Raw genomic sequence first — 55,296 nt, 5'->3', positions numbered from 1 at the left:
AGCGCGCCCTTCGAGCCGAAGTCCGTCATGCCGCCCGCCGCGATCCCCGCGCCCGCCGCCGCCAGCAGGGCGGCCACGACCGAGACGGGGGTGGGCAGGGGCAGGGCGCGGGCCAGGACGGCCACCGCGACCGCCGCCGCGCCGACCGAGACCGCGTGCGGGTCGGCGGCCAGGTAGCCCGTGGCCAGGACGGCGAGCGCCGCCGAGACGACCGTCGCCATCAGGCCGTACATCCGCTCGTCCGGCGAGGCGTGCGAGCGCAGCTGGAGGACCAGGGAGAGCAGGACCCACAGGGCGAGCGGGCCGAGGATGGCCGGCAGGGCGTGGTCACGGCCGGCCGCGAGGACCGCCACGTCCGACGTGAGCGCGCCCGCGAACGCCAGCGCGATGCCCTGACGGGCGGGCCACATGCCGTTCAGCCGGAACCAGCCCGCCGCCGTCACCGCCTGGAGCACCACGAGCGGTACGACGAGGGCGTACGAGGCGATCGGTGCCGCCGCGGCCAGCAGCAGGCCGAGTACGGCCGTGAGCAGCGCCGGCTGCATGCCGGGCTCGATGACCGGGGAACGGCCCTCCAGGCGGGCCCGCTGGGCGTCGGTGATGCGCGCGTTGCCGGCGAGGGTGGCGGGGCCGTAGGACGGTTCGTCCGCCGTGCCCACCGCACCGGCCTCCGGTTCGGCCGGCGGCTCGGGCGCCGGGGCCGGCGCCGGCCGCGCCGGTTCCGCGGGTGCCTGCGCGTACCCTCCGGTCCGCGGCGCGTGCGGCTCCGGATAGGCCCCCGCGTACGGCTCCCGGTACGGCTCCGCGTACTGCTGCGGCTCCTGGTACCGGGGCTGCTGGTACTGCGGCTGCGGCTCCGGCTGCGGGTACTGGGCCTGCTGGTACTGCGCGGGCGCCTGCTGCTGTTCCTGCCGGGGCAGGTACGCCGTCTCCGCCGCCTGCACCGGCGCGTGCGTCTGGGTCTCCCAGGTCTGGCCCTGCCACTGCTGGGTGAGTTCCGGGTCGTGGCCCGGTGCCTGCGCGTACTGCTGGTCGTGCGCCGGCCACTGCTGCTGGTAGGGGTCGTAGCCCTCGTAGGGGCCGCCCTGATACGGCTGGTCGGTCATCGCTCACCCTCCTGCGAACGGCGGGAGCACCTCGACCGTGCCGCCCTCGGCCAGCCGTACCGTCTCATGCGCGCGGGTCCCGACGGGGTCGCCGTCGACGAGGAAGGAGCATCGCTGCAGCACGCGTGTCAGTTCGCCGGGGTGCCGCGCACGGGCGGCGGCCAGCGCGTCGGCCAGCGTGTCCGCCTCGTACGGCTCCTCGGCGACCTGGGCCGCGGCCTTGGCGGCGGCCCAGTAGCGGACCGTGACCTGGGGCATCTGAATCCTCAATCGACGGCAGGGAACAAGAACAATCCAAGAGAAAGATAAGAACAGTGTGGGGCAGGCTAGCCCGCCGCCGACACCGACCAGTGCCCGATCCGGGCCATCAGGGCGTCGTCGGCCGCGTGCTCGGCGTGGCCCATGCCCGGCTCGATCCAGAGTTCGCCGTGGTCACCGGCCGCCTCGGCGAGCGTCCGGGGGTGGTCGAGGGGGAAGTAGCCGTCCCGGTCGCCGTGCACGATCAGCAGGGGGACCGGGGCGATCCTGGAGGCCGCCTGGACCGGGGAGAGCGGCACCGGGTCCCAGTCCCGGTGGTGGATGCGGGTGCGCAGGCCGTAGCGGCCGACCAGGCGGCCCTCGGGGCGGGTGACCAGCCAGTGCAGGCGGCGCATGGGGGCCGTGCCGCGGTAGTACCAGCGGGCGGGGGCGCTGACGGAGACGACGGCGTCCGTGCCGCCGTACAGCGCCGCGTGCCGCAGGACCACCGAGCCGCCCATGGAGAAGCCGACGGTCACCACGCGGGTGTGTCCCAGGCCGCGGGCCCACTCCACCGCGGCGGCGAGGTCCAGCACCTCCTTGTCACCGACGGTGGAACGGCCGCCCGAGCGTCCGTGGCCGCGGAAGGAGAAGGTGACGACCGCGCCGTAGCCGCGCAGGACCCCCGCGACGCGGCGCACGTGCGGGCGGTCCACGTCCCCGGTGAAGCCGTGCGCGATCACGAACACCAGGTCACGGGCGGACGGACGGGGGGTGTCGGCAAGGGTGCCGCGCACGGCGGCGCCGGGATCGTATACGGAATCGATCGGAATTCCGTCGGGGGTGCGCAGGAATGTCCGCACAGGGCCCCGTCTGCCCGTCTCGGAATGCGGACGAACGGTGGAACGGGCCACATCATCTGCCGGACGGTTGCTCATGTGGGCTATTCTGCTGGGCAGAGGACTCGGGCAGCGTAGCCCCCGGGTCCTTTTGTGCTTTCGGAAGCGTTGTATACGAAGCGGGGAACCCCAGGTGACCGCCGGTGTACGGGGCCTTCGGGATCGCAGAGCAGTGCCCGTCCGCACAGTCCTCGCAGGGACCGAGGAGGAACCAGACGTATGAGTTCTCTGCTGCTCCTGACCAACGCCCTCCAGCCGTCGACGGAGGTGCTGCCCGCGCTCGGCCTGCTGCTGCACAACGTGCGGGTCGCCCCCGCCGAGGGCCCCGCCCTCGTCGACACCCCGGGTGCCGACGTCATCCTGATCGACGGCCGCCGCGACCTGCCCCAGGTGCGCAGCCTGTGCCAGCTGCTGCGGTCCACCGGCCCCGGCTGTCCGCTGCTCCTCGTCGTCACCGAGGGCGGCCTCGCCGCCGTCACCGCCGACTGGGGCATCGACGACGTCCTGCTGGACACCGCCGGCCCGGCCGAGGTCGAGGCACGGCTGCGGCTCGCCATGGGACGCCAGCAGATCGTCAACGACGACTCGCCGATGGAGATCCGCAACGGCGACCTCTCCGTGGACGAGGCCACCTACTCGGCCAAGCTCAAGGGACGGGTCCTGGACCTGACCTTCAAGGAGTTCGAGCTGCTCAAATACCTCGCCCAGCACCCGGGCCGCGTCTTCACCCGCGCCCAACTGCTGCAGGAGGTGTGGGGGTACGACTACTTCGGCGGCACCCGGACGGTGGACGTGCACGTACGGCGGCTGCGCGCCAAGCTCGGCCCCGAGCACGAGTCGCTGATCGGGACCGTCCGGAACGTCGGTTACCGATTCGTCACCCCCGAGAAGCCCGACCGCTCCGCCGACAAGAGCGACCGCTCCGCCGACCGGTCCGCCCGCCCCGCCGAGGGCGCCGGGGCCAAGACCGGCCGGGCAAAGCCGGAGGATGCGGACGCGGCCGCCGTGCTGGACGGCATCGAGGTCCACGCCGAGGCGTAGCCGGGACGCGGTGGGTGCGCGCACGGCGCCCGGGCGGCCCGGTCCTCCCGGGGGATCGCCGTCCGGCCGCCATGTGATACGCCCTGCCCAGAGCCGGTCAATCCGCGTAGACTCCGCGCGTGGCCAAGGTGACTCGGGATGACGTGGCACGGCTGGCGGGAACCTCCACCGCCGTCGTCAGTTATGTCATCAACAACGGACCCCGGCCGGTCGCCCCGGCCACGCGCGAGCGTGTCCTCGCCGCGATCAAGGAGCTGGGGTACCGGCCCGACCGGGTCGCCCAGGCCATGGCCTCCCGGCGGACCGACCTGATAGGCCTCATCATCCCCGACGCCCGCCAGCCGTTCTTCGGCGAGATGGCGCACGCGGTCGAACAGGCCGCCTCCGAGCGCGGGAAGATGGTCCTGGTCGGCAACACCGACTACATCGGCGAGCGCGAGGTCCACTATCTGCGCGCCTTCCTCGGCATGCGCGTCTCGGGCCTGATCCTCGTCTCCCACGCCCTGAACGACCTGGCCGCCGCCGAGATCGACGCCTGGGACGCCCGCGTGGTGCTGCTGCACGAGCGCCCGGAGGCCATCGACGACGTCGCCGTGGTGACGGACGACCTCGGTGGCGCCCAGCTGGCCGTGCGCCACCTGCTGGAACACGGGTACGAGTACGTCGCCTGCATGGGCGGTACGGCGCAGACGCCGGCCGTCGGCGACCCGGTCTCCGACCACGTCGAGGGCTGGAAGCGGGCCATGGCGGAGGCGGGCCTCGGCATCGAGGGCCGGCTGTTCGAGGCGCCGTACAACCGTTACGACGCCTACCGCGTGGCCCTGGACGTGCTGTCCGGGCCGGACCGGCCGCCGGCGGTCTTCTGCTCCACCGACGACCAGGCCATCGGTCTGCTGCGGGCCGCGCGCGAGCTGCGCATCGACGTGCCCGGGGAGCTGGCGGTGGCCGGCTTCGACGACATCAAGGAGGCCGCGCTCGCCGACCCGCCGCTGACCACGGTCGCCTCGGACCGCTCGGCGATGGCCCGGGCGGCGGTCGACCTGGTGCTGGACGACGGGCTGCGGGTGGCCGGGTCCCGGCGGGAGCGGCTGAAGACGTTCCCGTCGCGGCTGGTGGTGCGCACGAGCTGCGGCTGCGTGTAGCTCCGCCGGGCCGGCCGGCCGCACCCTTCCTCGCGCCCCCGCGGGGCGCTCTCGTGCGCGTCTTTATATGGGGCAAACGAGGTTCTGCCGGGCTTCTCAGGGCACACTCAGGAAGCTCTCATGGTCACGGGGGAGTCTTTTCCCATGACCGAGAGCCAGGGCACGTACGAGCAGCCGCACCACTCCTACTCCGCCCCCGTGAACCCCGAGTGGCCGCCCCCGCCGCCGTACGCGCCGGCGGCCACGGCTCCCGGGCCGAAGAAGAAGCGGCCCCGGGGCCCGGTGGCCCTGCTCGCGGCGGTCGCGATCGTCGCGGCGGCGGTCGGCGGCGGCACGGCGTACGCCTTCCAGGAGCTGGCCGGCAAGGACACGGTCGCCACCGCGGGCGGCAGCACCACCGTGGTGCCGTCGAGCAAGAGGGGTGACGTCGCCACGATCGCCGCCGCGGTCACCCCGAGCGTGGTCGAGGTCAACGCGACGCTGGCGGGCGGCTCCTCCACCGGCTCCGGCGTGATCATCACGTCGGGCGGCGAGGTCGTCACCAACAACCACGTCGTCTCCGGCGCCACCTCGATCAAGGTGCGCACCAGCGACGGCAGGAGCTACACCGCCGAGGTGGTCGGCACGGACAGCTCCAAGGACCTCGCGCTGATCAGGCTCCACGGCGCCTCCGGGCTGAAGCCGGCCGCGCTCGGCGACTCCCATGGCGTCCAGGTCGGCGACACGGTCGTCGCGATCGGCTCCCCCGAGGGCCTGACCGGCACGGTCACCAGCGGCATCGTCTCCGCCCTGGACCGGGACGTCACCGTCTCCACCGACGAGAACCAGGGCCAGGGCCAGGACGGCGGCGACGGGCAGTGGCCGTTCCAGTTCGGCGGCCGTGAGTTCAACGGCGACACCGGCTCGTCCACCACCACCTACAAGGCCATCCAGACCGACGCGTCCCTGAACCCCGGCAATTCCGGCGGCGCCCTGATAGACGCGAGCGGGCACGTCATCGGCATCAACTCCGCGATGTACTCCTCCGGCTCGCAGGCCTCCTCGTCCTCGGACGCGGGCAGCATCGGCCTCGGCTTCGCCATCCCCGTCGACACCGTCAAGTCCGACCTGGCCAAGCTGCGGGCGGGCTCCGGCAGTTAGCAACACACCAGTGCAAGGAGCAGGTCATGATCGAGAACGTTTCCCCCCGGTTCAGCGAGCGCGGCCCGGCCGGTCTCACCCTGGCCCTGTCCATCGCCTCCGAATCGCAGGTGCCCGTTCCGGCGCCCCGCGCCCCCAAGCAGCCGACCGTCACGCCGGTCCCCCAGCTGATGGGCCTGCGCACCTCCGCCGCCCGGCCGCACCGCCGCAAGGTCCCGCTGCACCGGCTGACCACGGTGGCCGCCTGACCACGACGGCCGCCCGCCCCCGTGGCCGCGCGGGAACCGGTGGCCGTCCGGCCGCCCCGTGTGTCCCCGGCGCCCCGACATGGCACGCTGAGAGGCACCCGTCCCCCGCACCCCGAGGAAGCGAGCGATGAGCCCCGCCGAAGGCGACCGTGACCCCCAGCGCATCCTGATCGTCGACGACGAGCCGGCCGTACGCGAGGCGCTCCAGCGCAGCCTCGCCTTCGAGGGGTACGACACCGAGGTCGCCGTCGACGGCGCGGACGCCCTGGACAAGGCCACGGCCTACCGGCCCGACCTGGTCGTGCTGGACATCCAGATGCCCCGCATGGACGGCCTGACGGCGGCCCGCCGCATCCGGGGTGCGGGCGACACCACCCCGATCCTCATGCTCACCGCCCGCGACACGGTCGGCGACCGGGTCACCGGACTGGACGCGGGCGCGGACGACTACCTGGTCAAGCCGTTCGAGCTGGACGAGCTCTTCGCCCGCATCCGCGCCCTGCTGCGCCGCAGCTCGTACGCGGCGGCGGTGTCCGCAGAGGCCCAGGAGGACGAGGCGCTGACCTTCGGCGACCTGCGCATGGACCTCGCGACCCGGGAGGTCACGCGCGGCGGGCGGCCGGTCGAACTGACCCGCACGGAGTTCACCCTGCTGGAGATGTTCATGGCCCACCCGCGCCAGGTCCTCACCCGCGAGCAGATCCTCAAGGCCGTCTGGGGCTTCGACTTCGAACCCTCCTCCAACTCCCTCGACGTCTACGTCATGTACCTGCGCCGCAAGACCGAGGCGGGCGGCGAGCCGCGCCTGGTGCACACCGTGCGCGGGGTGGGCTACGTCCTGAGGCAGGGCGGCGCCGAGTGAAGCGGCTGGCGCGCCGGTACCGGGCGCTGCCGCTGCGGGCCCGGCTGGCGATGCTGGTCGCGGCGGCGGTGGCGTTCGCGGTGGCGGCGGTCTCGGTGACGTGCTGGTTCATCGTGGAGCGCAAGCTCTACGACCAGCTCGACCAGGACCTGCAGAAGTCCCTGCGGAACACCACGCAGACGGACCAGCTGGAGTTCACCCTCAACCACTGCACGGACACACCGCAGCCGGGCACCTTCCTCCTGCGGGACCGGTACTCCCAGGTGGTCACGGAGGACGGCAAGGTCTGCCTCTTCGGCGGCGCCTCGGGCAAGATCAGGGTCACCCAGGCGGACAGGACGGAGATCAAGGACCTCGCGCCCGACATCCTGTACTTCCGCAACGGCAGCGACGACGAGGGCAACGAGCTGCGGATCCTCACCAAGCCCGTCGGCTCCACCGCGACCATCAGCGGCGGGCGCGGACCCAACGTGGGTGTGCTCATCGCGCTACCGCTGAAGACCACGCAGAAGACCCTCAACGACCTCGCCCTGATCCTGCTCCTGGTGTCCGCCGTCGGCGTCGTCGGCGCCGGGGCGGCGGGCCTCGCGGTCGCCCGGGCCGGGCTGCGCCCCGTCGACAAGCTCACCGAGGCCGTGGAGCACGTCGCCCGGACCGAGGACCTGACCATCCGCATCCCCGTGGAGGACCTCAGCGAGGACGAGGTGGCCCGGCTGTCCCGGTCGTTCAACTCGATGACCGCCTCGCTGGCCAGCTCCCACGACCTCCAGCAGCAGCTGATCGCGGACGCCGGCCACGAACTGCGGACCCCCCTGACGTCGCTGCGGACGAACATCGAACTCCTCACCCGCAGCGAGGAGACGGGCCGCCCGCTCCCGCCGGAGGACCGCAAGGCGCTGCTCGCCTCGGTGAAGGCGCAGATGACCGAACTGGCCGCGCTGATCGGGGACCTCCAGGAGCTGTCCCGCTCGGAGGGGCAGCGCGGCGAGCGGGTCCAGGTGGTCGCGTTGCAGGACGTCGTCGAGTCGGCCCTGCGCCGGGCGCGGCTGCGCGGCCCCGAGCTGTCGATCGGCGCGGACCTCCAGCCGTGGTTCGTCCGCGCGGAGCCGTCCGCGCTGGAGCGGGCGGTCGTCAACATCCTGGACAACGCGGTGAAGTTCAGTCCCGAGGGCGGCACCGTCGAGGTGCGCCTGGAGGGGGGTGTGCTGACCGTCCGCGACCACGGTCCCGGCATCGCCGAGGACGAGCTGCCGCACGTCTTCGACCGCTTCTGGCGCTCCCCCAGCGCCCGCGCCCTGCCCGGCTCCGGCCTCGGGCTGTCCATCGTCGCCCGTACGGTGAAGCAGGCGGGCGGCGAGGTCACGCTGGCCCGCGCGGAGGGCGGCGGCACGGTGGCGACGGTCCGGCTGCCGGGGGCGCCCACGCCGCCGCCGGAGATGCCCGAGAAGCGGGAGGCGGCCGGCACCCCGGAGCCGCCGGCCGGCTGATCCGGAAGCCGGGCTCCGGCACGGCCCGGCCCTGCTCGGTCCCTGCTCAGTCCGGCTTGGGCATGGCCCGCAGGCGCTGGATCTGGGCGTGGCTGAGGTCGTGCACCCGGCGCATGTGCCGGGTGATCGCCCTCAGCTCGTCATCGCTGTGGTCGTCCAGGAGGGCCTGCCAGGCCTGGCCGAGGTCGTCCCAGAGCGCGGTGACGCGGGCGATCCGCTCGGGGACCGGGGTGACCAGCACCCGGCGGCGGTCCTGCCGGTCGGGGGTGCGGGTGACGTAACCGCCGCGCTCCAGCCGGTCCACGAGACGGGTGGCCGAGCCGGTGGTGAGCCCGGTGCGGTCGGCGAGCCGGCGGACGGTGAGCGGCTCCGGTTCGGCGGTCAGCAGGCTCAGGGCCTGGACGTCGGTCGGGTGCATCCCCAGGTGGTCGGCGACGGCCTGGTTGAACAGCACGTACGCGGCCAGATGGCGCCGTGACTCCATGGCCAGCTCCTCGTGGAGCGTTGCGCGGTCGGGGTCTGGCACGGCGGGCTCCTTCCCTGGTTGCTCACGAAAAACCACTGCACACCGCTGCTCCAAAAAACACTGCGCGGCGCAGCGAATCCTGGATAGTCTGCTGCGCGGCGCAGCAGATGCGTCACACAGCAATGCTATCCGTCAGGGGGACACCCATGCTCACCATCGCCGTCACCGGCGCCACCGGCGCCCAGGGCGGGGCCACCGCCCGCGCCCTGCTGGCCGCCGGCCACCGCGTCCGCGCTCTCACCCGCCGGCCCGCCTCACCCGCCGCCGACGCCCTGCGCGCCCTGGGCGCGGAGGTCCGGCACGCCGACTTCGACGACCGCGCCTCCCTCGACGCCGCGCTGGCCGGCGCGGACGCCCTCTTCGCGGTCACCACCCCGTTCGGCCCGGGCACCGGCACCGGCACCGGCACCGACACGGAGATCCGGCAGGGCACGGCCCTCGTGGACGCCGCCGCCGGGGCCCGCCTCGGCCACGTCGTCCTCACCTCCGCCGCCCACGCCGACCGGGGCACCGGCATCCCGCACTACGAGAGCAAGCGGGTGGTCGAACAGCACCTGCGCGCCTCAGGGCTGCCCTGGACGGTGATCGCACCGGTCGCGTTCATGGACAACTTCGCGACCGGCTGGAGCCTCGACGGGCTGCGCGCCGGCGTCTTCGCCTGGCCCATGCCGGCCGACCGGCCCCTCACCCTCATCCCGGCCGCCGACATCGGCGCGTTCGCCGCGCTGGTCCTCGGCCGCCGGGACGACTTCGCGGGCCGGCGCATCGACATCGCCTCCGACGAGTGCACCCCGGCGCAGATCGCGGCCGCCCTCACCGCCGCCCTCGGCCGCCCGGTCACCCACCAGGAGGTCCCCCTCGCCCAAGTCCGCACCCACTCCGCCGACCTCGCGGCGATGTTCGCCTACTTCGCCGGCACCGGCCTCGACGTCGACGTCCCCGCCCTGCGCCGCGCCCACCCCGGGACCGGCTGGCAGACCTTCGCGGACTGGGCGGGCGGACAGGACTGGCCCGCCCTGCTGAACACCACGCCCCGCACCGGAGGGACCCCCGCGTGAAACCCATCGGCTACTGGCTCAACCGCACCGACAAGGCCCTCACCCGCGCGATGAACGACGTGCTGTCGGAGTTCGGCCTCACCCGCCTCGACTGGCAGGTCCTCAACGTCATCCGTGACACGGCACCCGGGGCGACGGACTCCGGCGTCCTGTCGGCACTCGCCGCCAACGCCGACGTCCCCGCGCTGAAGGCCTCCGTCGACGCCGTGCTCACCGGCGGCTGGGCGACCCGCACGGCCCCGCACCGGCTGACGCTCACCCCGGACGGCCACCGCAGGACGGCCGCCGTCACCGACAGGGTGCGGGCGTTCCGCGACCTGTCCATGACCGGCATCACGCTCGACGAGTACCGCACCGCGGTCCACGTCCTGGAGCGCATGACGCACAACGCCGAGGGGCGGCAACCTTCCCGCGTTCCGTGACGACTGCCCAGCGGTCCCTCACCCGCAGGAAAGGCAGCTCCGCATGAGTCAGCACCCCAGCACGCCCAGGCCCCGCCACCGCAGAAGCCACAAGCCCCTCGCGTTCGGACTGCCGCTCGCGCTCGCCGCCGGCGGTGCCCTCGGCTACGGCCTCCTCGCCCCCGGCGCCCAGCCGCGGGCCTCCGCCGCCACCACCGCCACGGGCGCCGCCCGGGACCCCGGGAGCCACCACGGCCACACCCCCGACAAGGCGGCCGACGTGCCGTCGGTGGTCAAGGCCGAGGCCGGGCCGCGCACTTCGCCGGGCACGACGACGGCCGCCACGAAGGCCGCCGTCACCACCCTCACCGTCGCCAAGGACGGCTCCGGGCAGTACACGACCGTGCAGGCCGCGGTGAACGCCGTCCCCGCGAACAACCCCTCCCGGGTCGTCATCGCCGTCAAGCCGGGCACCTATCGGGAGACCGTCAAGGTCCCCTCCACCAAGCCGCACGTCACGATCCAGGGCACGGGCGGCAGCCGCAAGGACACCGTCATCGTCTACGACAACGCCTCAGGAACGCCCAAGCCGGGCGGCGGCACGTACGGCACCGGCGGCAGTGCCACCGTCGCCGTGGAGGCCGACGACTTCCAGGCCCGCAACCTCAGCATCTCCAACGACTTCGACGAGGGCGCCCACCAGGACATCGCCCAGCAGGCCGTCGCCCTGCGCACGGCCGCCGACAAGGTCCTCCTGGACGGGGTCGTCGTCAGCGGCGATCAGGACACGCTGCTCCTCGACACCGCCGCCAAGGACAGGCTCGGCCGGGTCTACATGACCGGCTCCTACGTCACCGGCAACGTCGACTTCGTCTTCGGACGGGCCACCGCCGTCATCGACAGGTCGGTCATCACCCTGAAGAAGCGCTGGGACGGCAGCTCCGCCGGCTATGTCACGGCCCCCAGCACCGCGGCCGGCCGCAAGGGCATCCTGATCGCCAACTCGGCCGTGACCGGCAGCGTCTCCGACCACAGTTTCCACCTCGGCCGGCCCTGGCACGCGGGCGGCGACGCCACCCTCGACCCGCAGACCACCGTCCGCAACACGTCGCTGAGCGCCGCGATCAAGACCGCCCCCTGGACCGACATGAGCGGCTTCTCCTGGAAGGACGACCGCTTCGCCGAGTACCGGAACACCGGCGCGGGCTCGGGCCCGGCGAGCGGCGACCGTCCCCAGCTGACCGACACCCAGGCCGCGAACCAGGAGGTCGCGGACTGGCTGGGGGACTGGACGCCTGCCGCCTCCTGACCCGGGCCGGTTCCGTAGGGTGTCCGCCATGCAGGAAGACTCCCCCCTGATACAGAGCCTGCGTACGGCGGTTGCGGCCGCGCCCGCCGACGTACCGCTCCGACTGCACCTGGCCGAGCTGCTGCTGAACGCCGGTCAGAGCGAGGCGGCGGTCGCCGAGGCGGCCGTCGCCCTGCAGCACGCGCCCGGTGACGCGCAGGCGCGGCAGCTCATGGCACGGGCGATGGGTACGCCCCCGCAGGCACCGGTGCAGGAGACACCGCGGGCACCGGCTGCCGGTGACCGTGCCCGGTTCGACTGGCGGGCCGCCGAGCAGCAGGTCGGGGACGTCGTACCGCCCCGGTTCGTCACGCCCCAGGCACCGCAGCGGGCCGACGGGAAGGACGGTCCCGGGGACGCCGGCGCCTGGGACGTGGAGAGGCCCGGCGGGGTGCGGCTCGCCGACGTCGGCGGGATGCAGGAGGTCAAGGACCGCCTGGAGGCCGCCTTCCTCGCGCCCCTGCGCAACCCCGAGCTGCGCAGGCTGTACGGCAAGAGCCTGCGCGGCGGACTGCTGCTGTACGGCCCGCCGGGCTGCGGGAAGACGTTCATCGCGCGGGCCGTCGCCGGGGAACTCGGCGCCTCCTTCCTGTCGGTGTCCGTCAACGACGTGCTCGACATGTGGACCGGCAACTCCGAGCGCAACATGCACGAGGTCTTCCAGACCGCCCGCCGGCAGGCACCCTGCGTGCTCTTCCTGGACGAGCTGGACGCGCTCGGCGGCAAGCGCGGCCGCAGCGCGCACAGCGGGATGCGCACCACCGTCAACCAGCTGCTGACCGAGCTGGACGGCATCGACTCCGCCGCCAACGAGGGCGTCTTCGTGCTGGCCGCGACCAATGTGCCCTGGGACGTGGACACCGCCCTGCGCCGGCCCGGCCGGCTGGACCGCACCCTGCTCGTGCTGCCCCCGGACGCTCCGGCCCGCGAGGCGATCCTCCGCTACCACCTGCGCGAACGGCCCATCGAGAACATCGACCTGGGCAAGCTCGCCAAGGTCACCGAGGGGCTGTCCGGGGCCGACCTGGCACACATCTGCGAGGCCGCCGCCGAACGCGCCCTGCTCGACTCGGCCCGCACCGGCACGGTCCGGCTGATCGGCATGAAGGACCTGCTGGCCGCGGCCGGCGAGGTCGCCCCCTCCACCGAACCCTGGTTCGCCTCCGCCCGCAACGTGGCCATGTTCGCCAACGAGGGCGGGACGTACGACGATCTGATCACCTATCTGAAGAAGCGGCGGAGGCTGTGAGCACCGGACTGCACCCGGCCCTGGAGCGGGCGGACGCGCTCTTCGAACTGGGCCGTCACGACGAGGAGAAGGCGCTGCTCGGACAGCGGCTGGCCGAGGACCCGGAGGACGTCGGCGCCTGGGTCCGCCTCGCCCGCTGCCACCGGGCCGTGAAGGGCGAGGAGGCCCGGGCGCTGGAGGCCGCCGAGCGGGCGCTGGCACTCGCCCCCCACCACGTGCCCGCGCTCGTCCAGCGCGCCCACGCCCTGCGGGTCTGCGGCCGCATCGCGGACACCGAGGACGTGCTCCGCGAGGTCATCCGCCTGGACCCCGCCTACTGGGTCGGTTACGCACAGCTCGCCCAGTGGCTGCCCGCCATCCGCGCCCTCCGTCACGGACAGGCGAACGGCGGCGGGGTCACCCGGCAGGCCATGGACGTCTTCTGCCGGGAGGCGGACGAACTGGCCCGCGAGGCCGTCCGGCTGGCGCCCGGGGAGGTCTTCCCGTACGAGGTGCGCCGGTCGATCGCCCACCTGTCGGGCGACCGGGCCCTCGCCGACGAGATGGACCGGCTCATCCTCCGGCTCGACCCGAACCACCCCGGGGCCCTGGCCCGGCGGACCGAACAGGCCGCCGCCGCCCCGGGCGTCAAGGCCGCCGAGGCCGCCACGCTCTACGCCGACGCCCTCGCCGTCACCCCCGACTCCGCCCCCCTGCGGGAGGGGCTGGACGACGCCTCGTACCGGCTGCTGCGCGGGGTGCGCTGGCTCGCCCTGCTGTGCGTGGCGCTGGCCGGGGTGATGCTCGACCTGTTCGCCACCGACGGCGACCCCCGGCGCGCGCTGCCCGTCCCCGTCGGCCAACGGCTGTGGGCGCTCGTGCCGTTCGCCGCCCTGTGGGGGGTGGGTGCCCTGCTGCGCTACCGCCGGCTGCGCAAGGGCGTCCGCTACAACCTCCTTTCCCTGGTCCGGCGCCGCCGCTGGCCCCGGATCGTGCTCGGCCAGGCCGCCTGGGCCATGCTCTGCGCCCTGCTGCTGACCCAGGTGCCGTGGAGCGAGCGGACCGTGCCGCAGCTCCTCTTCTGGGCGGGGCTGGCCCCGACGGCGGCGACGATCTGGTTCGACCGAAGGAAGAACACCTGATCGAATGACCCGACGAGGTATCGCCCACTGCCCGCGGCTCCGGCTCGCACCGGCAGGGTGCGGTCGGTCGTCACCACCATGGGTCCGCGATGCTGCCGTCGGGCTCAAGTCCGTACTGGAGCATCCGTCGGTGGCGCGGGTCGTCGGGTCGGTTCAGCATCCGGAGCGCTACGGAATCACCCGCGGCGACCGCCCGGAACACAAGACGGTCGACCTCGGCATGCTCACCCGCGTCGTCCAGGAGCCTGGCGAGGCGGGCGGCGGCATCGGTGTGACCGGCTTCCATCAGCTGTTCGAACAGCGTGCGAAGGCGGTCCGTCCGCCCGGTGTCGCGGTACGTCAGGTCCAGATCGTTCAGGAGCAGACTGCCGCCCGTCTCGGCGATGTCACGCAACGCGTACTGCTCGGCTCCGTCCCAGTCCTCGGCGTCCAGGCACAGACTGCCCAGGTTGTACAACCCCGCGGGGTCCCCGGCGTCGACCGAGGCACGGAAGAGTCGTTCGGCGCCGGTGCGGTCCCCTGCTTCGAGGAGCCGGACAGCTCTGATCCACAGGGCGGCGGCGCTGTCTCCCTCTCGCTCGTCGATGATGCGAAAGAGGCGCTCGGCCTCCGGCGGGTTCTTCTTCTCCAGTGACAGGGCCAGTTCCCCCAGCGACAACGATGTGCTGAGGTCGATCACCTCGTCGTACAGACGGTCGGCTCGGGCCTCGTCTCCGGCCGACCGCCAAGCGTCGACCAGGCTGAGCAGCGCGCTGTCGTCACCCCTGCGGGCCGCTTCCCGCGCGTATGGTTCGGCGCCTTCCCGGTCTCCTGCGCGCAGGCGCAGGCTCGCTGCGTAGAACCACAGCCATTGGTGGTCACCGCCCAGAGCGATCAAGGCGCGGCACAACTCCTCCGCTCCCTCATAGTCTCCTGCATTGGCGAGGGGATCAGCCAGGGACACCACGAGGAGGTCAGCTTCGGAGGGATTCGCGGCGGTCGCCGCGATCCGTGCCGCGGTCTGGCAGAGACGCAACGCCGCGGAACTGTCCCCGGCCTTCCTGCGCACATGGGCCAGCGCCAGGTGACCGTGGAACTCCCCGCAATCGGCCGCCGTCCGGAAGAAGCGTGCGGCGCCCTCGGAGTCGCCGGCCTGCTCGTGCAGTTCACCGAGTCGAAGCCAGCCGCGCGGCCGTCCTGCTTCCGCGGCGGCACGGTAGAGCCCCGCCGACTGGCGCAGCAGGAGCCTGGCCTTGCCGGAACCGGCGAGTGCGAGGAGATCGGACGGGTCGGTCACGGCGCGTTCAGCGGCGGCCCAGAAGCCGGCCGGCGGCACGTCGTGGCGGAAGGTGTCCCGGCCGTACTGCTCCAGATAGTCGGCGAGCCGGTAGACCGGAGCCGACGGCGTCGCCTCACCGGGGCGGGGTCGATGAGGCGTGAGGGGACCGGGGACTCCCTTGCACTCCTTTCCGGCATACCGGAGGGCTTCCTCGAACCACTTCTCTCCCAGTAACTGCCACTGCTGATCGGTGAGATAGCCGGGAGCGGCAGCGCGCAGGAACGCGTCGCCGATGAGCAGGCCATGCCCGAGGCGCCGTGCGTCGATGGCCGCGCGGATCACCGCCTTGGCCCCTGTCGGTGCGGTCTCGAAACGCCGTACGAGTTCCTGGGCGCCGGCCAGGAACTGGGGGATCTGTCGTCCTCCGCACTCCATGGCGAGGGTCAGGCGCCGGTCCTGTTGGGCGAGCCGGGCGAGTTCCGCCATGTCGTCGTCGTCGAACGTCCCGGGCACCTCTCGGCAGCGGCCGTCCAGCAGCCTGCGCGCCTGCGCGTGGGGATCGGGCCCGTTGCGCTCCGGCCGTACCGTCAGGGTGGCGTGGTTCTCGCGCCACAGGCTCCCGAGGACAAGGACGGGCCCGACTGCCTGGTCAGCCAGTAGGCCGAGCAGCGCACGGGCGGTCTCCTCTCCGCGAGGGCCGTCCAGATAGCGCTGGGACTCGTTCATCCACAGCACGGTGCGTGGCCCGATCTCGCCCCGGTTGTACGCCGTGAGGAATCCCTCCGAGTCGTAGGGCTGCCACAGGCGCCACTCGGCGAACTGGTTGAGCAGCAACAGAGCGTGCAGGGCCCGGGTCTTGCCCGTCGATGAGTCTCCGATCAGCACCGCCATCCGGCTTGAGGTCTGCGCCTCGCGAGCGACGCCCGCAAGCCAGACGTCATGCCCACGGTGGATGTATGGGGTGAGCCTGCTCAGAGTCGGCGGACCCGGGTCGATGCTGCGGTGGACCTCCAGGTGCTCCAGCGCGTAGGCGTCGTCCAGTTCCGCGATGGGCAGGCCGAGCGGTGCGGGTGCTTCGGCAGTCGGGTTTCTGGAGCTCGGGGCTTCGGCAGCAGTGTGCAGACCCAGCAAGTGGTCCTTCTTGTCCTGGAGCTTGAGGGCCTTGATCAGCCTTGTGACCGTCCTTCGGGATGGGGACTTGTCTACCTTCGAGCTGAGGGCTTGGTTAACTGTTGTTCGCTTGAGTCCGGCAAAGTCCCCGAGCGCCGCCTGCGTCCAACCGGTCCGGTCGAGCGCGTCCCTCAACTCCCTGCGCAGTTCCTCAAGGGCATCGGCAGGGCTCAGGGCCGCTCCCTCTCGAGTCATCTCACCCCCCTGTGCCTGGCCTGTGTTCACCAGAGTTTGTTTCTGTTCACGCGAACCACAGTGGACAGCGGTTCCGAGAGATTCGGCACGACGACATCACCTGCTGTTTCCAAGGAGCTCGTTACGTGTCCGACCACACTGCTGTGATCCTGCTCGGCTTTACCCTGTCCGTCTTCGCCGCCGTCCTCGTCGCAGCCGGCGCCGGCTACCTCGCACGCCGCGAACGGTGCTCCTACCCGGCCGCCGCCACCCGCGCGGCAGCCGCGTTCGCCGCCGCCCTCACACTGATCGCCGCGGTGACCGCCACGCTCGTAGCCCTGAGCGGGTGAAGAAATTCAGTGCCCTGCCTCGTCCTTGACCTGCGTCACGAACGCCGACCAGGAAGCGGCGGAGAAGACCAGCGGACGCGCCGTCGGGGCTTTGCTGTCCCGGACGGGGACGACACCGGGGTAACCGTCGGCGACCTCGACGCAGTTGTTGGCTCCCCCGTCGCTGTAGCTCGACTTGCGCCAGGCGGCGGTGCTGAGGTCGGGGGTGTGGTTCATGATCTGTGCTCCTCCAGTGCGTCCCGGACGAACGCGAGCGAGTCCGACGGGGACAACGCCATGTCCCGGAGCCGATCGTAGGACAGTCGGTGCCGCAGGAGGCCGTCCGGTTCCTCGGTCAACTCGCCCCGGGTGTCGCCTTCCACGTAGGCGACACCGCTCGCGTCCTTCTGCCACAGCAGCGTCAGTGACGCGTGCATATGGTGGTGGACCCCGGCGGCGAAGGGCAGCACCTGAAGCGTCGCATTCGGCAGCATCGCGACGGCCTCGATGCGGAGCAGCTGCTCCTCCCAGGTCTGCCGAACGGCTGCGGGGCGGCGGAACGCGTACTCGTCCATGATGATGCGCACGCTGGGCTCGGGCTTCTGCCGCAGCAGGTACTGCCGCCCGATGCGGGCCGCCACCTGCTCCTCTACCCAGTCGTCACCCTCCAGCGTTGTCTGGGGCCCAGACAACACCTCCCGGGCGAAGTCCTCGGTCTGCAGGAGCCCCGGCACACCCGGCGTGAACATCCACAAGATCCGAGCCGTCGCCTCCAGCTTCATGAACTCCTTGTACCGGTTCCGGAACGCGTCCAGCCGAGCCGCCTTCCAGTGGCTTAACAGCAGGTCACCGGTGCCGTAATACGCGTCCAGGTCCTCCATGACCGTCGCCTTGGACAGCCGTTCCCCGGACTCCAACCGGCTCAGATAGCTCTTGTCGTACCCCGTCTCGTCGGCCAACTGACCCAGCGACTTGCCCGCCTTCTCACGCAGCACCCTCAGCGTCTGGCCCATCATGACCCGCCCGGAAACCGGCTCCGCGTCAACGTTCTCGCCCACGTCACCCCTCCCCGTTGCCTGGCGCCCCGGGCAACACCGAACCTCTTCCACGGCGTACGCCGAAGCTGTGACGATCGAGACACGAACGGTAATCACCGCTCGTCAAGCCCCCTGCCCCCACGGAGTGCCGACGTGCGCGCATGTATCCCCGGACTCATCGAATCGCTGCTGCTCCTGCTCATCCGGGCCCTGCCCCCCGCCCGTGGCCGCCGCCGCGCGAGTCCGCCCCGACTGCCGGACACCGGGCCGCCGTTGCCCCTGTACCGCCGCCGCCCGCACCACGGCCTCGAAGCACACCTCTTCCTTTACGACACCCCTCTCGTGCGCCCGTACCTCCACGAGGTGGCGGTGTCCGTGTGAGTGACGGACTCCGGCTCCTGCCCTGGACCACTCCAGAAGGCGAACCGTGCTACCTCAGCACCGACAACGACCACAGTCGCCTCTCCCTCCTCGCCGACGACGTCGAGGCCGCCCAGCTAGTCTCGGCCGAGCGGGTTCTGGCCGGCGCGAAGGCCGTAGTCGGAGACACCGACGCGGGCGAACAGGCCGTGCGCTTCGCGCTCACCAGGGCGCTGGAGTCCCTGCGGGAGGTGCTCCGCATCGCGATCAGCAGAGGCTCGCGGATCCCCCGCACGAGCGCTGAGTGACGCGTCCGCCCGCGCCTGTGTCCCGCCACCCTCTACGGTGGATCCCAGGTACCCCAGCCACCCCAGCCGGAGAAGAGAGCCCGATCATGGCCCACGAGGTGGATCCGAACGCGTGCGAGAGAACTCCGGAGGCGATCCGTGCGGCTCTGCAGCGGCGCCCCGACTGGTTGCAGGCGTTCGAGCAGGATTGGCTGAGCGCAGCCGCGGACTTCGATCATTCTGAGCTGGACGGCGTAATCGACAAGTGGCTGCCCTTCGCCTGCGCCTGTGCGACACCGGGCTACCTCGATGAGGTGGAACAGACCGTCAAGCGCATGACGGAGGGCGACACGGAGGGCATGGTCTTCCACGACACGGACGGCGACGTCTACGACGCCGACAACCACCCCATCGACGCTAGCAGGTGTAGGTGAGCTCGTACTCGATCAGGTACGTGGACCGAGCGGCTCAGCGCAAAGCCGCGCTGGCGGGTCCGCAACGCACGTCGCTTGAGACGCTCGAGAAGCGGCTCAGCCTCAATCCGTTCGGCCCTCCCGCGATCAGCAATCGTGACAACAGCTGGTCAGCGCCGTTCACAGGTGGCTTCATCACGTACGTGGTCTCGAACCGGCATGTCGTGATCAATGTCATCGACCTGGTGGCGCTCTGACCCTCTTCTCGGCACGCCGAAGGGAAAGGCCCCTGCGGATGGTCCCAGGGGCCTTTCGGGGCGGTTCAGGGTCCTACTGAACGACGGTGACCCGGTCGGCCTTCGGCGGGGCGATCGGGTTCGCCGCCGACGAGTGCGCCGTCAGGTACTTCTCCAGCGCGCTCAGGTCGTCCGAGCCGACCAGGTCGTTCGTGCCCTGCCCCAGCGTCGGGAAGCCGTCGCCGCCGCCCGCGAGGAAGCTGTTGGTGGCGACGCGGTAGGTGGCCGCGGGGTCGATCGGGGCGCCGTTCAGGCGGATCGATCCGGTGACCACGCGGTCGGCGCCGGACTTGGTGAGGTCCAGGGTGTAGGTGAGGCCGGCGGACGGCTGGAGGATCTTCGGCGCCGCCGCGTTGACGCCGCTGACCTGCTCCTTCAGCACCTGGACCAGCTGGGCGCCGGTGAAGTCCTGGAGGTTCACGGTGTTGGAGAACGGCTGCACGGTGAAGCCCTCGGCGTAGGTGACCACACCGTCGCCCTCGGCGCCCTTGGCCGCGTAGGTCAGGCCGGCCCGGACGCCGCCCGGGTTCATCAGGGCCAGGCTGGTCCTCGGGTCCAGCTCACGGCCGTGGGCGAGCTGCGCGTCGGCGATCAGGTCGCCCATCGGGGACTCGGTGCCGGTGTTGTTGACGTCGGCGGAGATCCAGCCGATGGGGCGGTTGCCGATGGGGGCGGCCAGGGCGTTCCAGCGGGAGATCAGGTCGGTCATGTCCGCCGCCCTGGGGACGTCCCGGGTGACCACGTGGTTCGCGGACCGCACCGCCGTCCGCGCGATGTCGCCGGTGCGGCGGTCGTAGGTCAGCGTGGTGTCGGTGTAGAGGCGGCCGAAGGAGGACGCCGACGTCACCATGCGGGGGCGGCCGGACGGGTCCGGGACCGTGCAGACGTACGCCTGGTGGGTGTGGCCGGTGACCAGGGCGTCCACCGCCGGGGTGACGTTCTTGGCGATGTCCACGATCGGGCCGGAGATGCCGCTGCCCGGGCCCGGGGAGTCGCAGTCGTAGTTGTAGGAGCCGGAGGCGGGGTAGCCGCCCTCGTGGATCAGCGCCACGATCGACTGCACGCCCTGGCGCTGGAGGACCTTGGCGTACTTGTTGATGGTCTCGGCCTCGTCCTTGAAGGTCAGGCCCTTGACGCCGTCGGCGGAGACGATGCCCGGGGTGCCCTCCAGGGTGACCCCGATGAAGCCGATCCTGACGTCCTTCTTCTTCCAGACCCAGTACGGCTTCAGGATCGGCTTGCCGGTCTTCTCGTCCTGGACGTTCGCGGCCAGGTACGGGAAGTCGGCGCCCTGGAACTCCTGGTCGCCGTAGCAGCCGTCCGTGGGGTGGCAGCCGCCGTTCTGCAGGCGGGCCAGTTCCCGGGCGCCCTCGTCGAACTCGTGGTTGCCGACGGAGGTGACGTCCAGGTCCAGCTTGTTCAGCGCCTCGACGGTGGGCTCGTCGTGGAACAGGCCCGACAGCAGCGGGGAGGCGCCGACGAGGTCGCCGCCGGCCGCGGTGACCGAGTACGGGTGACCCTCGCGGGCCTGGCGGAGGTGGGTCGCGAGGTACTCGACACCGCCCGCGTCGACCGTCTTCGTCGTGCCGTCCGGCTGGAGTTCGCTGACCCGGCCGGAGGAGCCGGACGGGGGCTCCAGGTTGCCGTGCAGGTCGTTGAAGGACAGCAGCTGGACGTCCTGGTAGCGGCCCGGCCGGTGGTGGCTCTCGTGCGCGTCCGCCGGAAGGGCGGCGGCCAGCGCCGCCGCCGTGGCGAGGGTCGCTGCGCTGGCGAGAAGGGCGTACGTACGGCGTCCGGTGCGCCGGGGCGCGGCTGGCATGGGACCCCCCTGTGGGTCGGCTGTGGTGGCTCGGCGCAGCCTAGGGTCAACGCGCGTAGCGCGACAGGGGGTTCGGGGTTACATCCTGGTTTCCCTTTGCGGATCCTTTTGCGGCCGGTGTGCCGGGACTTCGCCCCGGTGGCCCCGTACTCTCGTACGCATGAGCAGCGACGACACCGTACGGGGCTTTCCCGCCCGCTCCATCGAGACCTTCTCCGCGCTCACCCCGGACCGGGCCGAGGCCGTGCTGCGCCTGCTCGGCGAGGCCGCCCGGGTCGACGGACAGCAGCCGGTGTCCGAGCAGGGCAGGCTGCAGCTGCGCGGGGGCAGCCGTGAGGGCGTCTCGCACCTGCTGCTGTCCGTCGACGGCGAACTCGTCGGCTACGCCCAGCTGGAGGACACCGACCCGGTGGAGGCGCCGGCGGCCGAGCTGGTCGTGCACCCCGCGCACCGCGGTCACGGGCACGGGCGGGCGCTCGGCGCGGCCCTGCTCGCCGCCTCCGGCAAGCGGCTGCGGGTGTGGGCGCACGGCGGCCACCCCGCCGCCCGGCATCTGGCCCAGGTGCTCGGTCTGACCCTGTTCCGCGAACTGCGCCAGATGCGACGGTCGTTGACCGATCTGGAGCTGCCCGATCCGGTGCTGCCGGAGGGCGTGACCGTGCGCGCCTTCATGCCCGGCAAGGACGACGCGGCCTGGCTCGCGGTGAACGCCGCCGCCTTCGCCCACCACCCCGAGCAGGGCTCGCTGACCCAGCGCGACCTGGACGACCGCAAGGCCGAGCCCTGGTTCGACCCGGCCGGGTTCTTCCTCGCCGAGCGGCGCGGGGAGCTGGTCGGCTTCCACTGGACCAAGGTGCACGCCGAGGAGGGGCTCGGCGAGGTGTACGTCCTGGGGGTGCGGCCCGGCGAACAGGGCGGCGGCCTCGGCAAGGCCCTCACCACGATCGGGCTGCGCCACCTGGCCGCCCAGCAGCTGCCGACCGCGATGCTCTACGTCGACGCCGACAACAAGGCGGCGGTGTCGGTGTACGAGCGGCTGGGGTTCGCGGTGCACGAGACGGACCTGATGTACCGCGCCGAGACCTGACATCTCCCCCGGCACAGGGGTGCGAGGGGCGGTCGCCTTGACGACCGCCCCTCTCTTGCACCACCCTTTCACTACTCAATTAGTGAAAGGGTGGTGTACCGGATGGTCGAGTACCGCATCGACCGGCACAACGGCGTGGCCACCTATGTGCAGATCGTCCAGCAGACGAAACACGCCCTCCGCATGGGCCTGCTGAAGCCGGGCGACCGGCTGCCCACCGCACGCGAGGTCGTGGAGGCCACCGCCATCAACCCCAACACCGTCCTGAAGGCGTACCGCGAACTGGAGCGCGAGGGGCTGGTGGAGGCGCGGCGCGGACTCGGCACCTTCGTCCGGCGGTCCCTGGGCACCGCCCCCGCCGACTCCCCGCTGCGCACGGAGCTGGACCAGTGGGCGGACCGCGCCCGCGCCGCCGGGCTGGAGCGGGACGACGTCGCCGCACTCTTCACTGCCGTACTCGACACGCACTTCCAGGGAGACTCGACATGAGCAGCGACACGGCGTTGAGGGCCGAGGCTCTGGGGAAACGGTTCGGCCTCCGTGCGCGCTGGGCCCTGCGGGACTGCTCGTTCCGGCTGCCCGCCGGGCGCGTGTGCGCGGTCGTCGGCCCCAACGGCGCCGGCAAGTCCACCCTGCTCGCCCTGGCCGCCGGGCTCACCGCGCCCACCGAGGGCAGCGTGAGCGTCCTCGGCACCACGCCGGCCGCCGCCCGCCCCCGGGTCGGCTACGTCGCCCAGGACAAGCCGCTGTACCCGCAGCTCACCGTCGCCGAGACCCTGCGCATGGGCGCCGACCTCAACCCCGGGCACTGGGACGCGGCCGGCGCCGAGCGGGTCGTCGGGGACGGCGGCCTGGACCCCAGGGCCCGGGTCCGTGCCCTCTCCGGCGGCCAGCGCAGCCGCGTCGCGCTCGCCCTCGCCCTCGGCAAGCGGCCCGAACTGCTGCTGCTGGACGAGCCGATGGCCGACCTCGACCCGCTGGCCCGGCACGAGCTGATGGGCACGCTGATGGCGCAGGCCGCCCAGTACGGCACCACCATCGTGATGTCCTCCCACGTCGTCGCCGAGCTGGAGGACTCCTGCGACCACCTGCTGCTGGTCGGCGACGGCCGGATCCGGCTGGCCGGTGAGATCGACGACCTGCTCGCCGCCCACCTGCGGGTGTCCGGCGCCGCGGAGTCCGCCGGCCTCGGCGGGCACACCGTGGTCGAGTCCCGGGTCACCGGCCGCCAGGTGAACGCGCTGATCCGCCCGGTTGGACCGCTCCCCGGCGACTGGCACACCGCCGCGCCCTCCCTGGAGGAACTCGTCCTCGCCCATCTGCGCAACCCCGGGGCGCCCTCCCTGACCCCGGCCGAGACCGAGGAGCACGCCGCGTGACCGCCACTCCGAGCGCCCCGGCCCGGGTGACCACCGCCCCCCGCCAGATCCGCTGGCTGCTGCGCCTGCACCGCCCCGCGCTGTACGCCTGGGCCGTCCTCGTCGTCGGCCTGGCCGCCACGCTGCTGTGGCTGTGGGGCCCGCTCACCGACGCCGCGGCCACCGGCTGGCACCAGTACCACACCCGCTGCTGGCGCCTCACCCCGTGCCGGTACGACCAGGACGCGATCCTGCGATACAAGGACCTCCACCAGTACACGACCTTCGCCGTCCTGGCGGTCCCGTTCCTGGCCGCCGCCTGGGCCGGCGCCGCCCTGACCGGCCGCGAGCTGGAGACCGGCACGGCACGGCTGTCCTGGACGCAGACGGTGTCGCCGGTGCGCTGGCTGGCCACGCGGCTCACCGTGCCCGCCCTCCTCGTCACCGCCGGCACCGGTCTGCTCGCGCTGCTGTACCACGTGGTCTGGTCGGCGGGGTACCACCGGATCGACTCCGTCAAGCCCTGGGACGACGTACCCACCTTCTACTCGGGCGGCCCGATCGTCGCCGGGCTCGCGCTGGCCGGCCTCGTCCTCGGCGCCCTCATCGGTCTGCTGCTGGGCCGCTCGCTGCTCGCGCTGTGCGCCTCCGCGCTCGCCGTCGCCGCGCTGTGGATCGCCGTCCACCTGACCCTGCCGCACCTGTGGCCGGTCGCCACCAGCGTCAGCGGACGCCGGGCGTTCCCGTCGTACTCGGGCATCAAGGTCGAGGAGGGCTTCGTCACCTCGTCCGGTGCCCACCGGCCCGCCTCCACCTGCACCGTCGACCTCAGCACCGGCTGCCGGGCCCTGAACGACCGGCGCGGCGCGGCCGGCTTCTACACCGACTACCACCCCTACTCCCACTACTGGCCGCTGCAGCTCGTCACGACCGGCGCCCTGCTCGCCCTGGCCGCCCTGCTCGCCGGGCTCGCCCTCTTGGTGGTACGGCGCATGACCACCGTCACCCGGGCCGGCGGGACGGCCGCCCCCGGCGCGGGAGCCGCCGCGGGAGCCGCCGCGGGAGGCGCCGTATGACCGCGCTCGGCCCCACCCACCGCACCGCACTCGCCCCCACCCACCGCACCGCATTCGCCCCCACCCACCGCACCCTGCTGCGACTGCACCGGCCGGCCCTGCTCGTCTGGACCGCGTTCGTCCTGCTCACCGCCGGCGAACTGCTCTGGGTCCACTACGCGGCCGCCCCCCGCGACCGGGCCTGCGCGCTCCCCGGCCACTGGTGCACCTACACCGCCTTCACCGACACGAACAACGTCATGAACCTCCTCGGCGAGGCCCTCTCCTACGCCCCCTGCGCGGTGGCCGCCTGGGCCGGGGCCGCGCTGGTCGGCCGCGAGCTGGAATCCGGCACCGCGCACCTGGCCTGGACCCAGGCCGTCACCCCGGTGCGCTGGCTGACCGCCAAACTGACCGCGGCCGCCTGGCCCCTGCTGGGCGGGGCCGCGCTGCTCGCCCTGGTCTACGGCCGGGTGTGGTCCGCGGACCAGGACGTGCTGGTCACCGACTGGACGTGGGACCGCGTCTTCGTGCCGCGCGGCCCGCTGCTGCCGGCCCTGGTGCTGTGCGCGCTGGCCCTCGGCGCCCTCGCCGGCCTGGTCCTGCGCCGCACCCTCCCGGCGCTCGCCGCCGCCGGCGCCGCCACGCTCGTCCTGCGGCTGTACCTGCGCGAGCTGTGGCGTCCGCCGCGCGGCCCGCTGACCGGGTTCTGGCCCGCGCACCTGGCCGCCACCGGCGTGGTCCTCGCCGTCGCCGCGGCCGCCGGTGCCGCCGCGTACGCCGTGCTGCGCCGCCGGACCGCCTGACGGTCCGGATCCACGCCGGTCCGGTACGTCCCTCCACGGCGGGAGGGACGTACCGGACCGGTGTTTTCGCATCCGGGAACCCTTCGGGCCGCCCCGCGCTATCCCGGACGTCATGTCGCCGTAACCATTGATTCAGCAAGGCTTGCGACGCTCGGCCAATGAAGCCCGCCGTGCCAGAGCCTTCGCCGCCCCCCGAGGGGCCCGTGGGGAACGGGGCCGTGACGCTCCCGCCCGCACGTTCCGACGCGCCCGTGTCGCCCGTGGCGCGGAAGAATGGGTTCATGAGTCAGCGAGACACCCAGGCAGAGGTACAGCACCCCCAGCCCTCCGTGGGCTCCATCGCCGCGCACCGCCAGCACGCCGTGGCCGCCGTGGTCTCCGACCTGGAACCCGATCTCGACGCGGGTCTCGACGCGTACGAGGAGGCCCAGGCCGACGGCACGCCGCTGCCCCAGGGCCGCTTCCTCGACCGGGAGCGCAGCTGGCTGGCCTTCAACGAGCGGGTCCTCGAGCTGGCCGAGGACCCCGGCACGCCCCTGCTGGAACGCGCGAACTTCCTCGCCATCTTCGCGAGCAACCTGGACGAGTTCTTCATGGTCCGGGTCGCCGGTCTGAAGCGCCGTATCGCCACCGGAGTGGCGACGAGGTCCGCCTCCGGCCTCCAGCCGCGCGAGGTGCTGGAGATGATCTGGGCCCGCTCCCGCGAGCTGATGGCCCGGCACGCCGCCTGCTACCACGAGGACGTCGCGCCCGCGCTCGCCGACGAGGGCATCCACCTGGTCCGCTGGTCGGAGCTGACCGACAAGGAACAGGCCCGCCTCTTCACGCTCTTCCGGCACCAGATCTTCCCGGTCCTCACACCGCTGGCCGTCGACCCCGCGCACCCCTTCCCGTATATCTCCGGGCTCTCCCTGAACCTGGCCGTGGTCGTGCGCAACCCGGTCAGCGGGCACAAGCACTTCGCGCGCGTGAAGGTGCCGCCGCTGCTGTCCCGCTTCCTGGAGGCCTCCCCGGGCCGCTACGTCCCCATCGAGGACGTCATCGCCGCCCCCAACCACCTGGAAGAGCTGTTCCCGGGCATGGAGATCCTGGAGCACCACGCCTTCCGGATCACCCGCAACGAGGACCTGGAGGTGGAGGAGGACGACGCCGAGAACCTCCTCCAGGCCCTGGAGAAGGAACTCATGCGGCGCCGCTTCGGCCCGCCGGTGCGCCTGGAGGTCGAGGAGTCCATCGACCGCGAGGTGCTGGACCTGCTGGTCCGCGAGCTGAAGATCTCCGAGGCCGAGGTCTACCCGCTGCCCGGTCCCCTGGACCTCACCGGCCTCTTCCGCATCCACAGCCTCGACCGGCCGGAGCTGAAGTACCCGAAGTTCGTCGCCGGCACCCACCGCGACCTCGCCGAGGTCGAGTCGGCGTCCCCGCCCGACATCTTCGCGGCCCTGCGCGCCCGGGACGTGCTCCTGCACCACCCGTACGACTCCTTCTCCACCTCGGTCCAGGCCTTCCTGGAGCAGGCGGCGGCCGACCCCGACGTCCTCGCGATCAAACAGACCCTGTACCGCACCTCCGGCGACTCCCCCATAGTCGACGCGCTCATCGACGCCGCCGAATCCGGCAAGCAGGTCCTCGTCCTGGTCGAGATCAAGGCCCGCTTCGACGAGCACGCCAACATCAAGTGGGCGCGCAAGCTGGAGGAGGCGGGCTGTCATGTGGTGTACGGCCTGGTCGGCCTGAAGACGCACTGCAAGCTGTCCCTGGTGGTCCGCCAGGAGGGCGAGACCCTGCGCCGCTACAGCCACGTCGGCACCGGCAACTACCACCCGAAGACGGCCCGCCTTTACGAGGACCTCGGCCTGCTGACGGCCGACCCGCAGGTCGGCGCGGACCTCTCGGACCTCTTCAACCGGCTCTCCGGCTACTCCCGCCGGGAGACCTACCGCCGTCTGCTGGTGGCCCCCAAGTCCCTGCGGGACGGCCTGGTCGCGCGGATCGACAAGGAGGTCCAGCACCACCGTGCGGGCCGTCCGGCCTTCGTCCGCATCAAGGTCAACTCGATGGTGGACGAGGCGGTCATCGACGCCCTCTACCGGGCCTCCCAGGCGGGCGTGCCGGTCGACATCTGGGTGCGGGGCATCTGCGCCGTCCGCCCGGGCGTCACGGGCCTGTCGGAGAACATACGGGTCCGCTCGGTCCTCGGCCGCTTCCTCGAACACAGCCGGGTCTTCGCCTTCGGCAACGGCGGCGAACCGGAGGTGTGGATCGGCAGCGCCGACATGATGCACCGCAACCTCGACCGCCGGATAGAGGCCCTGGTCCGGGTCGTCGACCCCGGCCACCGCGCGGCCCTCAACCGGCTGCTCGACACCGGCATGTCCGACACCACCGCCTCCTGGCACCTCGGCCCGGACGGCGAGTGGACGCGGCGGGCGACCGACGCGGACGGCCAACCCCTGCGCAACGTCCAGGAGATGCTCATAGACGCCCGGAGGCGCCGGCGTGGCACAGCAACACCTTGACCCGACGGATTCCACGGCCGGGGTGGCGACGGGTGACGCCCTCGCGGGCTACCTGCGCGCCCAGGCCACGGAGTTCCTCCGCGCGCTGCGGGCGCACCGGGAGACGGGCGGCGGTACGGCGAACGGCGCCGAGGAGTCCGTCGACGCGGCCCGCCTCCTGCGCCGCTCGGCCCGCCGCATCAGCGGCAGCCTGCACACCTTCCGCTCCCTCCTCGACCCCGACTGGTCGGAGGAGATGCGCCCGGAACTGGCCTGGCTCTCCGGCACGCTGGCCCTGGAGCACGCGTACGAGGCCCGGCTGGAACGGCTGTTGCTGGCGCTGCACCGGTTGTCGGGGGCGGCGGTCCTGCCCGCGCAGGCGGTGGACGTCGCCGTGGCCGCGGGCAGTCGTGCCGCCGGGGCGGCGCCCGCCCCGGTGAGGGCGGCACCGGGCGGCCCCGGCGGTCCGGCCGGCGCGACGGCGGCTGCGGAGCGCGGCAACCTGACCGTCGGCGCGGCGAAGGCCGGCGCCCTGCTGGAGCGCCAGCTCACCCTCGCCCGGACCAGGGCCCACTCCACCGCGCTCCAGGCCCTCGGCTCCTCCCGCTTCCACGCCGTGGCGGACAAGGTCGCCTTACTGGCCAGCGAGGTCCCCCTCACCGCCACCGCCGCCACCACCGGCCTGCGCCCCCTGGCCGCCGCGGCGGAGGAACGCCTCACGGACGCCGTCGCCGCGCTCCCCCTGATCACCGCCGGCCACCCGTACAACGCCGAGGCCCTGGTCCACGGCCTGTCCCCGGACCCCGCCCCGCACCCCCAGGACGGCCCCTGGCACCAGGTCCGCCTGCTGCTGCGCCTGCACCGGTACGCCCGCGAGGTGCTGCACGGCGGCAACGCCCCGGTGGACGTACGGCTGCTGGCGGCGGGCCAGGCCCTGAACCGGCACCGCGACGCCTCCGAGGCGGCCGCGGCGGCGGCACAGGCGGCCCGCACCCCGCGGATCACCCCGGCGACGGCCTACGCCCTCGGCGTGCTCCACGCCGACCAGCGGCACGAGGTCGAGGCGGCCCGGTTCGCCTTCCAGCAGGCCTGGCAGAGACGGACCGTCAACGCGCCCTGAACCCACGAGACGAGGAGGCGGGGTGGACGACACCCTGGTCCAAGCGGCCGGCTGCGTGCTGTGGCGCCGCTCGCCGGTCTCCGGCGGCCTGGAGATCTGCCTGGTCCACCGGCCGAAGTACGACGACTGGTCCCACCCCAAGGGCAAGCTCGAACGGGGTGAGGACCCGCTCGCCGGTGCCCTGCGCGAGGTCGCGGAGGAGACCGGGTACACGGCCGAGCCCGGCGGCGAGCTGCCGGCCGTGCACTACTCGACGGGCGGCCGCCCGAAGCGGGTGCGGTACTGGGCGGCCCAGGCGGTTTCCGGCCACTTCACGCCGAACTCCGAGGTGGACCGCGTCGTGTGGCTCTCCCCGGCCGCGGCCCGGTCCCGGCTCACCCAGCCCCGCGACGGCGACCTGGTGGACGCGCTCCTGCGGGCCCTGGAGCACCGGTAGCCGCCCGCCGGGGCACGAGCCCCGGTGGCCGCCCGCCGGGGGCACGGCACGGCTACCGGCCCTCCCCGTGCCCCTCGGCGTCCGCGCGGGCCTGGCTGCGGGCGCGCCGGGCGGGGCCGCGCCAGCCGCACGTGCAGCGGGCCACGCAGAAGCGCCCCTGCTCGGTCGTCGTCGTCAGGTGCTCCTGCCCGGACCGGACACGCTCCGGCCCGTCCTCCGGTACCGCGGTGACTGCCACGCCGACAACGTTACCCAGCCACGGTCGGGGGTCCGGGCCGGGTCCCCGGCGCACCGGCGGCGCGTGACGGCGCCCCCTACCCGTCGTTAACCGGACACGGGGCCCGTGACGGACACACCGGCTGGGGGTAGGCAGGCGATGGATCGGCGGCAGCACAGGCGCGCGGGCAGGACGGTCGCCGCGGTGGGCATCCTCATCGGCCTCGGGACCGGGGCCACGGGCTGCGCGGGCAGCGGTGCCGCCGCCGAGGACGTCAAGGGCGCGGGCGACCCCGTCACCGCCCTGCACCGGGCCGCCGACGCGCTGCGCGACGCCGGCACCTCGAAGGCCGGCACCTCGATGGAGATGGCCACCGGCGGCACCCGGGTCACCATCCGCGGCCGGGGGGTCTACGACTACCGGCGCCGCCTCGGCCGGCTCACCGTGATGCTCCCGGAGGACCCCACGGGCACCTCCGCACACCGGCCGATCACCGAGCTCCTCGCCCCGGGCGCCCTCTACATGAAGAACCGGGGCGCGGGCGTCCCCGCCGACAAGTGGGTGCGGGTGGAGACCTCGACGCTGTCCGACGGCAACCTGGTCACCGGCGGCGCGACCGACCCGTACACGGCGGCGGAGGTGCTGCGCGGCACGCGGGAGGCGGTCTTCGTCGGCCGGACCGTGCTCGCCGGCACGCCCGTACGGCACTACCGCGGCACCGCCGACCTGAGCCGCGCGGCCCGCTTCGCCTCCCCGGGCGACAGGGCCGCCCTGGCCGCCGCGGCGAAGGGCTTCGCCACGGCCTCGGTGCCGTTCGACGCCTACCTGGACGACCAGGGCCGCCTCCGCAAGCTGCGGCAGCGGTTCAGCTTCGTCAACGGCCGCCAGAAGGCCACCGTCGCCGTCGCCTCGACCCTGCTGCTGTACGAGTTCGGCATCCCCGTCGACGTACCGCTGCCGGCCCCGGCGGACATCTACGCGGGCCGCATCGCCGAATACGGCGACGGCGGTGACGCAGACGACGGGGACGACGGGGGCGACGGGGGCGACGGGGCCTGAAACCGGCCAGTCACTAGTCCGGGACGCCACCTCGTAAGTAGCCCGTCCGTGCCATGCGCGGTGTGTACAGCCCTGCCTACCCTAGGGAGCGGTGACGGCAGGGAAGAGGTGAGGCGGGTGGCTCCGGTCGGCGGCACGGCGGTACAGGACCACGTGGCCCTCGCCGAGATCGAGCTGTGCGGAGAGCTGATCATCGCGGCCTCGGCGGCCGAGGACCGGCTCAGCCTGGAGAGCATCGACGAGGTGCTGCGCGTGGCGGAAGAGCGGAACAAGGCCTGACGCCGGCCGGGCGGCTCAGCTGCGCAGCAGCCGTCCGATCGCCTTCGTGGCCTCCTCCACCTTCGCGTCGATCTCGTCGCCGCCCTTGACGGCCGCGTCCGCGACGCAGTGCCGCAGGTGCTCCTCCAGCAGCTGCAGCGCGAAGGACTGCAGGGCCTTGGTCGAGGCCGAGACCTGGGTGAGTATGTCGATGCAGTACGTGTCCTCGTCCACCATCCGCTGCAGGCCGCGGATCTGCCCCTCGATCCGGCGCAGCCGCTTGAGGTGCTCGTCCTTCTGCTTGTGGTAGCCGTGCGTGGCGCCGGCCTCGGTCGTCGTCGTCATCGCGGGCCTCCGTGTCGGGACGGGCTGTGGACACCGGGGGCCCTGAGGACACCCCGCCGGACATATACCCCTACTGGGTATATGGTAACGAACTTTCCGGGGTAGGGGGCCCTTCGTCCGCCCCCGTGCCGACCACTGTGCCCGATGGGCGACACTGGGATGCGGCCCGATAGCCGTGGCCGGATGATGCGCCTAGCATCAGCCTGACCGAAACCGAAGCACCCCGAGGACCCCACGTGCGCTTTCGTCTGACCCCCAGGGAGACGAGCTTCTACGACATGTTCGCCGCGTCCGCGGACAACATCGTCACCGGCTCCAAGCTCCTGATGGAACTGCTCGGGGCGGACTCCTCCGCCCGGGCCGAGATCGCAGAGCGTATGCGGGCCGCGGAACACGCAGGTGACGACGCCACGCACGCGATCTTCCACCAGCTGAACTCCTCGTTCATCACGCCGTTCGACCGCGAGGACATCTACGCCCTCGCCGGTTCCCTGGACGACATCATGGACTTCATGGAGGAGGCCGTCGACCTCGTCGTCCTCTACAACGTCGAGGAACTGCCGAAGGGCGTCGAGCAGCAGATCGAGGTCCTGGCCCGCGCGGCCGAGCTGACGGCGGAGGCCATGCCGAACCTCCGCACCATGGACAACCTCACCGAGTACTGGATCGAGGTGAACCGTCTGGAGAACCAGGCGGACCAGATCCACCGCAAGCTGCTCGCGCACCTCTTCAACGGCAAGTACGACGCCATCGAGGTGCTGAAGCTCAAGCAGATCGTGGACGTCCTGGAAGAGGCGGCGGACGCTTTCGAGCACGTGGCGAACACGGTGGAGACCATCGCCGTCAAGGAGTCCTGAGGCGTCGATGGACACCTTCGCCCTGGTCGCGACCGTCGCGGTCGCGCTCTTCTTCACGTACACGAACGGCTTCCACGACTCGGCGAACGCGATCGCGACGTCGGTGTCGACACGGGCACTGACCCCGCGGGCGGCGCTCGCCATGGCCGCGGTGATGAACCTGGCCGGTGCCTTCCTGGGCTCCGGCGTCGCCAAGACGGTCAGCGAGGGTCTGATCGAGACCCCGTCCGGCTCGACCGGCATGGGCATCCTCTTCGCCGCCCTGGTCGGCGCGATCGTCTGGAACCTGGTCACCTGGTACTTCGGCCTGCCGTCCTCCTCCTCGCACGCCCTGTTCGGCGGCATGGTGGGGGCGGCGCTGGCGGGCGGTACGACCGTGATCTGGCACGGGGTCGTCAACAAGGTCGTCATCCCGATGTTCCTGTCGCCGGTCGTCGGCCTGATCGCCGGCTACCTGGTCATGACCGCGATCCTGTGGCTCTTCCGCCGCTCCAACCCGCACAAGGCCAAGCGCGGCTTCCGCATCGCCCAGACCGTCTCGGCGGCCGGCATGGCCCTGGGCCACGGTCTCCAGGACGCCCAGAAGACCATGGGTGTCGTGGTGATGGCACTGGTGATCTCCGGCCACCAGACGTACGGCGACCCGATCCCGGTCTGGGTGAAGATCGTCTGCGCCGTGATGCTGTCCCTCGGCACCTACGCGGGCGGCTGGCGCATCATGCGCACGCTCGGCCGCAAGATCATCGAGCTGGACCCGCCGCAGGGCTTCGCCGCGGAGACCACGGGTGCGTCGATCATGTTCACCACGGCCTTCCTCTTCAAGGCCCCCATCTCCACCACCCACGTCATCACCTCCGCGATCATGGGCGTCGGCGCCACCAAGCGCGTCAACGCGGTCCGCTGGGGCGTGGCCAAGAACATCGTCCTGGGCTGGTTCATCACGATGCCGGCAGCGGCCCTGGTGGCGGCCCTGTCCTTCGGCCTGGTCAAACTGGTGGCCCTCTGACCCCCACCCCCACCCCGCCCCCGACCCCGCCGAGTCCCACGACCGGCGGGGTCCGCCTTTTCCCCCGACCCCGCCGAGTCCCACGCCCGGCGGGGTCCGCCTTTTCCCCCGACCGCGCCGAGTCCCACGACCGGCAGCCTCCACCTTTCCCCCCGACCCCGCCGAGTCCCACGACCGGCGGGGTCCACCTTCCCCCCGACCCCGCCGAGTCCCACAACCGGCGGGCTCCACCTTCCCCCCGACCCCGTCTGCACGGCCCTCCAGCAACCCGGACCGCCCCTTAGCTCCCCCACCACAAGCCGGACAGCCGACCGAGCCGCGCCCCCGCCCCCGCACCGCGACCCCTGAGCCGACGGAACCGCGCCCCCACCCCCCACCACAAACCCTGAGCCGACCAAGCCGCGCTCCCACCCCCCACCCCGGGCCCTCCAACCGGCCGAGCCACCTCGCCCAGCGCCCCACCCCCACCACAAGCCAAGCCGGACCGAGCCGCGGCCCCGCCCCCGCACGCACCACAAACCCTCAGCCGACCGAGCCGCGCCCCCACCCCCACACCGCGAGCCCCCCACCCAACCGAGCCGCCTCCCCCCAGCACCCCACCCCCACTACAAACCAGGCCGGCCCAAGCCGCGACCCCACCCCCACACCGCGACCCCTGAGCCGACGGAACCGCGCCCCCGCCCCCCACCACAAGCCGGGCCGGACCGAGCCGCGACCCCGCCCCCGCACGCATCACAAACCCTGAGCCGACCGAGCCGCGCTCCGACCCCCCACCGCAGGCGCTCCAACCGGCCGAGCCACCTCGCCCAGCGCCCCACCCCCACCACAAGCCAGGCCGGACCGAGCCGCGACCCCGCCCCCGCACGCACCACAACCCTCAGCCGACCGAGCCGCGCTCCCACCCCCACACCGCGAGCCCCCAACCGGCAGATCCACACCCCACCCCCTACGCCCACCCTCCAGCCGACCGAGTCGGGTGGGCGGGTGGGCAAAAAGAACGGGGCGAGGGGCGAAGCCCCGAAGACCCCCGGCGCCGAAGCCGAACGCAGTGGCAACGCAGTGGGCCCGCCCCCGGAAGCCAGGGGCGGGCCCATCGCGTCCTCACGGTGGCACCGCCATGCAGCACCGCGAGGGGTCTGTGCCGTCCGGCCTAGCCGAAGCGCCCGGAGATGTAGTCCTCCGTGGCCTGGACGGACGGGTTGGAGAAGATCCGCTCGGTGTCGTCGATCTCGATCAGCCGGCCGGGCTGCCCGACCGCCGCGAGGTTGAAGAACGCCGTACGGTCCGAGACACGCGCCGCCTGCTGCATGTTGTGCGTCACGATGACGATCGTGAACCGCTCCTTCAGCTCACCGATCAGGTCCTCGATCGCGAGCGTGGAGATCGGGTCCAGGGCGGAGCACGGCTCGTCCATGAGCAGGACCTTCGGCTCGACCGCTATCGCCCGCGCGATGCACAGCCGCTGCTGCTGGCCGCCGGAGAGGCCGGAGCCCGGCTTGTTCAGCCGGTCCTTGACCTCGTTCCAGAGGTTCGCGCCCTTCAGCGACTTCTCGACGATGTCGTTCAGTTCCGACTTCCTGTAGCTGCCGTTCAGGCGCAGGCCCGCCGCCACGTTCTCGAAGATCGACATCGTGGGGAACGGGTTCGGACGCTGGAAGACCATGCCCACCTCACGGCGGACCGAGACCGGGTCGACCCCGGTGCCGTACAGGTCCTCGTCGTCCAGCATCACCTTGCCCTCGACGCGGCCACCGGGCGTGACCTCGTGCATCCGGTTCAGCGTGCGCAGGAACGTCGACTTGCCGCAGCCGGACGGCCCGATGAACGCCGTCACCGAGCGCGGCTCGACGGTCATCGAGATGTCCTCGATCGCCTTGTGGGAGCCGTAGTAGGCGGTGAGTCCGCTTACGTCGATTCGCTTGGCCATGTCGTCTACTTCACTTCCAGAAAGTTCAAGCTCGGTCGCTGTGTGGCCCCGCCCGGCGGAGCCGTGGGTAGTCGCCTCAGCGACCGGTCTTGGGGGCCTTCCAGCGGGCGATCCCGCGGGCCACCAGGTTGAGGATCATCACGAAGGCGATCAGCGTGAGGGACGCCGCCCACGCGCGGTCGTACGCCGCACCGGAGCCCGCGCTGTTGGCGAACTGCTGGTAGATGTACAGCGGCAGCGACGCCTGCGCGCCCTCGAAGGGGTTGTTGTTGATGAACGGGTTGCCGAACACCAGCAGCAGCACCGGCGCGGTCTCGCCCGCGATACGGGCGACGGCGAGCATGATGCCGGTGGTGATGCCGCCGATGGAGGTCGGCAGGACCACCTTCAGGATGGTGCGCCACTTCGGCACGCCGAGCGCCAGCGACGCCTCGCGCAGCTCGTTCGGGACGAGCTTGAGCATCTCCTCGGTGGACCGGACGACGACCGGCATCATCAGGATGGCCAGGGCGAGCGAACCGGCGAAGCCGAAGGGCTGCATCTCGAAGATGAGCATCAGCGACAGGATGAACAGGCCGGCGACGATCGACGGGATGCCCGTCATGACGTCGACGAAGAACGTCACCGCCTTGGCGAGCCGGCCGCGGCCGTACTCGACCAGGTAGATCGCGGTGAGCACACCGATCGGGGCGCCGATGAGGGTGGCGAGGCCGACCTGCTCGAGGCTGCCGATGATGGCGTGGTAGATGCCGCCGCCGGGCTCGGTGTCGGCGACGACGCCCATCGAGTGGGTCAGGAAGTAGACGTCGAGGACCTTCACGCCGCGCGCGACGGTCACCCAGATCAGGGAGACCAGCGGGATCACGGCGAGCAGGAAGGCGACCCAGACGAGGCTGGTGGCGACGCGGTCCCTGGCCTGGCGGCGGCCCTCGACGCGGGCGGCGACGCCGTAGGTGCCGAGGACGAACAGGACGGCGGCGATCAGGGCCCACTGGATGCTGCTGCCCAGGCCGGCGGCCGCGCTGATGCCGATGCCCAGGGCGAGGGAGCCCGCGGCGATCGCCCACGGTGTCCACGTGGGCAGGCTGGCGGCCCGCAGCGTGCTGGGGCGCTTGTCGGTGACGACGGCGTTGCTCATGCGTTGGCCCCCGAGTACTCCGCGCGACGGGCGATGATCAGCCGGGCCGCGCCGTTGACCAGCAGGGTGATGACGAACAGGACCAGGCCGGAGGCGATGAGCGCGTCCCGGCCGAACTCGTTCGCCTCGCTGAACTTGCTGGCGATGTTCTGGGCGAAGGTGCCGCCGCCCGGGTTGAGCAGGCTGGCCTGGATGTCGAAGGACGGGGAGAGGACCGTGGCGACGGCCATCGTCTCGCCGAGCGCGCGGCCGAGGCCGAGCATGGACGCGGAGATGACGCCGGAGCGGCCGAAGGGCAGCACGGACATGCGGACGACCTCCCAGCGCGTGGCGCCGAGGGCCAGGGCCGCCTCCTCGTGCATCCGCGGCACCTGGCGGAAGACCTCGCGGCTCACGTTGGTGATGATCGGCAGGATCATGATCGCGAGCAGGATGCCCACGGTGAGCATCGAGCGGGGCGCGCCCTCGTCCCAGGAGAGGACGCCGGTCCAGCCGAAGAAGTCGTCGAGCCAGCCGAACAGGCCGTTCATGTGCGGCACGAGGACGAGCGCGCCCCACAGGCCGTAGACGATGGACGGTACGGCGGCGAGCAGGTCGATCACGTAGGCGACCGGGCCGGACATGCGGCGCGGCGCGTAGTGCGTGATGAACAGCGCGATGGCGACCGCGATCGGGACCGCGACGGCCATGGCGATGACCGAGGACACGATCGTGCCGAAGACCAGGACCGCGATGCCGAACTTCGGTTCGAGGACGTTGGTGTTCCACTCGAAGGTGGTCAGGAAGTTCGCGTGGTCCTTGCCGATCGCGAGGGCGGCACGGTAGGTGAGGAAGACCGCGATCGCGGCCATGATCGCCAGCAGCAGGATGCCGGAGCCACGGGACAGCCCCAGGAAGATGCGGTCGCCGGGGCGGGTGGCGCCACGGGCCGCGCGCTTCTGCTCGGCGGCCTGGGAGGGGGTGGCGGAGGGAGGTACGTCGGTTGTCGTCGATATGTCCATCGGGTTCTCCGGTCTGCAAAGCCGTGCCCCCGGTCGGGGATCCGGCTCATGGCGGCGGTGCACCGGACGGTGCGGCCCGGCCCTGTCGGGTACCGGACCGCACTCTCGGATCAGGTCAGCTCAGGCCCTCGACGGTGGTGCGGACCTTGGCGATGATCTCGGCGGGGACCGGCGCGTAGCCGATGCCCGGGAGGATCTTCTGGCCGTCCTCGCCGGCGATGTAGCGCAGGAAGGCCTTGGTGGCGGGCAGGGTGTCGGACTTGTTGCCCTTGTCGCAGACGATCTCGTAGGTGACCAGGGTGATCGGGTAGGCGCCCTCGGCCTTGGTCTTGTAGTCCAGCTGGAGGGACAGGTCCTTGCCGGTGCCGACGACCTTCGCGGCGGCGATGTCGGCGGTGGCGCTCTCGGAGCTGGGCGCGACCGGCTTGCTGGCACCGGTGTCGATGGAGACGGCCTTGATGCCGTCCTTGACGTAGGACAGCTCGAAGTAGCCGATGGCGCCGGAGGTCTGCTTGACCTGCTGGGCCACACCCGCGGACTGCGGGGCGGACTGGCCGCCCTTGGCCTGCCAGGCCTTGCCGCCGGAGTACTTCCAGTTGTCCGGGGTGGTGGCGATCAGGTACTTGGTGAAGTTGTCCGTGGTGCCGGACTCGTCCGAGCGGTGGAACGCCTGGATCTTCAGGTCGGGCAGCTTGGCGCCCTTGTTCAGCGCGGCGATCGCCGGGTCGTTCCACTTCGTGATCTTGCTGTCGAAGATCTTGGCGAGCGTCGGGGCGTCCAGGACCAGGTTGTCCACACCCGGGACGTTGTAGCCGACGGCGATCGGGCCGCCGACCATCGGCAGGTCGATGCCCTGGCCGCCCTTGCAGACGCTCTTGGAGGCGGTGACCTCTTCGGGCTTCAGCGCGGAGTCGGAACCGGCGAAGGCGACCTGGCCCTGCGTGAACGCGGTGACACCGGCGCCCGAGCCGCCGCCCTTGTAGTTGATCTGCACGCCGCAGGCCTGGGAGAACGCCTTGACCCAGGCGTCGATCGCGTTCTTCTGCGCGGAGGAGCCGTCTGCGAGCAGCTGTCCCTTGGCGTCGTCGCACTTGATCGAGCCGGCGTTGGCGGACGTCGACGGGTTGCCCGAGTCCTTGCCGCCGTTGTCGTCGGAGCCGCACGCCGTCAGGGCCAGGGCACCGGATACGGCGACAGCACCGAGGGAGAGGGCGCGCAGCCGGTTCTTGCGCTGAAGCTTCACTTTCGGAGGTTCCTTCCAGGAGCCGCCGCTGTCGGCGGCGCGCGAGGTCATAGAGGTCCGTGTGCGCCGTTCCTGGCCGCACTCGGCACCCGGTACGGCCGAAATTAGGCAGAACAGGTGAAGCCGCCGATGGCCGGAAGTGAACGGGGAGTGAACCCCTGCCGTCAGTGCGGTGAGGTCACGGAATGCTTACGGGGAGAGCACATGGAGGTTCCGACGACCGGCATCGCCCTGGCCTGTCCCCGATGTTCTTCACCCGTCCGGGGGAACCCTGTGCCCCGGCACGTCGTCTCGTTCCAGGAGAGCCGAGGAAAGGCGACGGACATGGAACGGCGTACGTTCATCTCGGGTGGCGCGGCCGCCCTGGCGACGACCGCACTGACCGCGTGTGGTGCGGGCGGAGGCACGTCCGCCCACGCGTCGGCGCACAGCGGCACGCCGGCGCGCTCCTCCTCGCTCACGGCCCTGAGGACCACCAGCGCGAGCGCCGCCGCGAACTGGGCGGCCCTGGCCCGGGACCTGGACGGCACCCTGGTGCGGCCCGGTGACGCCTCCTGGAAGACCGCCCACCAGCTGTACAACACCCGCTTCGACGGTCTGAAACCGGCCGCGGTGGCCTACGCGGCGCACGCCGACGACATCCGTACGACGCTGGCGTACGCCCAGGCGCACCGGATCAAGGTCTCCATACGCAACGGCGGCCACTCGTACGCCGGCTACTCCTCCGGCGACAACCGGCTGATCCTCGACGTGTCGAAGCTGAACCGGGTCCGGGCGAGCGGCGGCCAGGCCGTCGTGGGCGCCGGCGCGAAGCTGATCGACGTCTACCGCGCGCTCGCCGCGAAGGGCGTGACCATCCCCGCCGGCTCCTGCCCCACCGTCGGCGTCTCCGGTCTGGTGCTCGGCGGCGGCCACGGCGTCGCCTCCCGCGCCTACGGCCTCACCTGCGACAGCCTCACCCAGGCCATCCTGATCACCGCGGACGGCACCCAGGTCACCGCCGACGCCACCCACCACTCCGACCTCTTCTGGGCGCTGCGCGGCGCCGGCAACGGGAACTTCGGCGTCGTCACCGAGCTGCACTTCACGACCCACGCGGCACCGCAGGCCATCACCGCATACCTGACCTGGCCGTGGTCGAAGGCCGCCAAGGTGCTGAAGGCCTGGCAGGAGTGGGGCCCGAGCCAGCCCGACGAGATCTGGTCGTCCCTGCACCTGGCCTGCTCCCCGGGCCGCACCCCGACCATCTCCGTGGCCTGCTTCTCCCTCGGCACCTACGGCGAGCTGCAGAACGCCGTGGACCGCCTGGCCCACCTCGCCGGCGCGAACGCCGCTTCCGTCACCCTGCGCCGCCGGGGCTACGAGGAGGCGATGGAGATCTACGCCGGCTGCTCCTCCTTCTCCACCGACGCCCAGTGCCACCTGCCCGGCTCCACCCCGGGCCGCTCCCCGCAGGGCAAGCTCGGCCGGGAGACGTACGCGGCCCGCTCCGACTTCTTCGACCGCTCGCTGTCGGCGGCCGGCATCCAGACCGTGCTGAAGCAGATCGCCTCGGTGCGGGGCGGCGGGGGCAGCATCGCGTTCACCGCGCTCGGCGGCGCCGTCAACCGGGTCTCCCCGACCGCGACAGCCTTCGTCCACCGCCGCTCACGGATGCTGGCCCAGTACATAGCCTCCTGGGGCGCGGGGTCCTCCGGCTCCACGGCCCAGTCCTGGCTGACCTCGGCCCACACCGCGATGAAGCCGTACGCCTCCGGCGCCGCCTACCAGAACTACACCGACCCGACCCTGAAGGACTGGAAGAAGGCCTACTACGGGGACGCGGCGGCCCGGCTCGCGAAGGTGAAGAAGAGCTACGACCCCCAGCGCTTCTTCTCGTACGCCCAGGGCCTGTAGCGGACGCCCCGCAAACGGCCGAGGCCCTGACCGGACCTCACTCCCGACCCGGGCCTCCCCGGCGGCCAGGCCTGCAACGGGCCGGATCCCACGGAGGGGCCGAACCCCCGGAGCGGACCAGGCCTCCCGGCGGACCAGGCCCCACGGACGGGCCGCCCCCCGGGGCGGACCGGGCCTCGTCGGCGCGCCGAATCTCATGCACGAGCCGGGTTCCTGGAACACACCGGCCGCCCGAAGCACCGGCCTCGTCGCCGACCCGGTCTGCAACGGGCCGGACCCACGGGCCGGCGGCCCGTCTGGAGCGGACCAGGCCTCCCCGGCGGCCCGGGCCTCATACCCGGCCACCCCGGGACGCACCGGGCCACCCCGAAGCACCGGGCCTCCCCGCCGAACCAGACCTGCAACCGACCGCACCCACGGACCGGCCGAACCCCCGGGACGCACCGGGCCACCCCGAAGCACCGGGCCACCCCGCCGAACCAGACCTGCAACCGACCGCACCCCACGGACGGGCCCCCGGAGCGGACCAGACCTCCCCGGCGGACCAGGTCCCACGGACGGGCCGACCCCCGGGGCGGACCGGGCCTCGTCGGCGCACCGAATCTCACGGACGAGCCGGGCCCCTGGAACACACCGGCCCACACCGGCCACCCCGAAACACCAGGCCTCCCCGCCGAACCAGACCTGCAACCGACCGCACCCCACGGACGCCCCCCCGGAGCCGACCAGGCCTCCCGGCGGGCCGGACCCGGCGTGGGCGGCCTCAGCAGTGGCAGATCACCCCGACCACGACGGCCTCCGGATCGAGGTGTTCCAGATAGTCGTCGGCCCACTCCCAGTAGCCCTCGTCGGCGCCGTCCCGCCACCGCCCCTCCAGCGTGAGCAGGGCGTACGAGGGGACGGCGGTGCGCAGTGCGCGCTCGCGGGCCGCGGTGTGCTCCCCGGCGAAGTAGGCGACGGGGTCGGTGGTCAGGAAGCCCCTGCCGAAGTGCGGATCGCCGGCGAGCGCCCGCTGCACCACCTCCTGCACCAGCGGCTGGAGCAGGTGCTCCTCCTTCGCCCGGTCCAGCGGACACCCCTCCGGGTCGGCCTCGTGCCGGGCGACGAACGCGGCGAGCGGACGGGCCGGCGGGTGCGCCGCGACGAGCTCGTCCCAGGCGGCGCCCAGCGCGTCGTACGCCTGGACCGCCTGCCGCCGCATGGCCTCGAAGTCGAGCAGCCCGCGGGGGCCGCCGAAGCACTCCAGCGGGCCGAGCGACTCCTCGGGCCGGTAGTGGGGGACGTTGGCGGGCGTGAGGAGCCGGGGGTCGCCGTCGTGGGCGGGCCGGACGAGGAAGGGACTGTCGAACGGCACGTGGACGGCCCACCCGTCCCACTCGCCGACCGGGTTCCAGTCGTCCGTGCCGTTCATGTCGTACGGCGCCATGGCCACGGCCGTCGCGTCCGGCACCCGCTCGGGCGGGGTGGGCGGCAGGCACACCGTGGCGTAGAACTTGGTCATGCGCGGGAGCGTACGGCTCCGCCGCCGCACGGCGCCCCCGGGTTTCGCCCGCGGCTAGGCCGCCAGGTCCCGCTCCTCGGTCTCCACCGGCTTCCGGGCGCCGGGCAGCAGGGTGTTGTCGCCGCCGTTCCCCGCCGCCGGGCGGCGCCGCACGAGCCGGCCCAGCCGCGGCGAGCGCTCCACGGCCCGGACCAGCGGGGTGAGCAGGGCCGTGGCCGGCGGGCACAGCAGCAGGACGACCGCGGTGCCGAGCGCGAAGCCGCCGACGACGTCCGTCGGGTAGTGCACGCCCATGTAGACCCGGCAGAAGCCCTCCAGCAGGGCCAGGCCGATGCCGGCGAGGCCGAAGCGGCGGTTGGCGACGAAGAGCCCCACGCCGAGCGCCATCGTGATCGTCGCGTGGTCGCTGACGAAGGAGAAGTCGCTCTTGCCGGAGACCAGGACGTCCAGACCCTGGTGGTCCACGAACGGGCGGGGGCGCTCCACGAAACCCCGTATCGGGACGTTCACGAGGACGGCGAGGCCGGCCGCGAGCGGCGCCCACACCAGCGCGGCCATCGAGGACGGCGCGTCCTCCCCGCCCCGGCGCCGCACGGACCACCAGCACCACAGGACGAGCAGCACCATGGCGAGCAGCAGGCCGTACTCGCCGACGAACTCCATGACCCGGTCGAACCAGTGCGGTGCGTCCTTGGCCAGGCCGTTGATGTCGTAGAGCAGGTCGACGTCGGGGTTCGATCCGGAATCGGCGAGTACAGCCATGGTGCTGCGGCCCCTTCGTCGTCTACCGGACGCACCTCGTGTGCGCCGCTCCTGCCCCCGTGTTGCGTAGATCCGCTTCCGCTGTACTGCCGTCCTGCCCGCACTGACGTCCGCTCGGCTACGTCAACAGGAACGCACGGCCCCCGTCTATACGTTCCACTCTCCACGGAATGATCACGCAGACGTTATCGAAGAGAGACTCATCGCCGCAGCTCAGGGGGTGGGTTCACGCTCGGTTCACACCGCCGTGGGGAGCGCTTTTGCGCCATCTTCGGTGACCCGGGTCGCGCCGAAGTAGTCGGGGGTGTCGATCGGGTCGAACCGGATCACGGCACCCGTGCGCGGGGCGTCGATCATGTAGCCGCCGCCCACGTAGATGCCCACGTGCCGGATGGCCCGCGAGTCGGTGAGGTCGTCGGAGAAGAACACCAGGTCGCCCGGGAGCAGCTGGTCCCGCGAGGGGTGCGGCCCGGCGTTGTACTGGTCGTTGGCCACCCGCGGCAGGGTGATCCCGACCTTCTCGTACGCGGCCTTGGTCAGGCCCGAGCAGTCGAACCGCCCGCCCTGCTCGGCGGTGCCGTCGCCGCCCCACAGATAGGGCGTGCCGAGCCGGCTCTGCGCGAAGGCGATGGCACCAGCGGCCTGCCGGGTGGGGTCGATCCGGGTGACCGGCGCGGCGAAGCTCTTCTCCAGGCTGCGGATCCGCTTGACGTAGTTCTGCGTCTCGCTGATGCCCGGCACCCCGCCCGCCCGGATGACCCGGTAGGCGCCCGCGTTGTAGGCGGCGAGCATGTTGTCGGACACGTTGCCCGGAACGTCCTTGACGTACTTGGCGAGTTCGCAGTCGTAGGAGGCCGCCGACGGGATCGCGTCGTCCGGGTCCCAGATGTCCCGCTTGCCGTCACCGTCGCCGTCGATCCCGTGCGTCGCCCACGTGCTCGGGATGAACTGCGCGATGCCGCGCGCGTCGGCCGGGCTGACGACGGTCGGGTTCCACCCGCTCTCCTGGTACAGCTGGGCGGCGAGCAGCGCGGGGCTGAGCGCCGGGCACAGGTTCCCCCACTTCTGCACCAGCGACTTGTAGGCGGCCGGCACGGCCCCCTTCGCCAGCCCCCGGCTCCCGGCGGTCACCCCGCCCAGCAGGTTCCCCGCCACGAGATACACGCCGACGACGAGCAGCATGACGAACCCCATGCCGAGCGCGACGGCCGCCCCACCGATCACCCATACCTTCCGCACGGTTCAACTTTCCCCCATGCGGGCGCCTTTCAAGGCTCTTTGCGCGCGAAGTGGCGGCATTTCACAGCCGCGGCCGCCCGGGTGACGCGCCCTCAGCGGCCGGCGGTCGTCGCGTCCCGGTACAGTTCCGCCGCCTCGTCCCCCAGGACCACGCTGTAGGAGGTGTCGGCCGTGGTGCCGCCCTGGTCGTGGCCGCCCAGGACGCCGACGACCTGGCCGTCGCCGTTGACCCAGGGGCTGCCGCTGGTGCCGCCGGTGAACTCCGGACAGTCGATGCGCTGTTGGGTGCGGCTGTGCGGGGTCGGCCTGTTGGTGCAGGTGATGGGGGTCTCGCGGGAGTCGGGGTAGCCGGTGACGGTGACCGCGGTGGCACCGGTGGCCGTCCCGGTCGCGAACCGCCCGGCCCCGACCACGTCCTCCAGCCGCCTGCCGCCCGGCTCGGCGACGGCGGCGAAGGCGACATCGCTGTCCTCGTCCTGCCCCTCGGCCCACCCCTCCGGCAGGAAGCGCCTCGTCACCTTCCACACCCCGTAGGGCGCCCGCCCGTCCCGGTAGCCCGGCACGAACACCAGCCCGTCGTCGTCGGCACCGGCCACGCAGTGCGCCGCGGTGACGATCAGGTCGCCGCGCGGGCTGTGCACCACCGAGGCCGTGCAGAAGTGCCTTCCGGCCGGCCGGTCCACCCGGTCCGCGCCGAACAGCGCGCCCACCCGCGCGCTCTGCCGGGTCGCGGCGGCGTCCGCGGTGACCCCGAGGGGCCCCCGCCCGTCGTCGGCGGCGGCCACGGAGGCCGAGGTCAGCGTGAGCATCACCACGGTGCCGAGCAGCGCGGGCCGCGAGGTGAGCGAGAGGCGTGAGGTGCGCTTCATCACGGGTCACTCTTTCCCGCGAAGGTGAGAAACCTGCTGCGACTTCCCTGAGATTTTCCTGTGAACCGGCCGAAGAGCCAGGTCCGGTCAGAACGTCGTCGTCATCCCGCCGTCGACCGCGATCGTCTGCCCGGTGATGAAGGACGCCGCGTCGCTCGCCAGGAAGACGACGATGCCGGCGATCTCCTCGGGCCGTCCCCAGCGGCCCAGCGCCGTACGGGTGCGCAGCCAGCGCGTCCACTCCGGGTCGGCGGCGAGTTCCGCGTCGGCCTCGGCCGCGAAGGTGCCCGGCACGACCGAGTTCACGGTCGTACCGCTCGGCCCCAGGTCCGCCGCCAGCGCCCGGGTCAGCCCGTCGAGGCCCGCCTTGGCGGTGGCGTAGCCGACGTTCCCGGTACGGCCGAGGCGGCCGACCACCGAGGAGACGTTGATGATCCGGCCCGCCACCGCGCGCTCGGCCAGCCCCCGCGCCACCAGCTGGCTCAGGGTGTACGCCGAGGTCAGATGGGTGTCGAGCAGCGCCGTCAGCTCGTGCGGCGCCGGCTCGGCGAGGCTCAGCCGGTCGCGGTGGCCGACGTTGTTGACGAGGATGTCGACGCCGTCCAGCGCCGTCAGCGCCTGCTCGGCCGCGTCCCGGTCGGTGACGTCGAAGGCGGCCGCGGTGACCTCGTACCCGCCCTCGTCCCGCAACCGGGCCGCCGTCCCGGCCAGCGCGCCCGGGTCACGGCCGTTCAGTACGACGCGGGCCCCGGCCGCGGCCAGCCCGCGCGCCATCTCCAGCCCGAGCCCGCGCACCGAGCCGGTCACCAGGGCGGTACGGCCGGTCAGCCGGAACGGCGCGGGCACGAAACCGGTCATCCCCCGCCTCTCCGTGGTGGGCCGCCCGGATCACGCCCCTGCCGTCACCGTACCGTCGCCTTCAGCGGCCACTCCACGCCCGTCAGCTCCTCGGACAGCGTCCACAGCCGCCGCGCCGCCGCCGGATCGCTCGCCGCCGCGCTGCGGCCGACCAGGGTGGGGGCGCCCCGCATCTCGGCGGGTCCGTCGGGGCCGACGTAGGCCGCGCCGGGCAGGTCCTGGGTGGCCGCGTAGAGGGTGGGCAGGGCGCCTGCCGTGTCGTCCTGGGCGAGGAACCTGTTGCCGATCCGCATGGCCGTCCGTACGACCGGGTTCGCGCTGTGGCTCTGGAGGTTGGTGGCCGCCCATCCGGGATGGGCCGCGAGGGCCCGCACGGCGGAGCCGGCCTCGGTCAGCCTCCGCTGGAGTTCCAGCGTGAACAGGAGGTTGGCCAGCTTGGACTGGGCGTAGGCGCGGGTGGGGTGGTAGTTCCCGCGCAGGTTGACGTCCTCGAAGTGGATCACCTTGCCGCCCCAGCGGTGCGCGCCGGACGCCACCGTCACCACCCGGTCGGTCACCTGGGGCAGCAGCAGGTTGGTCAGCGCGAAGTGCCCCAGGTGGTTGGTGCCGAACTGCATCTCGAAGCCCTGCCTGGTGCGCTGCTCCGGCAGCATCATCACGCCCGCGTTGTTGACCAGCAGGTCCAGCGGGCGGTCCCAGCCTGCGGCGAACTCCCGCACCGAGTCGAGGTCGGCCAGGTCCAGCCGGCGCACCTCGGTGCTGCCGCTCACCCGCGCCGCGGCGGCGCCGCCCCGGGCGAGGTCCCGTACCGCGAACACCACGTGGGCCCCGGCTCCGGCCAGCGCCCGGGCCGCGGCGAAGCCGATGCCGCTGTTGGCGCCGGTGACCACGGCCGTACGGCCGGTCAGGTCGGGAAGGTGGGTCGCGTTCCACTTGCCGCGCTTGCCGCGCGTCACGGTCGTATCAGCCATGCCCCCAAAGTAGGCAGCGACAACAATGCTGTCAATGACAACAAAGATGACAACGTCAACATCGCGATACGATGATGCGCATGCCCCCGTCGCCCGCCAGCCGCCCCTACCACCACGGAGACCTGCGCGCCGCCCTGCTCAGGAGCGCCGAGCGCACCCTGCGGGAGAAGGGGGTCGGCGCGCTCTCGCTGCGCGAACTGGCCCGGGACACCGGAGTCAGCCACGCGGCCCCGGGCCGGCACTTCAAGGACAAGCAGGCCCTGCTCGACGCCCTCGCGCTGGACGGGTACGAACGCCTCAACCAGGCCCTCGCCACCGCCGACGCGCCCCCGGACCGCCCCCTGGAACAGCGGATGACGGCCCTCGCCCGCGCCTACCTGGGCTTCGCCGTCGAGAACCCCGCACTCCTGGAACTGATGTTCGCGCGCAAGCACGAGCCCGACCGGACCGCCCAGCTCGCGGCGGCCGTCGACCGCTCCCTCGGCTCCTTCACCCGGCTGGTCGCGGACGCCCAGGACCGGGGCGAGATCGTCCGCGGCGACCCCGAGCGCATCACCCTGGTCGCCGCCGCGACCCTGCACGGCCTGGCCGCCCTCATCGCCGGCTGCGCACTGGACGCACAGGAGGCCCTGGCCGGCCTGGACGACCACGTCCACCTGCTCCTGCACGGCCTGCGCCCCCGCTGAGCCCCGCCGGCGACCGACCGGACGCACCACCCCGCGTGAGAACATCGACGCGGCGCTTCACCCGACCGGCCGTCAGAAACCGCGCCAGGCAGTGAAGTGGCACAACGAGCGAACCACACACCAGGTTCCGCTCCGACCTCGTTGCCCGGCGTGAACCGCCGTGATACACAGAGTCACCATACGCGCTATTCGTACGAAACCCGCCAGTCAATGACGTCAAGTCGACATACGTTGGCGACGTTGTCGGCGACAATGAGGCCTGACCTCTGCACACCGCAGGGGCACTCGCGGAACTACCCACCAGGGGCGGTGACTTACATGCTCTTTGCGGCCGACAAGGGAGACATCAACACCATCATCGGCGGAATCGCTCCGGACTGGGGCCCCTTCGGCAGCCTGGGCAACGAGGCCAAGGTGATGATCGAGGTGGTCATGGCCGTGGCCATCCTCCTCTGCCTCGGCATCGCGGTGTGGGGCGCGGCGAAGCAGCGCATCGGCGCCACGGCCCTCCGGGACACCTTCAGCGCGGAACAGGGCAAGGGCCTCATCATCGCCGGTCTCACCGGGGTGTTCATCATCGGCTCCCTCGGCACACTGTTCACCATCGTGTACGGCATGGCGGTCTAGCCCCGGCCCCCTCAACCCGAGGTTGCGTTTCCCTGATGTCGAGTCACCACACCGCGCCCGTGCGGGAGCCAGCACGGCTACCGTCGTATGCCTACGAGGGTGAGGGAGCGCACACGGCATGAGTCCCGGAGACGAACAGGGCTACACCGAGACGGGCCACACCCGCACCCGCCTCCCCGACCCCGACCCCTACGGCGGCGCCCCCCGCCGCCCCCACCGCTCCTCCTCCCGCAGCCTGGTCACGGTGGTGGGCGTGGTCGTCCTCCTCATCGCCGCCATCGCCTTCGCCAATCGGGGGGGTGGGTCGGGAGGGGGTGACGCGGCCACCAAGAACGACCGGCCCAAGGCCGCGACGACCGCGGCCAGCGGAACCAAGCCGGTGGACACGAAACCCGGCACCATCCCCACCGGTTTCCCCCACACGGACCAGGGGGCACAGAGCGCGGCGGCGAACTATGCGGTGGCGCTGGGGTCGGCCGAGATGTTCAACAAGGCCAGCCGTGACTCGATCCTGCAGGTCATCATGACTCCGTCCGGAGTGGCCAGTTCCGAGGCGGCGTTCGACAAGGCGTACACCCCTGCTTTCAGCAAGAGCCTGGGTCTGAACGACGACGGCACCGCGCCGAAGGGCAACACGTTCGTCTCACGTACGAGCCCCATCGGCACGAAGCTCACCGAGTCCACCGGAAACACGGCCACGGTCGAGGTGTGGTGCAGCGGTCTACTCGGTCTCGCGGGCGAACATTCCACGAACCCGGTCACCAACAGCTGGTTCACGATCACGATGAAGCTCGAGTGGGCCGCCGACGACTGGAAGATCATCTCGCATTCCCAGAAGGAAGGCCCCGCTCCTGTGCCCGGCGACGACAGGGCCTCCAGTGCCGAAGAGATGTCAAAGGCCATCGATGAGTACGGAGGGTTCACCTATGCCCGCTAACCGCCGCGTACTCATGCTGACCGGCGCGGTCACCGCCGTCCAAACAGCCGCGATTCTCACGGCCACGCGGGCCTTCGCCGATCCCACCGCCCCGTCGTCACCCACGCCGACGGCTACGAAGAGTGGCGACGCCTGCGACCTGATCCACGGCGCTGCTCGGGAGTTCTGCGAAAAAGACAACAGCTCCTCAGGCACCTCCGGCACCACCCCCACCAACCCCCTCACCGAAACCCTCGACCCCCTCGCCTCCCTCGCCAAGGGATGCGCGGACGCCGCCTCGTGGACCATCGGGAAGCTCAGTGACGCCGTGAAGGAGACCGCCAACGTCGACTTCACCAACCAGGCCTTCCTGAAGCAGTACGCCATCGTCTTCGCCGCCTCCACGATCCTCACCCTCCTCCTGTGGCTGCTCGCCGTGGCCAAGCGCGCGGTGCGAGGCGTGCCGCTGACCACCGCCATCTCGGAGGCCGTCGGCTTCCTCTGGCTGACCGTGCTCGCCTCCGCCTTCACCCCCCTGATCCTGTACACCGTCGTCTCGGCGGCGGACGGCGTCACGGACGTCCTCGCGAAGGCCACCGGCGACCAGGCCGACACGTTCTTCGGCACCTTCTCCGGCGCCCTGAAGAAGGGCAACGACATCGGCGGCGGCCCGATCATGCTGATCGTCGTCTCCCTGGTCAGCATCCTCGCCGCCGGCGTCCTCTGGCTGGAGCTGGTCATCCGCGCCGCGCTGCTCTACGTCGGCGCCCTCCTCGGCACCGTCGTCTACGCCGGCCTGGTCGACAAGAACCTGTGGGGACACGTCCGCCGCTGGGCGGGAATCATGATCGCCGTGATCCTCGTCAAGCCGGTCATCGTCATCGTCCTCGGACTCGCCGGCGCGCTCTCCGGCGACAACGGCCCCGACGCCTTCGGCGCCGTCGTCTCCGGTCTCGCCATCATCCTGCTCGCCATCTTCGCCAGCGCGATGATCTACCGCTTCGTCCCCGGCTTCGGCGACGAGATCGCCGGCTCCCGCAGCAACCGCATCATGCAGGGCGCCGAGAGCAAGGCCGCCGCCGTCATCAGCTCCCCCGCCACCCTCGTCGCCCAGGGCATCAAGACCCACAGCACCCGCGCCGACAGCAACGCCGCCCAGGGCGGCTCCAGCACCCCCCGCCCGGCCAACCCCGCCACCGGCGGCGTCGCCGCGCACAGCAGCCGTACCCCGACCGGGAGCACCGGCGGAGCAGTCCCCTCCGCCACGCCCGCGCCCCGCGCGGCCAGCCCGGTCAACACCCCGCACGCCAGCAACACCCGCAACAACCGCTCGGGAGGTGAAGGGCGTTGACGACCGAGTCCCACCTGTCCCATCCGGTCACGCCCCGCCGTACGTATCTCATCGGCCGCGCCCGGCCGAACGCGATCGTCGGCCGCAACCGCGAATCCGGCGAGATCGCCCTGATCATCGCCGGCGCGTTCCTCGGCATGATGTGCGGCCTCCTGGTCCCGGTCCTCTCCCTGCGCATCGTGCTGCTCACCGGCTTCCCGCTGCTCGCACTCGCCGCGGTCTACGTGCCGTACAAGCGCCGCACCTTCTACAAGTGGTTCGAGATCAACCGCTCGTACAAGCGGACCGTCAAGGGCGGCAGGGCCGTCTACCGCTCCGCCGCCATGGAGGCGGGCACCCGGATCGACGGACGCGAGATCGAGGTCGGCCCGCCGCCCGGCATCGGCCGCATCACCTGGCTCGCCGCCCCCTTCGGGCCGGACGAGATCGCCGTACTCCTGCACGCCGACCGCAAGACGGTCACCGCCGCCATCGAGATCGAGGGCCCCGGCGTCGGCCTGCGCGACTCCGAGGACCAGGAGGCCCTGGTCGACCGCTTCGGCACCCTGCTCAAGCACGTCGCCAACGGCGACGGCTTCGTCACCCGGCTGCAGATGCTCGCCCGGACGCTGCCCGCCGACCCGGACGCCCACGCCAAGGACGTCACCCTGCGCGGCGACGCCCGCTCCCCGGACTGGCTCCAGCAGTCGTACGACCAGCTGCAGTCCATGGTGTCCACCAGCAGCGAGCAGCACCGCGCCTACCTCGTCGCCTGCATGCACTACACCCGCGAACTGGCCGCCGAGGCCCACGCCATGGCCCGCGCCGTCCGCGCCCGCGGCGGCAAGGTCGACCGGGACGCCGGGCTCGCCGTCGTCATGGCACGCGAGCTGACCGACATCTGCTCCCGCCTCCAGGAAGCCGACATCCGGGTACGCCAGCCGCTCGGTCAGGGACGGCTGGCCTCCCTCATCCACTCCATGTACGACCCCGACCACCCCATCGACCACATCCAGGCGATGACCCAGCGCAACGCCTGGCCGGCCGAGCTGGACGCCATGGAGCCCACCTACCTCCAGGCGAAGACCCGCGAGTCCAGCACCCGCGCGCCCTGGTGCCACGCCACCGCCTGGGTGAAGGAGTGGCCCATGACGCCGGTGGGGGTGAACTTCCTGGCACCCCTCCTCGTCCACACCCCGGACGTCATCCGCACGGTCGCCGTCACCATGGACCTCGAACCCACCGAGGTCGCCATCGAGCGCATGCTGACCGAGAAGACCAACGACGAGGCCGAGGCGTCCCGCGCCGCCAAGATGAACCGGACCGTCGACCCCCGGGACATCGCCGCGCACAACCGGCTCGACCAGCGCGGCGAGGACCTCGCCAGCGGCGCCGCCGGCGTCAACCTGGTCGGCTACATCACCGTCTCCTCACGTTCCCCGGAGGCCCTCGCCCGCGACAAGCGGACGATAAGGGCCTCCGCCGGCAAGTCGTACCTCAAGCTGGAGTGGTGCGACCGGGAGCACCACCGCGCCTTCGTGAACACACTTCCGTTCGCCACCGGCATCCGAAGGTAGGGGCTGTCGCCGATGCGGGATCCGCTGTCCGTCCTCACCGAGGCCTTCACCTCCTTCCTCTTCGGGAAGGTGGAGACGACCCGGCTGCCGGTGCGCACCTCCACGGGCCAGGCCCAGGCCGTCTACCTGCCCACGGCCGCGCCCGGCCTGGGCGACTCCGGCGTCATCATCGGCCGCGAGGTCTACTCCGGGAAGGGCTACATCTACGACCCCTTCCAGCTGTACGGCCAGCAGCTGCCGGCCCCGCACTGGCTCGTCCTCGGCGAGTCCGGCAACGGCAAGTCGGCGCTGGAGAAGACGTACGTCCTGCGCCAGCTCCGCTTCAAGGACCGCCAGGTCGTCGTCCTGGACGCGCAGGGCGAGGACGGCGTCGGCGAGTGGAACCTGATCGCCCAGGAGCTGGGGATAACGCCGATCCGGCTCGACCCGACGGCCGCCCTGAACCACGGGATCCGGCTCAACCCCCTGGACCCGGCGATCACCACGACCGGGCAGCTCGCCCTGCTCCGGACCATCATCGAGGTGGCGATGGGCCACGGCCTGGACGAACGGTCCGGCTTCGCCCTGAAGGTCGCCCACTCGTACGTCAACGAGAGCATCGTCGACCGCCAGCCGGTCCTCTCCGACATCGTGGAGCAGCTACGGCACCCCGAGCCCGAGTCGGCGGAGGCGATGAACGTCGCCATAGACGACGTACGGGCCTGGGGCCTGGACGTCGCCCTGGTCCTGGACCGCCTGGTCGACGGTGACCTCCGGGGCATGTTCGACGGCCCGACGACGGTCGGCATCGATCTCGACGCGCCCCTGATCGTCTTCGACCTCTCCCACATCGACCGCAACTCCATCGCCATGCCGATCCTCATGGCGATCGTGGGCGTGTGGCTGGAGCACACCTGGATCCGCCCCGACCGGAAGAAGCGCATCTTCCTGGTCGAGGAGGCCTGGCACATCATCAACAGCCCGTTCGTGGCCCAGCTGTTCCAGCGGCTGCTGAAGTTCGGGCGCCGGCTCGGCCTGTCCTTCGTGGCGGTCGTCCACCACCTGTCCGACGTGGTCGACGGCGCCGCCGCGAAGGAGGCCGCGGCCATCCTGAAGATGGCCTCGACCAGGACGATCTACGCCCAGAAGGCCGACGAGGCACGGGCCACCGGCCGCGTCCTCGGCCTGCCCCGCTGGGCGGTGGAGATCATCCCAACCCTCACTCCCGGCATCGCGGTCTGGGACGTCAACGGCAACGTGCAGGTGGTCAAGCACCTGATCACGGAGACGGAACGGCCCCTGGTCTTCACCGACCGCGCGATGACCGAGTCCTCCAGCGACCTCAGGGCCGACGACGCCCTGCACGCGGCCGAGCTGGAGGCCGAACAGCGGGCCGCGGCCTTCGTGGAGCAGCACCTGGGCGACTCCGAGTCGACGGTGGCATAGCAGGGGAGCGCAGGGTGAGACCGGACGACCGCCGCGACGACCGCCGTGACAGCCGTCGGGAGGGCCAGGGCGGCATTCCCGACGGCCTGCTGATCGGCATGCTCGCGTTCCTCCTCGGCATGACCGTGCTGGTGTGGACGGCCACGGGCCTGGCCGCCCTGCTCGCCCAGGGCGCCTGGCCCACCGGTGTCACCTTCACCCGCACCCCGCTGGCCATGCGCCACCTCATCGGCCGGCCGCACGACCTCACCGGCGCCTGGCCCGGCACCCCACCGGCCCAGCTGTCCGGCTGGGGCCTGTTCTGGGGCCTGTTCATCGGCCAGTTGATGATGCTCGTCGTCCTCACCGTGTTCGTGCTGGGCGCGGTGGCACGGTGGCGGGCGGGGAAGGCGCGACGGGGCACGGTCCGGAACGTGGAGGCGGTGCGGGCGGCCACCGACGTGGCGGGTACGGCCGAGACGGTCCCCCCGGTGACGCCCGCCGCACCCGCACCCGCACCGACACCAGCGCCGGCACCGGCCCCCGCCCCCGGGCCGCCGCTGCACGAGATCCCGGTGCCCCGCAGCGAAGCGGTACCGCGGGCCGCGGATCCGGTCCCGGCCGCCGCCGGCGGCCCGGCGGACGGCTGGGAAAGGCTCGTCATCGCGCCCAGGGAGAGCCGCCACGCCACCGCGGCCCGGGCCGTCCAGGACGCCCCCGGCCCCACGCTGGTCGTCACCTCGAACCCCGCCCTCTGGTCGGAGACGAAGGACGCGCAGGCCAAACTGGGCCCCGTCCTCCTCTACGACCCGACGCACCTGTGCGACACCCCGGCCCGCCTGCACTGGTCCCCCACCGCGGGCTGCGAGGACAGGCAGACGGCCCTGCACCGGGCGACGGCCCTGCTCGCCCCCGTCCGGCCCACCGCCAGGATCGACCAGGCGGTGGCGGACACGGCGACCACCCTCCTGCGCAGCTATCTGCACGCGGCCGCGTTGGAGAGCCGCACCGTCCGCCACGTCCACCGCTGGTCGCAGGGCACCCAGGTCCAAGAGGCCGTCCGCACCCTCCGGACCCACCCGAAGGCCGCCCCCGGCGCCGCGGGCGAGCTGGAGGCCGCCCTCACGGCGCATCCCGAACGCCGTGACATCGCCCAGGAGCTGACCGGGAGGGCCCTGGCGGCCCTCTCCACGGTCAACGTCCGCGAGGCGTGCACTCCGAACCGAACTGATGCCCTGGCCTTGGATTCCTTCGTCCACGAAGCGGGCACGCTGTATGTGGTCGGTGAATCCATCGAGGACCCCAGGAGCGATCCGGGCGCGATGCCGCTCCTGACGGCCCTCGTCTCCAGCGTGGTCGAGCGCGGCCGGCGCATGGCCGAACGGTCATCCTCCGGTCGGCTCGACCCACCACTCACCCTGGTCCTGGACGACATCGCGGCCGTGGCCCCGTTCCCGGAGCTGCCGGCCCTGCTGGCCTCCGGAGCGGACCAGGGCCTGCCGACGCTGGCTCTGCTCCGCTCCCGCGAACAGGCCCGCTCCCGCTGGCCGCACGAGGAGCTGCCCGTCTAGGACCGCGGCTCCAGCACGAACTCCAATTCGGTCTCGGCCTCGTTCTTGGAGAACGCGACGACCCGGCCACTCGGCTCGAAGCCCAGCTTCCGGTACGCCGCCTGGGCCCGCGTGTTCTCCCGGTGGACGAACAACCGCACCCGTTCGGCCTCCCGCTCCCACGCCCAGGCCACACCGGCCTCGAAGAGTGCCTCGATCAGCCCGTTGCCCCGGTGCTCGGGCCGCAGGAACACCCCGACCATGTGTCCCTGCCGTCGTTCGACCGGGAACCCGGCCCAGTCCTTGCTGCCGCCCTCCTCGATGAGCAGGGTGACCGAGCCGGCCCATGTCCCGTCCGGTGCCTCGGCGATGAACTGCCGGGCCGTCGTGGAGCCGACACCGGAGCGAACGGCCCGTTCCTGCCAGAAGGAGTCCGGCTGGGCCGCGGCGTTCTCGTAGGTCTCCAGAAAGGCCAGGTGCGCGACCGGGTCCTGAAGGGCGTCCAGTCGCAGCTCCTTCACCCGCTCCCATTCGTCGGGACGTATCGGACGAACGGTGTAGTCATTCCTGGCGAGAACTGTCATGGGGCCACCGTAAACGCAGAAAACCCCCGCATCGACCCGATGCGGGGGTTTTCCCAAAGATTGTTCGGCGGCGTCCTACTCTCCCACAGGGTCCCCCCTGCAGTACC

The 55,296-nt window shown here is 72.1% G+C and carries 56 protein-coding genes and 1 pseudogene (1 of these 57 only partly in view); 36 read left to right on the top strand and 21 right to left on the bottom strand.

The window, feature by feature from the left end:
* The 3 genes from ACZ4VF_RS33255 to ACZ4VF_RS33245 form a co-directional block, all read right to left on the bottom strand.
* Positions 1-1,106 carry the 5' portion of a hypothetical protein gene (locus tag ACZ4VF_RS33255; RefSeq protein ID WP_467930674.1) on the bottom strand. Its footprint begins 154 nt before the window's first position, so 1,106 of the gene's 1,260 nt are visible here — the first part of the coding sequence; it begins with the start codon at positions 1,104-1,106; the stop codon falls past the left edge of the window.
* A gap of 3 nt (positions 1,107-1,109) precedes the next feature.
* Complete coding sequence (locus ACZ4VF_RS33250; protein WP_467930673.1) at positions 1,110-1,364, bottom strand: MoaD/ThiS family protein; 255 nt, start codon at positions 1,362-1,364, stop codon at positions 1,110-1,112.
* Between the two features lie 68 nt (positions 1,365-1,432).
* On the bottom strand, positions 1,433-2,281 hold the full coding sequence (locus ACZ4VF_RS33245) for an alpha/beta hydrolase (RefSeq protein WP_467930671.1): 849 nt from the start codon (positions 2,279-2,281) through the stop codon (positions 1,433-1,435).
* A 180-nt stretch (positions 2,282-2,461) separates the two neighbouring features.
* Here ACZ4VF_RS33245 and ACZ4VF_RS33240 point away from each other — a divergent pair, with 180 nt between their 5' ends.
* The 6 genes from ACZ4VF_RS33240 (at position 2,462) to ACZ4VF_RS33215 (ending at position 8,162) form a co-directional block, all read left to right on the top strand.
* Positions 2,462-3,283 carry a winged helix-turn-helix transcriptional regulator gene (locus tag ACZ4VF_RS33240; RefSeq protein WP_467930670.1) on the top strand — a complete coding sequence of 274 codons (822 nt, stop codon included), beginning with the start codon at positions 2,462-2,464 and terminating at the stop codon, positions 3,281-3,283.
* Positions 3,284-3,402: 119 nt separating this feature from the next.
* Entirely contained in the window at positions 3,403-4,425 is a 1,023-nt protein-coding gene (locus ACZ4VF_RS33235) for a LacI family DNA-binding transcriptional regulator (RefSeq protein WP_467930669.1), read from the top strand.
* Positions 4,426-4,569: 144 nt separating this feature from the next.
* A complete protein-coding gene (locus tag ACZ4VF_RS33230; protein ID WP_467930667.1) occupies positions 4,570-5,565 on the top strand; it encodes a S1C family serine protease in 996 nt (331 codons plus the stop codon).
* Positions 5,566-5,591: 26 nt separating this feature from the next.
* The gene (locus tag ACZ4VF_RS33225) at positions 5,592-5,813 is read left to right on the top strand and encodes a hypothetical protein (protein WP_467930666.1); all 222 of its coding nucleotides are present in this window, start codon (positions 5,592-5,594) and stop codon (positions 5,811-5,813) included.
* A gap of 127 nt (positions 5,814-5,940) precedes the next feature.
* Entirely contained in the window at positions 5,941-6,675 is a 735-nt protein-coding gene (locus ACZ4VF_RS33220; protein WP_189303312.1) for a response regulator transcription factor, read from the top strand.
* A complete protein-coding gene (locus ACZ4VF_RS33215) occupies positions 6,672-8,162 on the top strand; it encodes a HAMP domain-containing sensor histidine kinase (RefSeq protein WP_467930665.1) in 1,491 nt (496 codons plus the stop codon). Before ACZ4VF_RS33220 ends, ACZ4VF_RS33215 begins: the two co-directional genes overlap by 4 nt.
* A 46-nt stretch (positions 8,163-8,208) precedes the next feature.
* Here ACZ4VF_RS33215 and ACZ4VF_RS33210 read toward each other — a convergent pair whose 3' ends face one another.
* Positions 8,209-8,646 (bottom strand): MarR family winged helix-turn-helix transcriptional regulator, encoded by a 438-nt coding sequence (locus ACZ4VF_RS33210; protein WP_467930875.1) that lies wholly within the window; start codon positions 8,644-8,646, stop codon positions 8,209-8,211.
* Positions 8,647-8,834: 188 nt separating this feature from the next.
* Here ACZ4VF_RS33210 and ACZ4VF_RS33205 point away from each other — a divergent pair, with 188 nt between their 5' ends.
* The 5 genes and pseudogenes from ACZ4VF_RS33205 to ACZ4VF_RS33185 all read left to right on the top strand — a co-directional run bounded on the left by ACZ4VF_RS33205 (position 8,835) and on the right by ACZ4VF_RS33185 (position 13,865).
* A complete protein-coding gene (locus tag ACZ4VF_RS33205) occupies positions 8,835-9,746 on the top strand; it encodes an NmrA/HSCARG family protein (RefSeq protein ID WP_467930663.1) in 912 nt (303 codons plus the stop codon).
* A complete protein-coding gene (locus ACZ4VF_RS33200) occupies positions 9,743-10,168 on the top strand; it encodes a MarR family winged helix-turn-helix transcriptional regulator (RefSeq protein ID WP_467930662.1) in 426 nt (141 codons plus the stop codon). The genes ACZ4VF_RS33205 and ACZ4VF_RS33200 overlap by 4 nt, the downstream gene beginning before the upstream one ends.
* A gap of 238 nt (positions 10,169-10,406) precedes the next feature.
* Positions 10,407-11,456: pseudogene (locus tag ACZ4VF_RS33195) on the top strand (pectinesterase family protein); the annotation flags it as partial.
* Between the two features lie 28 nt (positions 11,457-11,484).
* Positions 11,485-12,744, top strand: coding sequence for an ATP-binding protein (locus tag ACZ4VF_RS33190; protein WP_467930661.1), 1,260 nt, complete (start codon positions 11,485-11,487; stop codon positions 12,742-12,744).
* Entirely contained in the window at positions 12,741-13,865 is a 1,125-nt protein-coding gene (locus tag ACZ4VF_RS33185) for a tetratricopeptide repeat protein (RefSeq protein ID WP_467930660.1), read from the top strand. Before ACZ4VF_RS33190 ends, ACZ4VF_RS33185 begins: the two co-directional genes overlap by 4 nt.
* Before the next feature lie 70 nt (positions 13,866-13,935).
* On the opposite strand, the gene ACZ4VF_RS33180 is transcribed toward ACZ4VF_RS33185, so the two are convergent.
* Positions 13,936-16,488 (bottom strand): hypothetical protein, encoded by a 2,553-nt coding sequence (locus ACZ4VF_RS33180; RefSeq protein WP_467930658.1) that lies wholly within the window; start codon positions 16,486-16,488, stop codon positions 13,936-13,938.
* 125 nt (positions 16,489-16,613) lie between these two features.
* Here ACZ4VF_RS33180 and ACZ4VF_RS33175 point away from each other — a divergent pair, with 125 nt between their 5' ends.
* Positions 16,614-16,817, top strand: coding sequence for a hypothetical protein (locus ACZ4VF_RS33175; RefSeq protein WP_467930657.1), 204 nt, complete (start codon positions 16,614-16,616; stop codon positions 16,815-16,817).
* A gap of 6 nt (positions 16,818-16,823) precedes the next feature.
* Here the strand turns inward: ACZ4VF_RS33175 and ACZ4VF_RS33170 are convergent, their stop codons facing one another.
* Positions 16,824-17,033 carry a DUF397 domain-containing protein gene (locus tag ACZ4VF_RS33170; protein ID WP_467930656.1) on the bottom strand — a complete coding sequence of 70 codons (210 nt, stop codon included), beginning with the start codon at positions 17,031-17,033 and terminating at the stop codon, positions 16,824-16,826.
* A complete protein-coding gene (locus ACZ4VF_RS33165) occupies positions 17,030-17,854 on the bottom strand; it encodes a helix-turn-helix domain-containing protein (RefSeq protein ID WP_467930655.1) in 825 nt (274 codons plus the stop codon). The genes ACZ4VF_RS33170 and ACZ4VF_RS33165 overlap by 4 nt, the downstream gene beginning before the upstream one ends.
* A 132-nt stretch (positions 17,855-17,986) precedes the next feature.
* On the opposite strand from ACZ4VF_RS33165, the gene ACZ4VF_RS33160 reads away from it, so the two are divergent.
* The 4 genes from ACZ4VF_RS33160 (at position 17,987) to ACZ4VF_RS33145 (ending at position 19,150) form a co-directional block, all read left to right on the top strand.
* Positions 17,987-18,214 carry a hypothetical protein gene (locus ACZ4VF_RS33160; RefSeq protein ID WP_467930653.1) on the top strand — a complete coding sequence of 76 codons (228 nt, stop codon included), beginning with the start codon at positions 17,987-17,989 and terminating at the stop codon, positions 18,212-18,214.
* Positions 18,211-18,501, top strand: coding sequence for a hypothetical protein (locus ACZ4VF_RS33155; RefSeq protein WP_467930652.1), 291 nt, complete (start codon positions 18,211-18,213; stop codon positions 18,499-18,501). Before ACZ4VF_RS33160 ends, ACZ4VF_RS33155 begins: the two co-directional genes overlap by 4 nt.
* Before the next feature lie 86 nt (positions 18,502-18,587).
* Positions 18,588-18,914, top strand: a complete 327-nt coding sequence (locus ACZ4VF_RS33150; RefSeq protein ID WP_361689331.1) for a DUF6247 family protein — start codon at positions 18,588-18,590, stop codon at positions 18,912-18,914.
* Between the two features lie 20 nt (positions 18,915-18,934).
* A complete protein-coding gene (locus tag ACZ4VF_RS33145; protein WP_467930651.1) occupies positions 18,935-19,150 on the top strand; it encodes a hypothetical protein in 216 nt (71 codons plus the stop codon).
* A 73-nt stretch (positions 19,151-19,223) separates the two neighbouring features.
* Here ACZ4VF_RS33145 and ACZ4VF_RS33140 read toward each other — a convergent pair whose 3' ends face one another.
* The gene (locus tag ACZ4VF_RS33140) at positions 19,224-21,008 is read right to left on the bottom strand and encodes a bifunctional metallophosphatase/5'-nucleotidase (RefSeq protein ID WP_467930650.1); all 1,785 of its coding nucleotides are present in this window, start codon (positions 21,006-21,008) and stop codon (positions 19,224-19,226) included.
* A gap of 160 nt (positions 21,009-21,168) precedes the next feature.
* Between ACZ4VF_RS33140 and mshD the strand changes: the two genes are divergently transcribed.
* The 8 genes from mshD to ACZ4VF_RS33100 all read left to right on the top strand — a co-directional run bounded on the left by mshD (position 21,169) and on the right by ACZ4VF_RS33100 (position 29,368).
* Complete coding sequence (mshD, locus tag ACZ4VF_RS33135; protein ID WP_467930648.1) at positions 21,169-22,095, top strand: mycothiol synthase; 927 nt, start codon at positions 21,169-21,171, stop codon at positions 22,093-22,095.
* A 102-nt stretch (positions 22,096-22,197) separates the two neighbouring features.
* Entirely contained in the window at positions 22,198-22,584 is a 387-nt protein-coding gene (locus ACZ4VF_RS33130; RefSeq protein ID WP_467930647.1) for a GntR family transcriptional regulator, read from the top strand.
* On the top strand, positions 22,581-23,474 hold the full coding sequence (locus ACZ4VF_RS33125; protein ID WP_467930646.1) for an ABC transporter ATP-binding protein: 894 nt from the start codon (positions 22,581-22,583) through the stop codon (positions 23,472-23,474). Before ACZ4VF_RS33130 ends, ACZ4VF_RS33125 begins: the two co-directional genes overlap by 4 nt.
* Positions 23,471-24,529 carry an ABC transporter permease gene (locus ACZ4VF_RS33120; RefSeq protein ID WP_467930644.1) on the top strand — a complete coding sequence of 353 codons (1,059 nt, stop codon included), beginning with the start codon at positions 23,471-23,473 and terminating at the stop codon, positions 24,527-24,529. Before ACZ4VF_RS33125 ends, ACZ4VF_RS33120 begins: the two co-directional genes overlap by 4 nt.
* Positions 24,526-25,314 carry a hypothetical protein gene (locus tag ACZ4VF_RS33115; protein ID WP_467930643.1) on the top strand — a complete coding sequence of 263 codons (789 nt, stop codon included), beginning with the start codon at positions 24,526-24,528 and terminating at the stop codon, positions 25,312-25,314. Before ACZ4VF_RS33120 ends, ACZ4VF_RS33115 begins: the two co-directional genes overlap by 4 nt.
* 158 nt (positions 25,315-25,472) lie before the next feature.
* Positions 25,473-27,833, top strand: a complete 2,361-nt coding sequence (locus tag ACZ4VF_RS33110; RefSeq protein ID WP_467930642.1) for an RNA degradosome polyphosphate kinase — start codon at positions 25,473-25,475, stop codon at positions 27,831-27,833.
* Positions 27,814-28,932: a CHAD domain-containing protein gene (locus ACZ4VF_RS33105; protein ID WP_467930641.1), complete on the top strand. Its 1,119-nt coding sequence runs from the start codon at positions 27,814-27,816 to the stop codon at positions 28,930-28,932. Before ACZ4VF_RS33110 ends, ACZ4VF_RS33105 begins: the two co-directional genes overlap by 20 nt.
* Positions 28,933-28,954: 22 nt before the next feature.
* Positions 28,955-29,368: an NUDIX hydrolase gene (locus ACZ4VF_RS33100; protein ID WP_467930639.1), complete on the top strand. Its 414-nt coding sequence runs from the start codon at positions 28,955-28,957 to the stop codon at positions 29,366-29,368.
* A gap of 52 nt (positions 29,369-29,420) precedes the next feature.
* Here ACZ4VF_RS33100 and ACZ4VF_RS33095 read toward each other — a convergent pair whose 3' ends face one another.
* Positions 29,421-29,606: a hypothetical protein gene (locus ACZ4VF_RS33095; RefSeq protein ID WP_467930638.1), complete on the bottom strand. Its 186-nt coding sequence runs from the start codon at positions 29,604-29,606 to the stop codon at positions 29,421-29,423.
* Between the two features lie 138 nt (positions 29,607-29,744).
* On the opposite strand from ACZ4VF_RS33095, the gene ACZ4VF_RS33090 reads away from it, so the two are divergent.
* Together ACZ4VF_RS33090 and ACZ4VF_RS33085 are read left to right on the top strand one after the other, a co-directional pair.
* Complete coding sequence (locus ACZ4VF_RS33090) at positions 29,745-30,644, top strand: SCO4651 family lipoprotein (RefSeq protein ID WP_467930637.1); 900 nt, start codon at positions 29,745-29,747, stop codon at positions 30,642-30,644.
* A 117-nt stretch (positions 30,645-30,761) separates the two neighbouring features.
* Complete coding sequence (locus ACZ4VF_RS33085) at positions 30,762-30,923, top strand: hypothetical protein (RefSeq protein ID WP_467930636.1); 162 nt, start codon at positions 30,762-30,764, stop codon at positions 30,921-30,923.
* Positions 30,924-30,938: 15 nt separating this feature from the next.
* Here the strand turns inward: ACZ4VF_RS33085 and ACZ4VF_RS33080 are convergent, their stop codons facing one another.
* The gene (locus ACZ4VF_RS33080) at positions 30,939-31,247 is read right to left on the bottom strand and encodes a metal-sensitive transcriptional regulator (RefSeq protein WP_189303277.1); all 309 of its coding nucleotides are present in this window, start codon (positions 31,245-31,247) and stop codon (positions 30,939-30,941) included.
* 236 nt (positions 31,248-31,483) lie between these two features.
* On the opposite strand from ACZ4VF_RS33080, the gene ACZ4VF_RS33075 reads away from it, so the two are divergent.
* Complete coding sequence (locus tag ACZ4VF_RS33075) at positions 31,484-32,104, top strand: DUF47 domain-containing protein (protein WP_015493282.1); 621 nt, start codon at positions 31,484-31,486, stop codon at positions 32,102-32,104.
* Between the two features lie 7 nt (positions 32,105-32,111).
* Positions 32,112-33,110 carry an inorganic phosphate transporter gene (locus ACZ4VF_RS33070; RefSeq protein WP_467930634.1) on the top strand — a complete coding sequence of 333 codons (999 nt, stop codon included), beginning with the start codon at positions 32,112-32,114 and terminating at the stop codon, positions 33,108-33,110.
* Positions 33,111-34,260: 1,150 nt separating this feature from the next.
* On the opposite strand, the gene pstB is transcribed toward ACZ4VF_RS33070, so the two are convergent.
* The 4 genes from pstB to pstS form a co-directional block, all read right to left on the bottom strand.
* Entirely contained in the window at positions 34,261-35,037 is a 777-nt protein-coding gene (gene pstB, locus ACZ4VF_RS33065) for a phosphate ABC transporter ATP-binding protein PstB (protein WP_467930633.1), read from the bottom strand.
* Positions 35,038-35,113: 76 nt separating this feature from the next.
* Positions 35,114-36,175 (bottom strand): phosphate ABC transporter permease PstA, encoded by a 1,062-nt coding sequence (pstA, locus tag ACZ4VF_RS33060; RefSeq protein WP_467930631.1) that lies wholly within the window; start codon positions 36,173-36,175, stop codon positions 35,114-35,116.
* Positions 36,172-37,176: a phosphate ABC transporter permease subunit PstC gene (gene pstC / locus ACZ4VF_RS33055; protein ID WP_467930630.1), complete on the bottom strand. Its 1,005-nt coding sequence runs from the start codon at positions 37,174-37,176 to the stop codon at positions 36,172-36,174. Before pstC ends, pstA begins: the two co-directional genes overlap by 4 nt.
* A gap of 115 nt (positions 37,177-37,291) precedes the next feature.
* Positions 37,292-38,419, bottom strand: a complete 1,128-nt coding sequence (gene pstS / locus ACZ4VF_RS33050) for a phosphate ABC transporter substrate-binding protein PstS (protein ID WP_467930629.1) — start codon at positions 38,417-38,419, stop codon at positions 37,292-37,294.
* A 324-nt stretch (positions 38,420-38,743) separates the two neighbouring features.
* Between pstS and ACZ4VF_RS33045 the strand changes: the two genes are divergently transcribed.
* Complete coding sequence (locus ACZ4VF_RS33045; protein WP_467930628.1) at positions 38,744-40,315, top strand: FAD-binding oxidoreductase; 1,572 nt, start codon at positions 38,744-38,746, stop codon at positions 40,313-40,315.
* Between the two features lie 763 nt (positions 40,316-41,078).
* Here the strand turns inward: ACZ4VF_RS33045 and ACZ4VF_RS33040 are convergent.
* The 6 genes from ACZ4VF_RS33040 to ACZ4VF_RS33015 all read right to left on the bottom strand — a co-directional run bounded on the left by ACZ4VF_RS33040 (position 41,079) and on the right by ACZ4VF_RS33015 (position 46,515).
* Complete coding sequence (locus tag ACZ4VF_RS33040) at positions 41,079-41,816, bottom strand: hypothetical protein (protein ID WP_467930626.1); 738 nt, start codon at positions 41,814-41,816, stop codon at positions 41,079-41,081.
* Positions 41,817-41,870: 54 nt separating this feature from the next.
* Positions 41,871-42,578 carry a phosphatase PAP2 family protein gene (locus ACZ4VF_RS33035; protein WP_467930625.1) on the bottom strand — a complete coding sequence of 236 codons (708 nt, stop codon included), beginning with the start codon at positions 42,576-42,578 and terminating at the stop codon, positions 41,871-41,873.
* A gap of 237 nt (positions 42,579-42,815) precedes the next feature.
* On the bottom strand, positions 42,816-43,817 hold the full coding sequence (locus ACZ4VF_RS33030; protein WP_467930624.1) for a C40 family peptidase: 1,002 nt from the start codon (positions 43,815-43,817) through the stop codon (positions 42,816-42,818).
* A 92-nt stretch (positions 43,818-43,909) separates the two neighbouring features.
* On the bottom strand, positions 43,910-44,686 hold the full coding sequence (locus ACZ4VF_RS33025) for a trypsin-like serine peptidase (protein WP_467930623.1): 777 nt from the start codon (positions 44,684-44,686) through the stop codon (positions 43,910-43,912).
* Between the two features lie 87 nt (positions 44,687-44,773).
* Positions 44,774-45,544, bottom strand: a complete 771-nt coding sequence (locus ACZ4VF_RS33020) for an SDR family oxidoreductase (protein ID WP_467930621.1) — start codon at positions 45,542-45,544, stop codon at positions 44,774-44,776.
* Between the two features lie 44 nt (positions 45,545-45,588).
* Entirely contained in the window at positions 45,589-46,515 is a 927-nt protein-coding gene (locus tag ACZ4VF_RS33015) for an oxidoreductase (RefSeq protein ID WP_467930620.1), read from the bottom strand.
* An 80-nt stretch (positions 46,516-46,595) separates the two neighbouring features.
* On the opposite strand from ACZ4VF_RS33015, the gene ACZ4VF_RS33010 reads away from it, so the two are divergent.
* The 7 genes from ACZ4VF_RS33010 (at position 46,596) to ACZ4VF_RS32980 (ending at position 54,626) form a co-directional block, all read left to right on the top strand.
* The gene (locus ACZ4VF_RS33010; protein WP_467930619.1) at positions 46,596-47,201 is read left to right on the top strand and encodes a TetR/AcrR family transcriptional regulator; all 606 of its coding nucleotides are present in this window, start codon (positions 46,596-46,598) and stop codon (positions 47,199-47,201) included.
* Positions 47,202-47,519: 318 nt separating this feature from the next.
* The gene (locus ACZ4VF_RS33005) at positions 47,520-47,828 is read left to right on the top strand and encodes a hypothetical protein (protein ID WP_014673544.1); all 309 of its coding nucleotides are present in this window, start codon (positions 47,520-47,522) and stop codon (positions 47,826-47,828) included.
* Positions 47,829-47,946: 118 nt separating this feature from the next.
* Positions 47,947-48,765 (top strand): DUF8175 domain-containg protein, encoded by an 819-nt coding sequence (locus ACZ4VF_RS33000; protein ID WP_467930618.1) that lies wholly within the window; start codon positions 47,947-47,949, stop codon positions 48,763-48,765.
* Positions 48,755-50,095: a hypothetical protein gene (locus tag ACZ4VF_RS32995; RefSeq protein WP_467930616.1), complete on the top strand. Its 1,341-nt coding sequence runs from the start codon at positions 48,755-48,757 to the stop codon at positions 50,093-50,095. The genes ACZ4VF_RS33000 and ACZ4VF_RS32995 overlap by 11 nt, the downstream gene beginning before the upstream one ends.
* The gene (locus tag ACZ4VF_RS32990; RefSeq protein WP_467930615.1) at positions 50,092-51,651 is read left to right on the top strand and encodes an SCO6880 family protein; all 1,560 of its coding nucleotides are present in this window, start codon (positions 50,092-50,094) and stop codon (positions 51,649-51,651) included. Before ACZ4VF_RS32995 ends, ACZ4VF_RS32990 begins: the two co-directional genes overlap by 4 nt.
* A gap of 12 nt (positions 51,652-51,663) precedes the next feature.
* Complete coding sequence (locus ACZ4VF_RS32985) at positions 51,664-53,076, top strand: ATP-binding protein (protein ID WP_467930614.1); 1,413 nt, start codon at positions 51,664-51,666, stop codon at positions 53,074-53,076.
* 14 nt (positions 53,077-53,090) lie between these two features.
* Positions 53,091-54,626: a type IV secretory system conjugative DNA transfer family protein gene (locus ACZ4VF_RS32980; protein ID WP_467930612.1), complete on the top strand. Its 1,536-nt coding sequence runs from the start codon at positions 53,091-53,093 to the stop codon at positions 54,624-54,626.
* Here ACZ4VF_RS32980 and ACZ4VF_RS32975 read toward each other — a convergent pair.
* Positions 54,623-55,189: a GNAT family N-acetyltransferase gene (locus tag ACZ4VF_RS32975; protein WP_467930610.1), complete on the bottom strand. Its 567-nt coding sequence runs from the start codon at positions 55,187-55,189 to the stop codon at positions 54,623-54,625. The genes ACZ4VF_RS32980 and ACZ4VF_RS32975 overlap by 4 nt on opposite strands.
* Between the last annotated feature and the right edge of the window lie 107 nt (positions 55,190-55,296).

This window comes from Streptomyces sp. NPDC029151, from assembly GCF_055564315.1.
The sequence above is the reverse complement of the archived record's forward strand: the minus strand, read 5'-3'. Positions and strand labels throughout refer to the sequence as shown.

Coding starts and splice junctions, on each gene's coding strand:
- ACZ4VF_RS33250 (WP_467930673.1), bottom strand. CDS start 1,364: ATGCCCCAGGTCACGGTCCGCTACTGGGCCGCCGCCAAGGCCGCGGCC.
- ACZ4VF_RS33245 (WP_467930671.1), bottom strand. CDS start 2,281: ATGAGCAACCGTCCGGCAGATGATGTGGCCCGTTCCACCGTTCGTCCG.
- ACZ4VF_RS33240 (WP_467930670.1), top strand. CDS start 2,462: ATGAGTTCTCTGCTGCTCCTGACCAACGCCCTCCAGCCGTCGACGGAG.
- ACZ4VF_RS33230 (WP_467930667.1), top strand. CDS start 4,570: ATGACCGAGAGCCAGGGCACGTACGAGCAGCCGCACCACTCCTACTCC.
- ACZ4VF_RS33225 (WP_467930666.1), top strand. CDS start 5,592: ATGATCGAGAACGTTTCCCCCCGGTTCAGCGAGCGCGGCCCGGCCGGT.
- ACZ4VF_RS33220 (WP_189303312.1), top strand. CDS start 5,941: ATGAGCCCCGCCGAAGGCGACCGTGACCCCCAGCGCATCCTGATCGTC.
- ACZ4VF_RS33210 (WP_467930875.1), bottom strand. CDS start 8,646: ATGGAGTCACGGCGCCATCTGGCCGCGTACGTGCTGTTCAACCAGGCC.
- ACZ4VF_RS33205 (WP_467930663.1), top strand. CDS start 8,835: ATGCTCACCATCGCCGTCACCGGCGCCACCGGCGCCCAGGGCGGGGCC.
- ACZ4VF_RS33190 (WP_467930661.1), top strand. CDS start 11,485: ATGCAGGAAGACTCCCCCCTGATACAGAGCCTGCGTACGGCGGTTGCG.
- ACZ4VF_RS33180 (WP_467930658.1), bottom strand. CDS start 16,488: ATGACTCGAGAGGGAGCGGCCCTGAGCCCTGCCGATGCCCTTGAGGAA.
- ACZ4VF_RS33170 (WP_467930656.1), bottom strand. CDS start 17,033: ATGAACCACACCCCCGACCTCAGCACCGCCGCCTGGCGCAAGTCGAGC.
- ACZ4VF_RS33150 (WP_361689331.1), top strand. CDS start 18,588: ATGGCCCACGAGGTGGATCCGAACGCGTGCGAGAGAACTCCGGAGGCG.
- ACZ4VF_RS33140 (WP_467930650.1), bottom strand. CDS start 21,008: ATGCCAGCCGCGCCCCGGCGCACCGGACGCCGTACGTACGCCCTTCTC.
- mshD (WP_467930648.1), top strand. CDS start 21,169: ATGAGCAGCGACGACACCGTACGGGGCTTTCCCGCCCGCTCCATCGAG.
- ACZ4VF_RS33130 (WP_467930647.1), top strand. CDS start 22,198: ATGGTCGAGTACCGCATCGACCGGCACAACGGCGTGGCCACCTATGTG.
- ACZ4VF_RS33125 (WP_467930646.1), top strand. CDS start 22,581: ATGAGCAGCGACACGGCGTTGAGGGCCGAGGCTCTGGGGAAACGGTTC.
- ACZ4VF_RS33115 (WP_467930643.1), top strand. CDS start 24,526: ATGACCGCGCTCGGCCCCACCCACCGCACCGCACTCGCCCCCACCCAC.
- ACZ4VF_RS33110 (WP_467930642.1), top strand. CDS start 25,473: ATGAAGCCCGCCGTGCCAGAGCCTTCGCCGCCCCCCGAGGGGCCCGTG.
- ACZ4VF_RS33090 (WP_467930637.1), top strand. CDS start 29,745: ATGGATCGGCGGCAGCACAGGCGCGCGGGCAGGACGGTCGCCGCGGTG.
- ACZ4VF_RS33080 (WP_189303277.1), bottom strand. CDS start 31,247: ATGACGACGACGACCGAGGCCGGCGCCACGCACGGCTACCACAAGCAG.
- ACZ4VF_RS33070 (WP_467930634.1), top strand. CDS start 32,112: ATGGACACCTTCGCCCTGGTCGCGACCGTCGCGGTCGCGCTCTTCTTC.
- pstB (WP_467930633.1), bottom strand. CDS start 35,037: ATGGCCAAGCGAATCGACGTAAGCGGACTCACCGCCTACTACGGCTCC.
- pstA (WP_467930631.1), bottom strand. CDS start 36,175: ATGAGCAACGCCGTCGTCACCGACAAGCGCCCCAGCACGCTGCGGGCC.
- pstC (WP_467930630.1), bottom strand. CDS start 37,176: ATGGACATATCGACGACAACCGACGTACCTCCCTCCGCCACCCCCTCC.
- ACZ4VF_RS33045 (WP_467930628.1), top strand. CDS start 38,744: ATGGAACGGCGTACGTTCATCTCGGGTGGCGCGGCCGCCCTGGCGACG.
- ACZ4VF_RS33040 (WP_467930626.1), bottom strand. CDS start 41,816: ATGACCAAGTTCTACGCCACGGTGTGCCTGCCGCCCACCCCGCCCGAG.
- ACZ4VF_RS33035 (WP_467930625.1), bottom strand. CDS start 42,578: ATGGCTGTACTCGCCGATTCCGGATCGAACCCCGACGTCGACCTGCTC.
- ACZ4VF_RS33025 (WP_467930623.1), bottom strand. CDS start 44,686: ATGAAGCGCACCTCACGCCTCTCGCTCACCTCGCGGCCCGCGCTGCTC.
- ACZ4VF_RS33020 (WP_467930621.1), bottom strand. CDS start 45,544: ATGACCGGTTTCGTGCCCGCGCCGTTCCGGCTGACCGGCCGTACCGCC.
- ACZ4VF_RS33015 (WP_467930620.1), bottom strand. CDS start 46,515: ATGGCTGATACGACCGTGACGCGCGGCAAGCGCGGCAAGTGGAACGCG.
- ACZ4VF_RS33010 (WP_467930619.1), top strand. CDS start 46,596: ATGCCCCCGTCGCCCGCCAGCCGCCCCTACCACCACGGAGACCTGCGC.
- ACZ4VF_RS33005 (WP_014673544.1), top strand. CDS start 47,520: ATGCTCTTTGCGGCCGACAAGGGAGACATCAACACCATCATCGGCGGA.
- ACZ4VF_RS33000 (WP_467930618.1), top strand. CDS start 47,947: ATGAGTCCCGGAGACGAACAGGGCTACACCGAGACGGGCCACACCCGC.
- ACZ4VF_RS32995 (WP_467930616.1), top strand. CDS start 48,755: ATGCCCGCTAACCGCCGCGTACTCATGCTGACCGGCGCGGTCACCGCC.
- ACZ4VF_RS32985 (WP_467930614.1), top strand. CDS start 51,664: ATGCGGGATCCGCTGTCCGTCCTCACCGAGGCCTTCACCTCCTTCCTC.
- ACZ4VF_RS32975 (WP_467930610.1), bottom strand. CDS start 55,189: ATGACAGTTCTCGCCAGGAATGACTACACCGTTCGTCCGATACGTCCC.